We start from the raw sequence: 57,671 nt of genomic DNA, 5'->3' as shown, positions 1-57,671 counted from the left end.
TACTAAATCCAACCCGTTGATTTTCATCCAATTTATCGAATGCCAAACCAACGCTGGATTTCATCATGGACATCCGAGTCCTATAAAAGGAAAACCAAACAGCATAGTTATTTTTCACATCCTGACTAGAGGAATTATCAATCACCACACCATCATACGAATCAGCGCGCAAACAATTAGTCGCCGTGGTATTTCCATCTTTTCTGACCGCATACATCTGACCAGCCAGATTCATTGTTGAGCTTAAAGGATTATATCCATCTATAGGCGCTGCATTAAAATTTGGAATTGCATATTTTGTACCATCAACTTTAACAGGAATAAAATCAACATATTTAAAATTTGGGTCAAATGCAATGGAATTACATTGCACATTAGATTTGACGAAATTAGTAAGCCCTCCTATATCATCCGGCATAAAATCGGACGCCATACTTCCCGAATCATCCAAAATGAAAAATATATTTGGCTTCGGTTGCTGCGGATCGAAGATAGGCTTATCTGGAAGTACAACAGCTGCAACAGCACTTCCACCAATCATAGATACCGCCAATGACAAATAAGCTATTTTGAAATTTTCACTTAGCTTCACAATAACGACTCCTTAACCTATTTCACCCAGTTCGACAGGCGGTATTTATTCCGAAATCAAAGCATTATGACGGTTTGCACATAGCTAACTGTATTTTTTGGACCTGTTACCCGAACAGTGACCTGATAGTATCCAGAAATACTACCAGATAAATTCATATTACCCTGACTCTGATCTGTTTTAGAATCAGAGGAACCCTTTGTGGAATAAACAGCACACTCCTGACCGAGACCTTGTACAGGTAAATTTTCCTTATTGCACAAGCGCCGAATAATATATGCATAGTTTTGACTGACAGCTTGTGCATATGCATCCTGGGGAACAGCAAAGGCTTTCAAACCTGTCCCTTTACCATCCCAATTGACATTATCAGCAGACTGGCTAGGCGTAATACTTGCCGTCACATCCAAAAGCTTGGTCAGCTGCCCCCCCCCCAAGTCAATGACAGCACTAGAATAATAACCACTATCAGGCTTACTGGTATTCAACCCCGTACCAATATCATCAACGGCATTAGCCATAATCCAGTCTCGCGCCTTTTCCAATGCCAAATCCGCGCCGGCCACAGCTGCCTGTCGAAAGGCAAGATTACCTGCAATAACCACAGCGTTATCTCGACTGCGCATTAAACTCAGCGCTGCTAGCGTAATTGCAATCAAGGCGATTAGGGCAAAAAAAAGCACTACACCACGCTGTTTATGCTTACTAAAACGAAAATTGCGATTCATGGGAGCCCCCATATCCGATTCCGCAAGGGAATTACCGTTTCAAATGTCCGATACCTATAATGCTCAGCATCAGCATCAAAATTCACATCGATTGCAGCTCCATCTGACCATGTTGGCCAGGGAGACAAAGGGGCCATGCCTGTAACGACCTTCTGCTCGTATTGATTACTACGCGCCACAACCACAATTCGGATGGCACCGAGTGTCTGCCATATCGCCGCAGAACTTGGAGTACTCACACTCCAATTATCGATGACACCATCCCCGTTGGTATCAAACCCATATCGTGCTTGCAGGTTCACAACATGATCCATGATGACCCGGTCTACATTCGTATTCGTCGATGAATCATATTCACTTCTAAGCAAGGAGGAATTATTTACCTTATAGGTAATACGCTGAATACTCCCAAGATTAAAAAGCACCGCGCCCCTTAGGAAATTTCCTGCCGGAAAGGCTTGGCTCACAGATGCATTCCACTTACTGGCCGTATCTTGAAAAATATGGAAATCAGGCTTTCCAGATGGATTGGCCGGAAGAGTTTTGCATGCTGCATCTTTTGCAATCGCATTGGAATCGCAAACCTTAGTCGCCTGAATCAAAGTACAATTTGGTCTTGCCGCACCCCATACGACCAAAAGATCATTATTTGTAACACCAAAGGCTGAATCAACTTTCACGAGCCCATTTGGCACTACTTCACCCTTAGCCGTCATGGGTAAACTAAACTCGGCCCGGCTACTCCCAAATATGGTCAGCTCATCAAGGCTACTTGACCCAGTTGCCGATCCATCTGTTATTTGAACAGGCGCCAACTTCCAGTTGAATGCGGTTCCATTGTAATTACCCTTGATATCGCAACCCATTACGGCAGGAATGGCAAAACCATAACCTGCATTCCGCATGTCTCGTTCAATGAAATACAATGCTGTAGCGCCTGTTGTTTGCGCATCCCCGCCAGACATGGTGGACCGCTTCTGGCCCTCAAAAGCTCCAGTAACTTGGCTAATCACAAGGGTAGTCAAGAGTCCTAAAATTAATGCAATTAGTACCTCCATTAACCCAAAACCATGCTGTTTTGATGGGATAGTAGATTGGATTAGATTACTCATCACGCCCCCGATTTCAATGCTTCGTTGACAGCTGTTACCGTTACAAGCTTGTTAGGATCTTTTGCCGCCGGAGGCTTCCAAGTTAATGTCACTGTGACAATCTTATTGCTAACCTTAACATTTGCTTTGCCATTTGGAAGTGAAATGGCTAATTTACCAATATCAGTTGATGCATCATCGTAATCTGTATTTTGATCTTTCAGATTCTTAGGATCTTTCAACCAAAGCTCACCAACAATCCGATTCATTACATAAGTAGCATCAATACGGCCACGAGCATCTGAAACATCTCGCACTGCCTGCCCTTGCAATCCAACAATTGCCAGCAAGCCAAATGAGAAAATCAAAATGGCAATCAACCCCTCCAGCAGCATGGCACCATGCTGATATTTCGGCATTGAATTTGAAAATTGGGTTAACATTTACGAGGATCTCCAGTTGGCAAGGCGGATGATGGCAAGCACATTTTCACAGAACCACTGGGATTGGAGATAACCACCCGAACCGGAGTCGATTTCCCAGTGGAAATCGACGTTGGTGAAAAATCAAGTTCCTGAATGGCGTTTCCAGAATCAACCAATGCGCCCAGGCCGTTATAAATCACCTTCGTTTTGTTATCTTTGGCTATTACGCTGAACTTAATGGATGCAGATGTACCGGTCACACTTTTCTGTACCACTTCATTCGTACTGACCACTGAAACAGTCCACCCCCCAGTATTTTGAATTTCAAACTGGATGGGGATATTTCGCTTAATCGCCTCATTACGAGCGATTTGCAGACCATTCATATAGCCTTCCGCAATGGTTCTGGTCTTCGAATTTGCCAGCCATACGGACGCTTCGGGCAGGGCGATCATGGTCACGATGGATACGATGGCGATCGTGATCATCAGCTCCAGAATCGTGAAGCCACGATCCCGGGTTAACATGTTGCGCCCTTCTTGGTCAGCCAACAGGCTGCTGCGGGGCTAGGTGGGGCACCGTAAAATTTGGTGGTAGCCTGTTCGTTTTTCTCATTTACGGTAAATTCGAAATCCCCCGCACCACCCAGCCCCTTAGATGCCAGATTGCTTGCGGTAGCGATATATGATTGACCATTATTGGACGGAACGCAGCCAACGGAAAATGACTTGCCATTCGACACGGAATAGCCGCAAGCAGCGCCATTGGCGTAGCTACGGTTGTCCTGATAGTAGACTTCCATTTTCACCCGGAAATCGGCAAGCATGGAGTGGGCTTCGACAAGCTTGCCTCGCCTGACGTAGTCGGTGTAACTGGGCACTGCGATAGCAGAGAGAATGGCGATAATAGCCACGGCAATCATCAGCTCGATCAATGTGAAGCCTTGGTTTCGAAAATGCATATCGATTTCTCCTAACTTTGGTTAAGTCTGATGGTATTTCGCGTGCAGGGGCAAGACAACCCATGTGCGATAAGCGTATTGTTTCATACGTCAAACGGCTTGTTTTTTCTGATCAATCCTTGGCGGATCGCCAGATTGAGAAAATGATCCAGATACTGTTGAGAAATGCGATAAAAAAGCCCATGAAGCCAAACATGGACATCCCCCACAGGCGGGGGCCAGAGGGCACTGTCATCACGATGGCGGAGGCAATGATCAAGCATCCGGTCACAATGCCAAGTGTCAAGCGGTTGGCCGCACGATTGAGCTGGATACCAAAGTGGTCGAGACGTTTGAGATCGAAATCGATCTTGACCTTTCCTCGGCGGATCTCCTTCAGTAGTTTGCCAATGTCACGCGGTGCGCTCGATAGCAGCTTGAGTGTGTCTGCGGCTTCGTGCTTGATCCGCCGGAGCAGACTGGAAGGTCGATAACGATCGATGACCACCTCTCGCACGAAAGGGGTCATATGCGCGACCATCTCGAATTCCGGGTCCAGCTGCCGGCCCAATCCCTCCAGCGTGATCAACGCCTTGAACAGTAAAGTCAGATCGGGCGGCAATGCGATGGTGTGTTCGCGCATGATACTGATCATATGGTTCAACAAGGCACCGATCCGGATGTCTTTCAACGGCAGATACTCATAGTCGAAGATGAAATCGGCGATATCGGCGGCCAGCTTCTCCTCGTCAATGACCACATCACCACTCCAGTCCAAGATGACGTCCAAGATGCCTTGCTCATCCCGATTGGCCAATGCCGCCAGCAGATCAACGATCTGATCGCGTCGGTAATGCGGCAAGCGCCCAACCATGCCGAAATCGATGAAAGCGATTCGTCCCCCTTCCAGATAAAACACGTTGCCAGGGTGGGGATCGGCGTGGAAATAGCCATCGATCAGTATCATCTTCAGCACGGCATCGGCGCCAATTGCAGCTAGTTCCTTGCGATCCAGCCCAGACTGATCGACTCTTTTCAGCTCGTTGCCCGGTATGCCATCAATGTATTCCTGGACATTGACGATCTCGCTTGTCCACTCCCAATGGATGCCAGGTACGACGATCCGAGGGTCGCATTCGAAATTGCGGCGGAATCGATCCACATTACGCGCCTCGACACTGAGATCAAGCTCGCGGTGCAAGGATCGGGAAAATTGCTCGACGATGGATACAGGGTGATAGCGCCTCAAATCGGGCCATTCGAACTCCACCAAGGCAGCGATATGATGCAGAATCCGAAGATCGGCTTCTATTTTGGAAATGATGCCTGGCCGTCGGATCTTGAGGATGACCTCCTCACCGGTGAATAAGGTTGCCCGATGGACCTGCGCAATGGAAGCCGCGCCGATAGGGGTTCGATCAAGCTGGCGGAATACTTGATCCAGCGGCATACCGATGGCTTTCTGCAGATCAGCCTCCAACTGCTCGAACGGGATGCCGGGGACATTGGTCTGCAGCTTCTCAAATTCGGTGATCCAATCCTGTGGAAATACATCCACCCGCGTTGCCAAAACCTGCCCCAGCTTGACGAAGGTGGGGCCTAATGCCTCAAATGCCAGCCGAACACGTACCGGCGCTGGGATGGGTTCATCGCCGGGCTCCACTGGCACATGCAGAATCTGGCCCGCCCGCTCGAACATGGCCGGAATGCCCAGCCGATGGACAAGATCGCCCAAACCGTTGCGGACAAATACAGCACTGATTTCACGTACGCGCGGCAGGTCGCGCAAGACGCTGAAGGTTTCCCTGAGCATGCTAATACCTGATTGTTATCGGTTGGAATATAGCCAACATCATACGGGAAGGCACAGCCTGCCATACAGCTTGTGCTCACATCACGAGCAATGGCACAGCGGCATGCATATATATCGTACTCACATCTACTACCACGCAACATCCGGATGAATTCACCTCTGAAAATGATGTGGTGCCTGGTTGAATTGGCCCATGAAACATACGGGATGTATGGCACAAGCGCCTAGCATGGGGTAGAGTTCGACCTTATGAAAAGTCTGCCTATCTTGTTGGCGCTATTTTTCGGCGCCCTGATCATGCCGGTACATGCAGAGCCCACCTCGGAGCCCAGCGCTGCCACCAGCGCATCAGCAAGCGCTGAAACCGGCAAGCCCAAACCCAAACTGGAGACCAGTAAATCAGCGGATGGCAGCAATGCCGCCAAGCCCGCCGCTACGGATATCAAGACACAGGATCTTGTCCTTCAGGCATTGGCCTTGATGGGCGTTACCTATAAATTTGGCGGGAAATCGCCGGAAACCGGGCTGGATTGTTCCGGATTGGTTCGATATGTTTTTGGAAAATCGCTGCAGATGGCGTTACCACATAACGCCATGGCCATCAGCAAACTTGGGGAAAACATCGACCAAGAGGAGCTGAAGCCGGGCGATCTGGTCTTTTTCAACACATTGAAACGTAAATTCTCCCATGTGGGCATCTATCTCGGTGATGACCGGTTCATCCATGCACCCAGCTCCGGCGGCGGCGTGCAGGTCGTCAATATCAAAGAAAAATACTGGCGGGAACGTTTCAACGGCGCACGTCGCCTACAGCAGGCTGACATCGACAAGCTGGCGGTGGATGCCAAAAACAACAAAGGCGAGAAAGACAAAGACGTCGACAAAGACCGGGCAACCAAGTAGCGCGGCATGCGCTCTTGGGGGAAACGCCCCTACGAGCCTACAACCACGCTGCGCTGTTTCATGGCTGGCTGGTATAATTCGCGGTTTCCCGTGAATGGTTTGTACGTCGATGCGTTTTCAAGCTCCTTCGCTGAAACCCGGTCTTCGTAGCGCTGCGCCCTTGCTGGCGGGCAGCTCGGATGCTTGGTATCTGGCCCAATTGCAGGCGCTGCAGGCGGCGCCCACCCTGATTCTGACAGAAACCAGTCAGCATGCACTAAGGCTGTTGGATGAGCTGCGATTCTTCTCGCCTGACAAGCAGGTGCTGTTGTTGCCAGACTGGGAAACGCTGCCATACGACCATTTCTCGCCCCACCAAGACCTGATTTCAGAGCGGCTGGCCACGTTGTGGCAGGTAAGACAAGGTGCATTCGACGTCCTGATCGTGCCAACAGGCACCGCCATGCAGCGGCTGCCCCCCGTCGAGTTTCTGGCTGCGCATACTTTTTTTCTGAAAACCAAGGAAAAAATCGATCTTGACCAACTGCGTGGCCAGATGACGCTGGCTGGCTACCAGCATGTCACTCAGGTCTACAGCCCCGGTGAATACAGTGTGCGAGGCGGCCTGATCGACCTGTTCCCGATGGGCTCTACCTTACCCTATCGGCTGGACCTGTTCGATGACGAAATCGAAACCATCCGCACCTTTGACGTAGACACCCAGCGCAGTATCTATCCTGTCAAAGAGGTACGCCTGCTGCCCGCCCGCGAATTCCCGCTGGATGAGCAAGGCAGGACAACATTCCGCCGCCATTTCCGGGAGCAGTTTGAGGGCGATCCATCTCGTTCACAGCTCTATAAAGACATTGGCAATGGTATGTCTCCTGCAGGTATCGAATATTACCTGCCACTGTTCTTTGAACACACCGCGACACTGTTCGACTACCTGCCAGATACCATCACTGTGGTGGCCCATCATGATGTCCACCGCGCTGCGGAGCGATTCTGGCAGGATACCCAGTCTCGCTACAATTTGCTGGCGGGCGACCGCCAACGGCCTTTACTGCCACCGCAGCGGCTATTTCAAAGTGTCGATGAACTGTTTGCCGCACTGAAGCCATACGCAAGGCTGGAAGTGAAGCCAGACGCACCAGCAGAGAGTGCACTCAGCCAACCATTACCTGCCATTCAGGTCGATCGTCGTGCTGATAACCCATTGAGCAGGCTGGAAGACTTTCTACACAGCCACGATGGACGGGTTCTGATCCTGGCGGAATCACTGGGTCGTCGTGAAACCATGGCCGGCTATCTGGCCGAATATGGCCTTAAGCCTACCCTACTGGAGGACTGGTCTGCATTTCTTGCTGCGAAACAGCCATTTTGCCTGGCTGTCGGCCCAGTGCAGACCGGCTTCATTCTGGGCGATGGCACTGCTCTCATCACAGAATCCGAGCTGTATGCACACGTGGCACGCAGCCGGGAAAGCCGCCAAAGCCGCAAACCTGCCTCAGACACCTTGTTGCGGGACCTGTCCGAAGTCAAGATCGGTGATCCAGTCGTGCACGAGCAACATGGTATCGGTCGCTATATGGGCTTGGTCAACCTGGATCTCGGCAATGGTGAGGATGAATTCCTGCTGCTGGAATATGCCGGTAGCGACAAGCTGTACGTACCTGTTTCACATCTGTATGTGATCAGCCGCTACAGTGGCGCAGCGCAGGAGGATGCCCCTCTGCACAAACTCGGGAGTGGGCAATGGGAAAAGGCCAAGCGCAAGGCTGCCCAGCAGGTGCGGGACACCGCCGCCGAGTTACTGAATCTATACGCTCAGCGCGCAGCCCGTGAAGGCCATGCATTCGAGCTGGACGAGCACGACTATCAAGCCTTTGCCGACAGCTTTGGCTTTGAGGAAACGCCGGATCAGCTGGCAGCCATCACCGCAGTCATCAAAGACATGATCAGCGGCCAGCCAATGGATCGCCTGGTGTGTGGCGATGTCGGGTTTGGCAAGACTGAGGTGGCATTGCGTGCGGCCTTTGTGGCAGTAATGGGCGGCAAACAGGTAGCCGTATTGGTGCCAACCACCTTGCTGGCTGAGCAGCATTTCCAGAATTTCAGTGACCGCTTTGCCGATTGGCCTGTCAAGATTGCCGAGCTATCGCGTTTTCGCACCGGCAAGGAAGTCAACGCTGCCCTGAAAGGCTTGGCAGAAGGCGCCATCGACATCGTAATCGGCACCCACAAACTGGTGCAGCCCGATGTGCAATTCAAGAATCTCGGCCTGGTGATCATCGACGAGGAACACCGCTTTGGTGTGCGCCACAAAGAGCAACTGAAAGCACTACGCGCCGAGGTCGATGTGCTGACGCTGACCGCCACCCCGATACCCCGCACATTGGCCATGTCGCTGGAGGGCATCCGTGATTTCTCGGTGATCGCCACCGCCCCACAGAAACGGCTGGCCATCAAGACCTTCGTATCCCGCACTGACGATGGCATCATTCGTGAAGCAGTATTGCGCGAGCTCAAGCGTGGCGGCCAGGTGTTCTTCCTGCACAATGAAGTCGAAACCATCGAGAACATGCGGGAGAAGCTGGAGAAGCTGCTGCCTGAGGCGCGCATCGGCATTGCTCACGGCCAGCTTCGCGAACGTGAGCTGGAAGCCGTCATGCGTGACTTCCATGCACAGCGTTTCAACATCCTGTTGTGCACCACCATTGTGGAAACCGGCATCGACATCCCCAATGCCAACACCATCGTCATCAATCGCGCTGATCGTTTCGGGCTGGCCCAGCTGCACCAACTGCGGGGCCGGGTAGGCCGCTCGCACCACCAGGCATATGCTTACCTGCTGACCCTGGACGAATCTGCCGTCACCGCCCAGGCCAAGAAGCGCCTGGAAGCCATCCAGATGATGGAGGAGCTGGGATCAGGCTTTTATCTGGCCATGCACGACCTGGAGATTCGCGGCGCGGGCGAGGTCTTGGGCGACTCACAATCTGGCGAGATGCAGGAGATCGGCTTCAACCTCTATAGCGCCATGCTGAACGAAGCTGTCAAGGCACTGAAGAAGGGGATCGAACCCGACTTGAACCAGCCCCTTGGCGTCACCACCGAGATCAACCTGCACGCCCCCACCCTGCTACCTAATGATTACTGCCCCGATGTGCACGAGCGGCTGGTCATCTACAAGCGGCTGGCCAATTGCGACACCGCTGAAGAGCTGGATGAAATGCATCAGGAGCTGATCGATCGCTTTGGCCTGCCCCCCGAGCCCGCCAAGACCTTACTGGAATGCCACCGCTTACGCCTGGCAGGCAAACCGTTGGGCATCAAACAGATCGACGCAACCGAGCAGACCATCCACGTGCAATTCACCCCCAATCCGCCGATCGATCCGATGAAGATCATTCAGCTGATCCAAAGCAATCGCCAATACAAGCTGGCCGGGCCGGAAAAGCTCAAAATCGAGGCCAAACTGCCGGAGCTGGCGCCACGGATCAGACTGATCAAAGATTTCTTCAAGGCGCTGGCCTGATTTCAAGGATTGTTGTCATGTATAAACTCGTCGTCCAAGCCCCGGATATCGCCACACCCGATCTGAAACATCTGGCCCACCTGACCCAGGCACATGCCATCGAAGCCATTGCCCTGCCAGATGCCCGCCACCAGGCCTTCCGCTTGCTGCAGGCGGACCCGGCCAGCAAGGCCGATGTCGCCGCTTTTTGCGAAGAGGCCGGTTATGACTTCGCCTTCATCCCCCTGGGCCGCAAACTGACGGATTTTGGACTGGTGGTGATGGACATGGACTCCACCCTGATCACCATCGAATGCATCGATGAAATCGCCGACATGCAAGGTATCAAGGACCAAGTGGCGGCCATCACCGAGCGCTCCATGCGTGGCGAGCTGGATTTCAGTCAATCGCTGCGAGAGCGGGTTGCATTATTGGCCGGGCTGGACGAAAGCGCTCTGGAGCGCGTCTATTCAGAGCGTCTACAGCTGACACCCGGTGCGGAGCGCATGCTGCAGAAAGCCCACGCAGCCGGTTTGAAGTCGATGCTGGTGTCTGGGGGCTTCACCTTTTTTACCGCGCGCCTGCAGGCCCGGCTGGGGCTCACCTATGCGCATGCCAACACATTGGAAGTCGAGTCCGGCAAGCTCACCGGACGCCTGATTGGCGATATTCTGGACGCCCAGGCCAAAGCTGACTGGCTGATGCGTGTTCGCACCGAGCTGGGATTGCAAACGGATCAGGTCGTGGCGATGGGTGACGGGGCCAATGACCTGAAGATGCTGGCACAGGCTGGATTGGGCATTGCCTTCCACGCCAAACCCATCGTGCGGCAGCAGGCTCAGTACGCCCTTACCCATGTCGGACTGGATGGCTGGATCAACTGGTTCGCCTGACACAAATGCACCCGTCAGAGCCGCTTCATCGCACCGGCGCTGACGGGTGCCTTACATAACGCCGAAACCTAACACTGAGGCCATGGTAACAGCCATGGCTCATGCAATGACGCCAATTCGTCCAGCGGAGTGACCTGAAACAGCCTGCCCTGATCTGGCCAACATACGATCTGATACGCCTTTCCCAACAGAGCGAAGCGCAGGCAGAAGGCATGCAGATAGGTCCGATCCACCCCAGCACACTCGCCACCATACAGCGCATCACCCAAAATCGGTGCGCCTAACGCTTTCATCGCCACACGCAACTGATGCGTCCGCCCAGTGCGGGGACGCAGCAAGAACAGCCGTAACCCAGGCTGCAATGAATAACTGAAAAACTGGGTGATGGCAGGGTGCTCGTAGGTTGTCGACAAGCGCCAAGCCCCACCTCTCGCCTTGATCATGTCCCCTTTGATCAACCCCTGCTTCTTGCGCGGGGGCCGATTCGCCAGCGCGAGATAGAATTTTTCGATCTCTCCCGCTTCGAACCGGCGCCCCAGCTCGCTGGCCACCTCTGGGTGCTTGGCGAACACCACCAGGCCCGATGTCACCTTATCGAGCCGGTGCACTGTCAATAATGTCGTGGCTGGATGCTGTGCCCGGACCCGATCAATCAACGAAGGCTCGTCTTCATGCCGATGAAAATCCACACCAGGCGCCTTGTTGACGATCAGCACATGCTCGTCCTCGAACACACATGGGCAGAGGCTCAGCTCTCCCAGCTGCGTTGTACTCAAGCCATCCGCATCGATATCTTGCACGGCCACGCTTTCCCGCTTCTTAACGAATCTCGTCCACAAAAGAAAAACGGGCGGCAAGCCGCCCGTCCTGGCACCATCTGCCGCTTTACACCAGATAAGGGTGTCGCAACACAATGGTTTCCTCACGATCCGGACCTGTCGAAATGATATCGACCGGCGCACCGCATACTTCCTCGATCCGTTTCAGATAATGCTTGGCATTGGCTGGCAGATCTTCGTAGCGCTTGATCCCAACCGTGCTTTCGTTCCAGCCGGGCATTTCCTCATAGATAGGCTGGCAGCCTGCCAGCTCTTCCGCGCCAACCGGCAGGATGTCTGTCGGCTTACCGTCAATCACATAACCCGTGCAGAGCTTGATATGCTCCATTCCATCCATGACATCCAGCTTGGTCACACAGAGGCCAGACACCCCATTCACCTGGATGGAGCGCTTCAGCGCAGCCGCATCAAACCAGCCACAGCGGCGTGGGCGACCAGTGACGGACCCAAATTCATTGCCACGCTTGGCCAACCCCGCACCAATGTCATCGAACAGCTCTGTTGGGAATGGGCCTGAGCCGACACGCGTGGTATAAGCTTTGGTCAAACCCAGCACATATTGCAACATCTGCGGTGCAACGCCCGCACCAGGCGAGGCCGCCCCGGCAACGCAATTGGATGAGGTCACGAATGGATAGGTGCCATGGTCAACATCCAGCAACGTACCCTGCGCGCCTTCGAACAGCATGTTCTTACCGGCCTTGTGCATATCCGCCAGGATACGGGAGACATCTCCGACCATCGGGCGGATCTGCTCGGCCAATAGTAAGGTCTGTTCGAGTGTCTGTTGGAAATCGACGGTGGGGGCTTTGAAATAATGCTTCAGCACGAAGTTATGGTAATCCAGTACCTCGCCCAGCTTGGCCGCGAAACGCTCACGGAAGAACAGATCTTGCACGCGAATCGCGCGGCGCGCCACCTTGTCCTCATAGGCGGGGCCGATGCCACGGCCTGTGGTGCCGATCTTGCCCTCACCTTTGGCGGCTTCGCGCGCCTGATCAATCGCCACATGATGCGGCAGGATCAGCGGGCAGGCCTCGGAAATAGTCAGGCGGGACTTGACATCCACCCCTGCATCTTGCAACTCACCGATTTCCTTCAACAGCGCCTCGGGCGACAGCACAACACCGTTCCCGATGAAGCACTTGACTCCTTCACGCAGGATGCCGGAGGGGATCAGGCGTAGTACGGTCTTCTTGCCACCGATGACCAAGGTATGGCCAGCATTGTGGCCGCCCTGGAAGCGGACAACCCCTTCGGCATGATCGGTCAGCCAATCGACGATTTTTCCTTTACCTTCGTCACCCCACTGGGTGCCAATCACCACGACGTTTCTTGACATAACAACCTCTTGTTTCATTTGCACTGGCCGAAGGGAACGACCTGCCACACACCGTCACGCTTTTGAAGCTCACGGTCTACATTTAACTCCGCCACATGGGCTTCATGCCCTGGCAGACTGATTACCACAATCTCGTTATTGGTCCGCAATGCACGGATCACCTGATACAAAGCAGGATCTTCCGGCGCATAGGGGGCCAGAATGGCCTTCTGGGCGCTGCCCAATGCCAGTTTGCGGGTCAGCTCCCGGAGATCGAAACTGAAACCCGTTGCCGGACGGGCACGCCCGAACTGCTTGCCAACGTTGTCATAGCGCCCACCCCAGGCAATGGCATTAGGCCAGCCTTCTGCATATGCCGCAAACACCAAGCCGTTATGATAATGGGCTGCACGAAGTTCCACCAAATCGATTGCGCCCTGTGCGCCAATCGACTCCAATTCGACCATCACCCGATCCAGATCATCCAGCGCCTTGGCGATACCGGGCAGATTCGGCAGAGCTGCACGCGCCTCACCCACCACATCTCGCCCGCCATTGAGCGAAGCCAGTGCCAGGAACGCCTCGCGTGCCTGGTCAGGCAGGCCCTTGGTCAGATCAGCCAGCTCAGCCACGTCCTTGCTCTGGTAGGCGGTGAACAGAGCCTGCTCTTGTGAGGAATCCAAGCCGAAATGTGCCACCAATGAACGATAGACGCCGACATGGCCAATATCCAGCTGCACCTGCTGCAAGCCCAGCAAAGCCAAGCAATCCAACAACAGCGTCATGACCTCCAGATCCGCCTCGATCCCGCCGTGCCCATAGATTTCAGCTCCGACCTGCAGTTGCTCACGGCTACCCAGCAGGCTGCTGGGAACGGTGCTGACCACGCTACCGGCATAACAAAGCCTGACCGCACCTTGCTTGTTCAGCAAATGGGCATCCAGCCTGGCGACCTGGGGCGCGATATCGGCTCGCAACCCCAGTTGACGGCCACTGAGTTGGTCCACCAATTTGAAAGTACGCATATCCAGGTCATGATCACCTTCACTGATCAATGACTCGGTATACTCAATCAGCGGGGTACTGACCAAATCGTAACCACAGCTATGGAACAGATCGAGCACACGGCGACGTTTTTCCTCCACCAATCTTGCTTCGGCAGGCAAGATGTCGGCAATGTACTCGGGCAGCAACCAGCGATGCATAGGCAGCACTCTCAAGATTAGGCAATCAATTCAGACCAGTGTCGCCATCAGCAGCATGCCCGCCAGGATCGAAACCAAGCCGACGAAGCGCAATTGACCATCACTGAAGGTAATCAGGCGGGAGAACGTCTCCCGCCAGACTTTGGGCAACAAAAGTGGCAGCAGCCCCTCCAGCACCAGCATCAAGGCCAGTGCTGGCAAGAGGGTCTGCCACATTATTTGCTTGCTCCTTTACCCGGGTTTTTCAGGTATTTGAAGAAATCAGAGCTAGGGTCCAGCACCATCACATCGCTCTTGTTGCGGAAGCTTTGCTTATAAGCCTCCAGGCTCCGATAGAAAGAATAGAATTCCGGGTTCTGGTTGTAGGCTTCTGCGTAGATCCCAGCTGCCTTGGCGTCCCCTTCACCTTTCACTTCCTGAGCCTGCTTGTAGGCCTGGGCCAAAATCACCTCACGCTGACGATCAGCATCAGCGCGAATCTTCTCCGCCTCTGCCGAGCCCTCGGAACGCAGCTCATTCGCCACCCGCTTACGCTCTGCCTGCATCCGGTCATACACCGCACCGGAGATGTTGGCAGGGAAATCCACCCGCTTCAGGCGCACATCCACCACCTGAACACCATATTCCGCCACTTCCGCATTGGTGCGTGCCATCAATGACTCGATGACACTGGAACGTCTGCCAGAGATGATCTCGGCCACGGTCAGCTTGCCGATCTCATCACGCAAACCGCCATACACAATCTGCCGCAACCGGTCGGCAGCCACGCTCTCTTGTCCACGGAAAGTCTTGAAGAATTTCTCGACGTTGGCGATTCGCCATTTGATGAAGCTGTCCACCAGAACATTCTTCTTTTCCTGGGTCTGGAAGCGATCTGGTTCTTCCGCATCGATCGTCAAGATGCGCTTGTCAAAGTAGCGGACGTTTTCCAATAAGGGGGCCCGGAAATACAAACCGGGTTTATCGACCACCTTGGTGACCTCACCGAATTGGAACACCATCGCATATTTACGTTGATCGACACGGAACGCACTGCTCCATGCGAGCATCAATATGAGCAGGCCCAAAGCCAATGTGGGCAACAGTTTGTTATTGTTTTCCATGATTAGCGCCCTTCTCGTTCACGACCACGACCGCGTCCCAAATCAACCGGCTGGGTCATCACCTCAACTGGCGAACGCTGCAGATTGTCGGTGCCAGATGACGTTGGCGATGACGTGGCGGGTAGGGATGCCGGGTTATTCATCTGCATCAATTTGTCCAACGGTAGGTACAGTAGATTGCTACCGCCCTTCTGATCCACCACCACCTTGCTGGTATTGGTCATGACCTGTTGCATCATGTCGATATACATGCGCTCTCGGGTGACTGCAGGCGCTTTCTTGTATTCGGCATAGATCTGATTGAATCGACTGACATCACCCTCAGCGGTCGATACCACCCGTTGGCGATGCGCAATGGCCTCTTCCTGCAGGCGTGCTGCCAGACCCCTCGCCTTTGGCACCACATCATTTGCGTAGGCCTCGCCCTCGCTCTTCAGGCGGTCTTTGTCCTGCCCTGCCTTGTTCGCGTCGTCAAACGCGGCCTGTACCTGCTCGGGCGGTTGCGCATTGCGCATCTGTACGCTGGTGATGCGGATGCCAGACTTATAACGTTTCAGCATGGCAGCCATCAGCACCTCTGTATCACGAGCGATGGTGGCACGCCCTTCGTTCAACGTGAAATCGATCTTGTTCCGACCGACCACCTCGCGGATGGCGGATTCGGCAACCTGCAATACCAGATCCTTGCCATCCGGATCGATGAAAGCATTGCTGAACAGGAAGTTGGATGCGTTCTCCACCTGATACTGTACTGCGAACTGGACATCGATGATGTTCTGGTCACCCGTGACCATCAGCGCCTCTTCTGGCACTTTGGTCCGCCCACCGCCACGGTGCCCCACCTCCACAGCGCGGATTCCTGACATATTCACGACTTCGTGGCGTTCGATGGGATAAGGCCAGCGCCAATGCAGACCGGCATCAGCCACTTCGTCCACCGCCTTGCCAAAGCGGGTGATCACAGCATGCTCACTAGGATCGATGGAATAGAAACCGCTGGCCAGCCAGAGTGCGGCGACCACGCCACCAATGAGGCCAGCACCGCCAGCGAATACTTTCCCGCCGCCGGAGGTGGGCGGCTGGCCATTTGGCTTACCACCAAACATACCAGAAAGTCTTGCAGTCATTTTCTTGATCAGTTCGTCGAGGTCCGGGGGGCCGTCGTTTCCACGCTTGCCCCATTGTGGGTCGTTTTGCGCCATCTAGTTAGATCCGGTGTTGTTGGTATTCCGATGCGTTTGCATCATTGGCTGTGGAGCCCTGATCGGCGTGTTGCGCCTGGATGAATTCCATGATTGCACCACGCAGCAGGTCCAACCCCTCGCCGGTGCGCGCACTCAGGCGAACGGCGGAGATTCTACCATACTCATCTCGCTCCACCGTTGGTGAGACCCCCTTCAGGTCTATCTTGTTCCATATGATCAGCTGCGGAATCGTATCCGCCCCGATCTCCTGAAGCACTTTATTGACCTCTTCCATCTGCCGGTCACGTGATTCCTGATTCGAATCCACCACATGCAGCAATAGGTCAGCCCGGATGGTTTCTTCCAGCGTTGCACGGAATGCTTCAACCAAGGTGTGTGGCAGTTGCCTGACAAAACCGACAGTATCGGACAAGATGACACTATGCTGGGCATCCAGAAACAGTTTGCGGCTGGTTGTATCCAGCGTAGCAAAAAGCTGATCCGCTGCGTAGGCTTTGGCCTTGGTCAAGGCATTGAACAGGGTGCTCTTGCCAGCATTGGTGTAGCCTACGATCGAAACAGATACGGTGCCTGCGCGATCGCGCCCTTTGCGTTGCACCTGGCGCTGGCGTTGCAAAGTCGCCAACTTGTCCTTCAATGTCTTGACGCGTTTCCCAAGCAACCGTCGGTCGGTTTCCAATTGTGTTTCGCCTGGGCCACGTAGACCAATCCCGCCCTTTTGCCGCTCAAGGTGTGTCCACCCTCGGACCAAACGGGTCGAGAGGTGCTCCAGCTGCGCCAGCTCGACTTGCAGCTTGCCTTCGTGGCTGCGGGCCCGCTGTGCAAAAATATCCAGGATCAGCGAGGTACGATCAACCACACGGCACTGAATTTTTCGCTCCAGGTTACGTTCCTGCGCCGGTGAAAGCTGGTGATTGAAAATGACAATCTGCGCGCCATGCGCACGAACAGCCTCTGCAATCTCGTCCACCTTGCCAGATCCGGCGAACAATGCTGGGTCCGGCCTGGAGCGCCTGCCTTGTATAACGGCCAATGTAGCAATGCCAGCACTCGCTGCAAGCTCTTTCAACTCCAGCAAGCTATCTTCGAAATCTGCATCGCCAAAGTCGAGGCAGACAAGCACGGCTTCATCGCCGCCCTGATGACGGTCAAACACTGATTTCAGTTCTCTTTACGAGGTTTAGACGCAGAAAAGCACATTGCAACGCAATGTGCTTTTTCAATATGCGGGTGGAGCTGTAAAAATCAAGCGTCTGCGTTGTGCGCAGGCTGTTCGTACGGAATGCTGACTGAGCGGGCCGGAACGACTGTCGAGATGGCATGTTTATATACCATCTGGGTCACTGTGTTTTTCAACAACACAACATACTGGTCGAATGATTCAATCTGGCCTTGCAGCTTGATCCCATTCACCAAATAAATGGAAACGGGTACATGCTCTTTTCGCAAAATATTCAAAAACGGGTCTTGTAGCATTTGCCCTTTATTGCTCATTCTTCACTCCGCTGAGTAATGTAGAAGTTCTTATCCTTGTCAACTTTACTGCAATTTCAAGCGAAAAGCCAGAAAACAGGCCATTACAAATGCATAACAAACATGCCTAGTAACGGTTTACAGCGAAATCAACCTGACGATGTTCGAAGTGATGCCAATGCAATAAAACATTATTGGATTGGCACCCAAGTCACCTGATATCTGACCGATTTCATGCTGATAAGCGTTGAAACAGGACTGCAAACAGCTGGACAACCTCGAGTTACTGCCTAAACATGGGGCCATTGGATGGAAATTCAATGCCAATGGCACCATTTTTCCGGTCAACCCGCCGTATGAGCAATCATGCCAGCGGGTAAACCATCCGATACGCAAGACCATCGGCCATGCACCATGTCAGGTACCCACCAGTGGCGAGCCGCATACAACACAACCAGCATCAGCCCTTATCTGCAAATGGGTTATGCGATTGCTTGAACTGCACACGTAATGGTGTACCTTGCAGTTTGAACACTTCTACGAAAGTATGTTCCAAGTATCGAACATAACTTTCTGGAATTTCGTCCAGACCGCTGCCGTGCACCACCACGATCGGTGGATTCATTCCCCCTTGGTGGGCATAACGCATCTTTGGACGAACCGGGCCCTTTCTGGGTGGCGCCTGCTTCTGCACGGCTGCCAACAGTACGCGTGTCAGCTTTGGTGTGGACAGGTTTGCCATGGCAGCCGAGTAGGCTTCGTCAATGGATTGCAGCAATGCACCCACGCCCTTGCCATGCAGGGCGGAAATGAAGTGGAATTTGGCAAAACCAAGGAATTTCAGCTTACGATCCAGATCATGCTTGATCCGGTCACGGCGATAGTCATCCAGGCCATCCCACTTGTTCACCGCCACCACCAGCGCCCGCCCACTTTCCAAAATGAAGCCCGCAATGCCCGCATCCTGGTCGGAGATCTCCTGCTGTGCATCCAACACCAATACCACCACGTTGGCATCTTCCGCTGATTGCAGTGTCTTGATGACCGAAAATTTTTCGATGGCTTCTTTCACCTTGCCACGACGCCGGATGCCTGCGGTATCAATGATGGTGTATTGCTTGCCACTACGCTCAAAATCGATATAGATGCTGTCGCGGGTGGTACCGGGCAGATCGAAGGCGATCACTCGTTCTTCACCCAAGATGCTGTTCACCAAGGTCGATTTGCCGACATTTGGGCGCCCTACAATGGCAAATTTCGGGTGTGTCGGTTTCTTGCCTTCTTCTTCCGTGACATCGGGCAGATCGGCCAGCACCAGTTCCATCAATTCCCGCACGCCCTCGCCATGCGAAGCGGAGATAGCCACCGGCTCGCCCAGGCCAAGTTCATGGAACTCCGCCGTGACGCTGCCACGATTCATACCCTCGGCTTTGTTGACCACGAGATGGACAGACCGACCACTGCGGCGCAATTTGTCGGCAATCACCTTGTCCTGTGCGGTCAAGCCGGTACGACCATCCACAATGAACACGACCACATCGGCCTCATCCACCGCTTGTAATGTCTGCTTGGCCATCTCATGCAAGATGCCCTCTTTCACCACGGGCTCGAACCCCCCGGTATCCACCACCAGATAAGGCTTGTCGCCAACACGGCCATGGCCATAATGGCGGTCTCGGGTCAGGCCGGGCATATCGGCCACGATCGCATCGCGTGAGCGGGTCAGGCGATTGAACAATGTTGACTTGCCAACATTGGGCCGCCCAACCAATACTACTGTCGGTTTCATTACCGCCCTCCGTCAGTTTGCAAATAGTGCAAAGATACCGCCACGCTCAGTCTGTACGATCACCTGATCGCCAACCACCACAGGTGCAGTTCGAATTGCAGAACCATCCGTCTTGATACGGGTCAGGAATGACCCGTCTTCTGCGGACAGGAAATGGACGTAACCTTCCAAGTCGCCAACGATCACGAAGCGCCCGATCACAGCTGGTGCGGACACGTCACGTGCAAACAACTTGGCTTGTTTCCACAAGTTACGGCCAGAACGTTTTTCATAGGCCAATACCGAACCAGTATCGTCCGTGACATACACCTTGGTGCCATCCGCCGCCAACCCAACCGAACTGGAAACATCCCGACTCCAGCCAGGGTTACCGTTGCTGGCATCAAAGCAGGTGACCTTACCTTGGAAGGCAACCGCACAGACCACATCACTGTCGATGACCGGTACGCTGGTGACGTCGGAAATCCGTTCCAGTTCTGTTGCGCCTTTAGGCTGCGCGACAACAGCATCCCACAGCACATTTCCATCATCACGCCGGAGCGCAACCAACTTACCCGCCGGCAGGCCGGCATACAGAATGCTGCCAGATGCTGCAACAGGTGCAGTGTTTCGGAGCGTCAATGCCGGGATGGCGCGTTGGAAGATCCAACGTCGCTTGCCATCTTCAATAGAGAAGGCCGCCACGTCACCATTGCTGGCATGGACGACCACTGCGTCACCGGCAATGACTGGCGTAGCGACGACTTCCGTCCCCGCCGGGGTTTGCCAGCGCAGCGCGCCCGTATCGTCATATAAATATAGCTGGCCTTTTTCACTCGCCACCGCCACTACGCCCTGCGCAGCAGCGACGCCAGCAGACAATGGGCCGGAGGTCTTCCAGCTTGCAAGCTGCTTACCGGTTTTGAGATCAAATACCGTCACGCGACCAGCACGCTCGGCAACAAAAACTTTGTCACTGTCGATGGCAGGCCGGAAGACAAAATCCTCGGCGTTGCCGATATCTTGGTGCCACACCACTTTTGCCTGCGCGTAATCGGTGATCTGCGTCAGCTTGGCTGGCTCGGGGGCGTTATCTGTGCTGGCACAGGCCGCCAACAGGCCAGCAACCAAACTGGCCGACACAAGACGTTTGATGATCACTTGACATCTCCAAGTGCATCCAACTTCATCTGAACCAGTTGATAACCAGGCGCAGTCTTCTCAAGTTTGTTCAGTGCGTGTTGATAGGCCTTGGCCGCATCGGCCTTCTTGCCTTGCGCCAACAGCACATCACCCTTCATTTCCGCAAACTGGGAGGAGAATGCATCCACAGGAGCAGCATCCAGTGCCTTCAGCGCAGCATCAAACTGCTTTTGATCCAACTGCACTGCAGCCAGACGCAGACGGGCCACGTCTTTGATCTCAGGCTCGACAGCATTCTCGACTACCCAGCTCAGCTTGGCCGTAGCGGTCTTCAGATCATCCTTGTCAAAGGCTTGCTTGGCCTCCAGCAAAGCCGCCCTGGCAGCATAGGGGGTCTTGCTGTATTCGCTTGCCAGCCTGCCTGAGAATTCCTTGGCTTTGGCTTGGTCGTTTTTCTGTAATGCCTGTTCCAGCGCGGTATATTCCGTTGAAGCTGCTTGGGCACGACTGTCCTGATAGTGGCGCCAAGCTTGGCTGGCCACCAAGGCGATAATGGCTGCGCTGGTGACAGCCATGATCATTCCGCCATATTGCTTCCAAAATGACTTGAGGGAATCCAGCTGTTCTTGCTCTTGCAAATCATAGGCCATGTTTGTTTGCCCTTTTCATTCAAATTATTGCTTGATCAGGCTGACAGCCTGTGATTGTTCGACGATCTGTTGAGCCCCTTCACCCAAAAGGGGTTTGATCGATACTGTTTTCGATATCGCTTCATTCTCACCAATGATGGCTGCAAAGCGCGCGCCGGATGCATCGGCTTTTTTCATCTGAGATTTGAAGCTGGCCTGCCCACCATGCAAGATCACCTTCAATCCTTGTTCGCGCAGCATTTCTGCTGTCTGCATCACATAGCTACCGATGTTGGTGCCTTGGTGTACCAGATAGACATCGGGCCGCTCTACCGGCGGGGTGATGCGTTGTGCCTCCAACAGCAGCAGCAAGCGCTCGACCCCCATGCCGAAGCCGCAAGCAGCTGTCGGCTTGCCACCCAGCTGCTCGACCAAACCGTCATAGCGGCCACCACCACAGACCGTCCCTTGCGAGCCCAGTTCATTGGTCACCCATTCAAATACGGTCAGATTGTAGTAATCGAGCCCCCGCACCAATCGCGGATTGATCACGAATGGCACGCCGCAATCCGTCAGCAACTGCTGCAGTGTGTCAAAGTGCTGGCGGGAGGCATCACCCAGATAATCGACCAATTTCGGGGCTGCATCGCAGATGGCCTGCATGGCGGGATTCTTGCTGTCCAGCACCCGCAGTGGATTGGTGTACAGACGACGTTTCCCATCGTCATCCAGGGTGTCCTGATGCTGCGCCAGATAAGCAATCAACGCTTCACGGTGACGGGCACGCTCTTCACTGGTTCCCAAAGAATTGAGCTGCAATTGCAGATTCTGTAGGCCCAGTCGCTTCCACAATGAAACAGTCATCAACAACAGCTCAGCATCCACATCAGGCCCATCGAAACCCAATGCCTCCACCCCAACTTGGTGAAACTGCCGATAACGGCCTTTCTGTGGCCGCTCGTGGCGATACATTTGCCCCATATACCACAAGCGTTGTGGGCCTTGATGTAGCAGATTGTGCTGAATCACTGCACGTAGGCACGAGGCGGTGCCTTCAGGGCGCAATGTCAGCTTGTCGCCATTGAGCGAATCCTCAAAGCTGTACATCTCTTTCTCTACGATATCCGTCACTTCGCCAATCGACCGGACAAATAAACTGGTCTCTTCGACAATCGGGGTGCGGATATTGTGGTAGCCATAGGCGGCGGCCCAATCACGGACGGTCGCTTCAAAAAACTGCCAGGTGTCACTTTCACCAGGCAAAATATCGTTCATGCCTTTAATGGCGCGGATTTCTTTGGACATGATATGAAATGGATTATGCGACGGGTTTGACCGCAATGGTGCGCGGCTCTCTTGGTTTCAATTTTTCGCCACGACCATAACGCGCGGCGACGTATTCATCGACGATGGCTTGGAACTCCATAGCAATGGCGTCCCCTTTCAATGTGATATAACGTTCGCCATCCACATAGACAGGGGCGACTGGCACTTCGCCCGTACCAGGCAGGGAGATACCGATATCGGCCAATTTAGACTCACCCGGGCCATTGACCACGCAGCCCATCACCGCGACCTTCATCTCCGCAACACCTGCATATTGGTCACGCCACAGTGGCATCTGCAAGCGCAGCCAACTCTGGATATCCCTTGCCAGCTCCTGGAACACCGTGCTGGTGGTGCGTCCACAGCCAGGGCAGGCCGTCACCTGTGGCGTAAAGGATCGCAGCCCCATGGATTGCAGCAGCTCCTGAGCCACCAGCACCTCTTGGGTGCGCGATTCGCCGGGTTGTGGGGTCAACGAGATACGGATCGTATCACCGATCCCCTCCTGCAATAGCACAGCCAACGCCGCACTGGATGCGACAATACCCTTCACCCCCATGCCAGCCTCAGTCAGCCCCAGGTGCAACGCAAAATCGCAACGATTGGCCAGCTCCCTGTAGACAGCAATCAGATCCTGCATGGCACTAACTTTGCACGACAGGACGATGTCTTCGGGCTTCATGCCCAGATCGATGGCCTGTTGCGCGCTTTCCAGTGCCGAGGTGATCAATGCCTCACGCATGACCGCATCAGCATCCCAAGGCACGTCCCGGCGCGAATTTTCATCCATCAAGCGGGCCATGACGGCCTGATCCAGGCTGCCCCAGTTCACCCCGATGCGCACCGGCTTCTGATAACGAAGCGCGAATTCGATCATCTGGGCGAATTGCTCATCACGCTTGGCGCCCTTCCCCACATTGCCCGGGTTGATACGATACTTGGCCAGGGCAGCTGCGCACTCCGGATGTGCAGCCAGCAATTTATGGCCGTTGAAGTGGAAGTCCCCGATCAATGGCACCGGGCAATGTCGCTGATCCAGACCAGCTCGGATCGCCGCGACAGCTGCCGCAGCCTCCATGCTGTTGACGGTGATACGCACCATCTCAGCCCCGGCACGCCACAGCTCTTCGACTTGATCGATGGTTGCCTGGACATCCGCCGTGTCGGTATTGGTCATGGCCTGAATGACGACAGGCGCCTTGCCACCCACGACAACACCACCCACTATGGCTTGGCGGGTTTGTCTACGGGTGATGGAAGTGCGAAACATCAGAACCTCTAGAAGTCTTTATCGTAGTTGAACGGGGCGGCACTCAGTTCAGCTCAAAGCGCGCGACATCCACCTTGACATAGGGCGCCAAATCAACTGCTTTGCCGTTATACATAACCGTGACCTGCGTTGCATTGCCCACCACCAGTTTATAGGGCGGCTTCCCTTGGACAATCTCCTCCTGCCCAGGCTTGAACAGCTTGGATGCCAACCGCTTCCCTTCCGAATCACGAATATCAACCCAGGATTCGCCATTGAAATTCAACTTGATGGCATGCTGCCCACCCAGGGTAGCTGTCGGTTGGGCTGCGGGTGCAGCAACGGTGTCAGTTGACGAGGTCGCCTGAGCAGGTGGTGGGGGATTGGCCGTGGTAGCAGGCTGGGTGACGGGCTCGACAGCTGGTGTCGCAACGCCTGTAGGCACCGGGGCCACCGCCACGGGGGTAGAGGTTTCCGCTGGCGTGGACTGCGGGCTGACCTCAACAGGTGTTTCAACGGTCGCAGTCGTGCCACTTGACGAACCAGCCATATGCAACTCGGGCTCGGTAGCGGGCCGCAGCAATACGTAGTAGACCACGAAACCAGCAACCACCGCCGCTGCCGCCCCCATCAGCAGAACAGACAACCCACCACGATCTGCAGACATGCCATAACCGGGCTCTACGGTGATGCGAGGCATGCGCCCCTCAAGCCGGGTCGGTTGAGCATCGACATCCTCAGGAAGCATGGCACTTGCTTGCTCAACCAAAGCTGAAGCATTCAGCCCAAGCAGCTTGGCATAATTACGCACAAACCCTTTGACGAAAGTATTGCCTGGCAAATCGTCAAACCGATCTGCCTCAAGCGCCTCTACTTGACGACGAGACAATTTGAGCTTGGCCACCACCTCGTCGATACTCAACGACTGGCGTAGGCGCTCTGCTTTCAACTCACTGCCAGGGCCGTGCCTGACAGGTTGGTCAATCAAGGTCGTTTGGTTGCTCATGCATCATCGTCCGTTGGCGGCTAGCTCGGCTTCTTTGGATTGAGGATACAGTTTCTTCAGCTTGGCCGTGTAGCGGGCCTCACCTTGTGGGTCATTGAGCTTACGTTCGGTCTGGATGGCCTCCCAGAGATTCTCGGCAGTACCGTCAGCACCCTGGAAATAACGACCGAAGTAGGTTCTCGCTTCTTGATATTGCTGAAGGCGGAAATAGGCGGAGGCCAATCCGACCAAGGCAACCTGAAAATCCGGGCGGATGGCGAGCGCCTGGGCAAACTCATCACGCGCGCCCTCCAAATCCCCTTTCTGCAACTTACATCCAGCCGATGCGGCCCAGGTCTTGTCCGGAGACTGGTAAAGCGGGTTGCGCAGTGCAGCCTGGAAATAGCGACTGAAGTCTTCGCCAGCCCGATGGCGGCATAAGAACAATCCGTAGTTATGATTCACATTGGAATCATTGGGCGCATATTGCACCGCCTTACGGAAGTATTCATCTGCTGCCTGATATTCTTTCAGCTCCGAAAAGATCAAACCCAGCATATTGAACGCTGGGCCGTATTCAGGAACTGCACTCAATGCCTGTCGCGCCTCATCGATGGCGACAGAATACTCTCGCAGGCTGAAATATTGCGCTGACAGCTCGGTGTGCAGCTTGGCACTCATCGCCGGGTTTTGAGCATGTACCAGCGGGCTCATCACACTGGCCGCCATGACAGCCAGGGCACCGCACAACGCTTTTCTCATGAACGAATCTCCGTCAACCTTCTGATTTGTCGCTTGGTTTTATCCTGAACCTGACCAGCCAACTGCCCACAGGCCGCATCAATATCGTCGCCGCGTGTCTTACGGGTGGTGACAATATAACCCGCCTCTATCAGCGTATCACGGAAGCGGCGGATCTGTTCATTAGACGACCGGCCATAGTCGGAGTTCGGAAAAGGATTGAACGGAATCAAATTAAATTTACAGGGCACATCACGGGTCAACGCAATCAGCTCCTGCGCATGAGTCAATGTGTCGTTGACACCATCCAACATCACATATTCGAAGGTGACGAAATCCCTCGGAGCTTTTTCCAGATAGCGCAAACACGCAGCCATCAATTCCTTGAGCGGATATTTCTTGTTGATCGGGACGATTTCGTCCCGCAAGGCATCGTTGGGTGCATGTAAGCTCACCGCCAGGGCTACCGGACACGCTTCACGTAACTTATCCATGGCGGGCACCAGCCCAGAGGTCGACAACGTCACCCTACGACGTGACAGGCCATAGCCATGGTCATCCAGCATGATGCGCATTGCAGTGACCACATTGTCGAAATTGGCCAACGGCTCGCCCATGCCCATCATCACCACATTGGAGATGATGCGATCCCCCTTCGGATCACGCCCCAGCGCTCTATTGGCCCACCAGAGCTGACCGATGATCTCCGACACAGACAGATTGCGGTTGAAGCCCTGCCTGCCGGTGGAACAAAATGTGCACTCCAGCGCACAACCAACCTGACTCGATACACACAAGGTGCCGCGATCATCTTCTGGGATGAAGACGGTCTCGATGCCGTTACCAGTCCCCACATCCAGCAGCCACTTACGGGTTCCATCTTCGCTGGCCAGGCCGATCATCTCATTTGGCACGCGTACTTCTGCCTGGGCATTGAGCTTCTCGCGCAACACCTTGGCGATATCGGTCATGTCATTGAAATCAGCCACGCCGAACTGGTGCATCCAGCGCATGACTTGTTTGGCGCGAAACGGCTTCTCGCCTATTTCAGCGAAATAGGCGTTCAGGCCATCGAGATCAAAATCGAGTAGGTTGGTTTTCATACAACAATACAGCCTGACAACGTCCGATCAGCGACCGTACACTTCGGATGAAGCGAAGAAGTAGGCGATCTCGATTGCAGCGTTTTCAGCGCTGTCGGAACCATGTACGGCATTGGCGTCGATCGAATCAGCGAAATCTGCGCGGATGGTGCCTTTGTCAGCTTTCTTCGGGTCTGTTGCGCCCATCAGCTCGCGGTTTTTAGCAACTGCGCCTTCACCTTCCAGCACCTGGATCATGACGGGGCCGGAAACCATGAAATCGACCAGCGCATTGAAGAAGGGGCGTTCTTTGTGAACTGCGTAGAAACCTTCTGCTTCCGCGCGGGACAGTTGCTTCAGCTTGGCAGCAACGATCTTCAGGCCAGCAGCCTCGAAGCGGGTGTAGATCTGTCCAATCACGTTTTTGGCAACAGCATCAGGCTTGACAATCGACAGCGTGCGTTCAACGGCCATTCATTTCTCCAATAAATTCAGTAATCAAGATAACAAACTGCAAGTTTATTTTACGTTCGCAGGCAAAGTGCTTATAAAATAAACGCGACCCGCCATTTTAACACGGCTTGGACGCTGTTGACGTTTTTTCCCGAACCTTGCCAACCAGCCCTGTGGCGGCTTACCCCACACCTGAAAACGATATGATTCCATGGCAATTTGAATGTCAATCCACACGCGTCGCTTGGCCAGGACGCCGAAGCGCGGGCACGATCTGCGGCGCCACCGCATTGGCTTTGGCGCCGGCCACGGCATGCAAGCCATGGAAAATGACACATCAGCCACGGGAGACCAGGCCAGAGATACCTCAGCAGTAACTCAACAGACTGATCGAAATGACGCCAACCCAATAAAGGCGGGCGATCAAACAGGGAGCACGACGTGACACAACAACAAATCAGCCTCGATCCGGAGGCCGCGGAAGAGCAACGGGAAATCAAGCAACGGCTGATGCGGCGCGTGGGGATTGCCGTTGCACTGATTGGTGGTACAGCCTTGACATTCACATTACTGGAAAAACTCGACCTGACGGATCTGTTCAAACCCTCACTGCCATTGAAAACGATCGAACAGATCCCCCCGAGCAAGCCGATTCAAGCCGCGCCCCCTCCTCCTCCCCATGACAAACCCGTGGAGGATGCTGCCACACCACCTGCCACCGCCACGGGGCCGGAAACCAGTCCCGACGTGGCACCGGCCAAGGAGCCCGCTCAGACCACCACAGCCCCCTCTGTCGAGGCACCTCAATCCATTCAGAAAATCAATGCCGAGCCCCCTGCCGAGGCAGCCAGCCCAATGGCCACGCCCAACACAACACCGAGCCCGCCCAAGGCCAGCCCGCCACCGCCGAACGTGGAAACCCAACCAACAACGACCCACCATCAGCGACTGCCGCCCAAACTGGCCACCAAACCCGCTGAGCCTGCCCTACATCAACCAAGCATCAGCTCGGCACCGCCCAGCGAACAACGCTCCAGCAACGAGCCGACCCGCCCCATTGCACCAGTGGTCACCCCCCCACGCCAGACTGCATCCACTGAAGCGCCGGCTGCGCCAATCATCACCAAACCCAAGCCAGTCAATGCTCAGGCGTTTTCCGTGCAGGTTGGCATCTTTGCCAATTACGACAATGCAAAAACCCTGGTTGAGCGCCTCAGCGCGAATGGCGTCAACGCCCATATCGAAAGCCGCGTGCAAGTTGGGCCATTCAAGAACAAAGCAGAGGCGGATGATACGATGCGCAAGCTGAAGGCCATGGGCATCCAGTCGGTACTGGTCCCGCTGGCATCAAGCACTGCCGCTCAGTGAGCCTTGGCACCAGCGCGCCTGGCGCGCGCAGCCTCCAGGGTTTCGCAGATGCGCATCGCACCTTCGATGATGCGGGGCGAGGGACGTGAAATCAGGCTGGCCGGCACGGCATGGATATTGCCATGACGCACGGCGCTGATGGACGGCCAACGCAGCCAATCAGACTGCGCAACGTCTTCGCGCCCCGCCTCCAGAATGACCTCTGGGTCGCCCGCCATGACGCTTTCTGGCGATACAAGCGGGGTCAGATTCGGCAGACCACCGAATATGTTTGTACCACCACACAGCGCGATCACGTCGCTGATCAGATGTTGGCGGTTGACCGTGGTGAGCGGCTTGTCCCAGATCGGATAGAACACACGGATGGCAGGCCTGCCACGATACCGTTTAGCCAGCAAGTCCAACTGCTGCCGGTATTGGACTGCTGCTTTTTGCGCAACGGGTTCCGTCCCCGCCAACACACCAAACACTTCAATGCTTTTTGCAACATCCGGCAATTTTGCCGGGCGCGACCAGAAAACGGGCAACCCAAGCGACTCCAGCTTAGCAACCTGCTTAGGTGATGTGCCACTGTGCCACGCAATGACCAGATCCGGCTTCAAAGCCACGATTTGCTCGATGGCCAAGCCGTTATAGTCCGCCACCTGCGGCAACTTGGCAGCCGCTGCGGGGTAATCACTGTAGGCGCTGACGGCAACCAACTGCTTGCCCGCCCCAGCCGCATAGACCAGCTCGGTAATGTGCGGGGCCAGACTGATAATACGACGGGCGGGCGCTGCCAATTTGATGACATGTCCGGCGTCATCCGTGACCTGAATGGGTGCAGCCCACGCCGCACCCACACCGCCACCGATCAAGATCAGCAGCGCTCTGATCATTTCAGTTGATAATTCAGACTGATGAAGCCACCCCGCCCCTGTGGGTTGTAACCACGTGCCAGCTCATAGCGCTTGTCTGCGATATTGTTCAATCGCGCACCCAGCGTCAGATCTTGAGCAATCGGCATATCCACACCCAGATTCACCAAGCCATAGCCACCCAGTCGGTTTGCATTTGCAACGTCGTCAAATCGCTGTCCACTGGCCAGCCATTCAACTTGCCATCGCGCTCCCTGCGCCTCACCTGCAACGCGCAATGCACCATGCCGCTTGGCACGACGAGGCAGCCATTTACCTGTCTGCTCGTTCTCCGGGCGCTGCCAGTCCAGACTACCAGACACATCCAACCCTGCCAGCTTGGTACCGAATTCCACAGTCGTGCCACGCAAGTCTGCCCGCTGCAGATTGGCAATCTCAAAAGTCGCCGGATCAATCGCAATCATGTCGCGCACGCGATTGCGATAGGCAGTCAGCCCCAGCCGATCCGCGCCTTGTCGATAATCCACTGCCACATCGACATTGCGCGCTTTTTCAGGTTTAAGGTTTGGATTGCTGAAGCCTGGCCAGTACAAGTCATTGAAAGTCGGCGCTTTGAATGCAGTCGCCCACCCACCACGCACCTGCCAGCCTTGAGCGAGCTGATACCCCACCCCAAACCCGCCGGAGGTGTGCGCACCGAACTGTGAATTGCTGTCACGACGGATGCTACCTTGCCAACTGAAGGCATCCTGCCGCTGCTGCAACACGGCAGCTACGCCCTTTATCGTGCGCTCTGAAGTGACATAGTGAGTTGAGCTTTCCACTTCTTGCCTGAGGTGATCTGCAATGACGCTGAACGTACCATTCGACAAGGTAAAGTCATGCTGCCAACTCAGTTGACGCTGACGTGTTTCAAACAGATCTGTTTGATTTGAATAGGGGGTTTCAAAGCGATCTTTGCTCTCACCCCATTGCAGACGACTACGCCAACCTTGCGCCAGCTGATTGGTGGAGGTCAATTGTGCGGATTCCAGCCGCTGCTTGGCCAGGTAGTCAAAACTCGCGGGCTCAGGAAAGCTGCCATCAAAATGTGTCTCGCCCCGGCTGGCATTGATGCTGGCGGTCAAGTCATGCCCTTCCACCCATTCATGCGAGAAAGCAGCTGCAACACCCAGATTACGATAAGCATCACGATCAGCATTGAACGCGCCGAATGCAACATGCTCATTGGTGGCACTGTCGCCATTGGTCCGCACGCCACTGATACTTACATTGGCCCGCGTGGTCGATGAGCCCCCCGCCAACCCGGCAGACAGCTCCCGATAACCCTTGTTACCCAAAGCCACCTTGGCATTCATCTGCGACCCTTTGCGGGTGAACAACTGCACCACGCCACCAATGGCATCCGCACCATACAGACTGCTCGAAGGGCCTCGCAGCACCTCGACACGCTCGATCTGATCTAGATTGAGCCGCTCCAACGCAGCCCCCCCGGTGGTTGCCGAGCCAACTCTCACACCATCGATCAAGACCACGGTCTGATTGGAATTGGCACCACGCAGAAAAATACTGCTCACCGAGCCCAGGCCGCCATTCTGGCTGATTTCAACCCCAGGCAACTGCTGCAACAAGGCCGGTAAAGAAGTCGCCCCGCTACGCTCAATCTGCTCACGGGTGATCACCGACACGTCGGCCAGCGCTCTATCGAGAGGCTGCTGCAATCGCGATGCAGTGACGACAAGGGTATCTGCTTTGAGTGGCTCAGCAGCAAAGGCAGAGGATGACAGGGCAGCCAGCACCAGGCCAGCAGGATAGGAATACTTCAAGACGATCTCCCAGCGAGTCGAACTCGCGGAATGCTTGCCCCTCGCAAGCACGGATTCTCAACAGGGAGGTTACGCAATCACTGCCGCAGGACATCGGGCAATATTGAGCAGATCTGCCGCCCACCGCGACCTCCCACCACACATTCAGGCCGGTCTCCTGGCTCACAAGTCTTCCAGCTCGCCTTCCCGAATCATCGGTGGCATGATGAGGTGGCGCACTTGTCTACAGTTGCGGGGGCAGCCTGGGCATATCGCAAAATGGCGAACTCACCCAGTTCCCAGTTTCACCCTTTTTGCCAATCCATCAATTGATCCGATTGATGTAAATTGTCTAACGGGCACCTGAAGCGGTGCGGAGTATACAGGGTTTCAATTCGCGTCGTGCAAATAAAAAACCCGACCAATGGTCGGGTTTTTTATGAATTCCGCTTGAAGCGATCAGGCCATTGCCTTGATTGCAGCAGACAGACGGCTCTTATGACGCGCTGCCTTGTTCTTATGGAAAATCTTCTTGTCAGCGATGCGATCAATCACGCTGACCGATTCCTGAAACACTTGCTGTGCCGCAGCCTTATCGCCAGTTTCAATTGCTTTGAGAACTTTTTTGATTGCGGTACGGAAAGCAGAACGCTGGCTGGCATTGCGCGCGCGGGCAAGGTCAGCCTGGCGAGCACGTTTACGGGCTTGTGCGCTGTTTGCCATGCTAAGTCAACTCCTAGTGAAATTAGGCATTTGTAAAAACGCGTAATCATACGTGTTCTTACCCGGCAATGCAAGAATCGCGTATCATACGCCCCGCCATCAAGTCCGACACGTAAATTTATGAATCTATTGAAGGCACTGACCACAGTCAGTGGCATGACACTGGTTTCCCGTATTCTAGGCTTTCTGCGCGAGGCGATCATTTCGCACGCATTTGGTGCCAGCGCGGCTACCGATGCTTTCTTTACTGCATTCAAACTACCTAATCTGTTACGGCGGATTTTTGCCGAAGGGGCCTTCTCGCAGGCATTCGTACCGGTGCTGGCCGAGTACAAGACTCAGAAGACAGAAGCAGAAACCCAGCAGCTGGTCGCCAAGGTCACCGGCACGCTGGCCCTGGCCCTGTTCGTGGTGACGGCGCTGGGCATACTCGCCGCGCCCACCGTGATCTACCTGACCGCGCCGGGCTTTGCGAAGAATGCCGATAAATTCTCGCTGGCCTGCGACATGCTGCGGGTCACCTTTCCATACATCTTACTGATCTCGCTGTCTTCATTGGCGGGTAGTGTTCTCAATACTTATAACAAGTTCTCGATCCCGGCTTTCACGCCTACCCTGTTGAATATTTCGTTGATCCTGTTCTCGCTGTGGTTGGCGCCCTATTTCGATCCGCCCGCGATGGCTTTGGCCTGGGGTGTCTTTGCCGGGGGCGTTGCCCAATTGTTCTTTCAGCTGCCCTATCTGCGTAAGATCGGCATGCTGACGTGGCCACGGCTCGGTTTAAAAGACGAGGCCGTCATGCGCATCCTGAAGAAGATGGGGCCTGCCGTGCTGGGAGTGTCGGTTGCACAGGTCAGCTTGATCATCAACACCATGCTGGCTTCGTTGTTGCCGGATGGCAGTATTTCGTGGATGAATTACGCTGATCGGCTGATGGAGTTTCCAACCGGTGTCCTGGGCGTGGCGCTAGGAACAATCCTGCTGCCTAGCTTGTCGAAGCATCATGCTGCCAACAATGCAGTTGAGTACAGTAGGCTGCTGGATTGGGGGCTGCGCCTGTGTCTGCTGCTCTCGGTGCCGGCCACCTGTGCCTTGGCGGTGTTGAGCGAACCCCTGATCGGCACTTTGTTCGTACACGGGAAATTCACCACGCACGACATGCTGATGACACAACGCGCGCTGGTGGCCTATGCAGTCGGCCTATTGGGTTTGATCAGTATCAAGATCCTCGCCCCTGGCTTTTATGCACGCGGCGATACCAAGACACCGGTCCGGATCGGGATGATCACACTAGGCTTGACCCAGCTCATGAATGTCGTCTTCATGTTTATCCTCCCACTGCAGCATGCCGGGCTGGCGCTATCAATCGGCATCGCATCCTGCTTCAATGCTGGCATGCTTTATATCCGGTCCCGTCAGCAGGGTTTCTATCAGCCCCAGGCAGGGTGGATAAAATTTCTGCTACAGGTGGTGGTGGCGTCGGTGGTGATGTCCGTACTTTGCCATTTCGCAGCCCAACAGTTCGGGGGCTGGACTAGCGCACCTGCATTGACGAGAGCAGGCTATCTGACAGCCACCGTTCTGCTTGGTGCAGCCAGTTACTTTGCGATGCTACTGGCGATGGGTGTCCGACCACGGCAATTCATGCGGCGTGAGCATTGAGCCGCATCAGGCCCCATTGGCAACACGATGCCAACGGCACCTACAGCACCTTGCCGGGGTTGAACACGCCGTCAGGGTCCAGCGATGACTTGATCTGCTGCATCAATTGCCACCCTGTCGGGCCTGCCCAATCACGCAGCCGATCCCGCTTCAACTGGCCGATACCATGCTCGGCGCTGCAAGTGCCGCCACACGCCTTGACCAGGTCATAGATCAGCCCGTTCACCTCGGCCTCATCCAGAAACGTATCCGCAGCAGAAGACCGGGTATGGGCCACGTTATAGTGCAGGTTCCCATCACCCGCATGGCCAAACGCAATGATGGCAACCTCGGGGAAGCGATCTTTCAGCGCCTGTTCGGCCCGTGAGACAAACACTGGCAAGGCATCATGCGGCACGGCAATATCATGTTTGATATTGCCGCCCGCCAGTCGCTGCGCCTCCGGAATCAACTCACGCCACCGCCAGAGGGTATCGGTCTGCGCCTGGCTCTGCGCCACCACCGCCCGTTGCACGCCCAGCCCTGCTAAACAATCCAGTAGCATCGTATGCAAATCGATCGCCTGATGCGATGCGGACAGCTCCACCAACGCATACCAGTCGGCATGCTCACCGGGCAACGGCCAAGCCAGATCAGGTGCGTGCTTGGCCACCAGCTCGATACAGTTGTGGTTGATGACCTCGAAGGCCGTCAAAGCATCCCCAGCGGATTGACGCAAAGCACCCAGTAATTCAAGTGCCGCGGCCATGTCTGGCAGCGCCACCCACGCAGTGGCCTGCTGGATGGGCGTTGGCACCAGCCGCAATGTCGCGGCGGTCACAATGCCCAACGTGCCCTCGGCCCCAATGAACAACTGCTTGAGATCGTAGCCGCAATTGTTTTTGAGCAAAGGGCGCAGATCGGACCATACCTCCCCATTGGCCAATACCACCTCCAGTCCCAGCACATGCTGACGCAGCATGCCATGGCGGATCACCCGCATGCCACCCGCATTGGTCGAGATCACGCCACCAATCTGCGCAGAACCACTGGAAGCCAGATCGATTGGTAGATACTGCCCCCGCCCCCCAGCAAGCCGGTTCAGCTCAGCCAGAATGACCCCCGCCTCGACTGTCACACCATCACCATGCCATTGGCGGATTTGGTTCATGCGGGCCAAGCTCAGCACCAGGCTTGGACGCCCCATCGATACTGGCGTCGCGCCGCCGACCAGGCCGGTATTCCCCCCTTGGGGCACGATACTGACTCCAGCCGCCGCAGCCAGACGAACGACCTGACATATCTCAGCCACCGTGGCCGGCTGGATGACCGCCAGCGCATTTCCCTGGTAGCGCCGCCGCTGATCGATGCAGAACGGCGCTTTCTGCACGTCATCGAGCAATACGTGAGCATCCCCCAATAAATGCTGTAATGCGCTGATCAGCTGAAACGTTTCCATCTGGTCATTCTGTGGCATGCAATCCCTTTTGAAACCTTGATATAACTGGATTTGACATGGTTATGAAGTATTGTGATTTTCCCTAATGGTTGCGCATGCGAAAATACCGCTAAATCCTGGCTGATCACGGCCTCCGTGCAGGTACGGCAGGCCAAGCTGACAGGATCAATCCAACTTGAAATCCGCTGCCTGATTGGAACCTGTTCTATATCTATCATAAGCGATCGTCAAATGGGTGACGTGCCCAACCAGACACCATATGCAGACTTATGAATGGGTGTCTTGATAGCGCAACGTTGCCTTGATCTCTGTCGCGCGACAAGATGGTGAGCAGGTTCTTGATTGAAGGCCTGATTCCAAGCCTCTGTATAACATGAATAATACCGACGGCGCACCCAAAGGTCGTGACCGGCAGGAGACCCCTCATGCAATTCGGCGAATTGTCCCGCCCTCAATCCGCACTCCGTGACGCAATCACCGCTGCTTACCGACGTGATGAACGTGAATGTGTCCAGGCCATCTTGGCCCAGGCTGCTTTGTCAGCCGAACAGGTCAAATCGATCCAGGCGCTGGCACGCAAACTGGTGACTGACGTCCGCGAGAAACGGACTCGCTCCAGTGGCGTCGATGCGCTGATGCATGAGTTCTCGCTGGACAGCACTGAGGGGGTCGCGCTGATGTGTCTGGCCGAGGCCTTGTTACGCATTCCTGATCAGGAAACCGCCGACCGCCTGATCCGCGACAAGATTTCCAAAGGAGACTGGAAGGCCCACCTGGGGCAAAGCGCATCGCTGTTTGTGAATGCCGCCACCTGGGGCTTGCTGATCACCGGCAAGCTGGTCTCGACCAACAGTGAAAAAGGCTTGTCCAGCGCGCTGACCCGCATGATCGCCAAAGGCGGCGAGCCGCTGATCCGCAAGGGGGTCGATCTGGCCATGCGCATGCTGGGCAAGCAGTTCGTGACCGGCGAGACCATCGACGAAGCGCTGAGCAATGGCGTGGAACGCGAGGCTCGCGGCTTCCGCTTCTCCTATGACATGCTGGGCGAAGCTGCCATGACAGATGAAGACGCCCAGCGCTACTACACAGCCTATGAGCAGGCGATCCACGCCATCGGCAAGGCCAGCAAAGGGCGCGGCGTCTATGCCGGGCCAGGCATCTCGGTGAAGCTGTCTGCGCTGCACCCCCGCTATAGCCGTGCACAGCATGCCCGGGCGGCCCATGAGCTGCTTCCCCGCATCAAATCCTTGCTGCTGCTGGCCAAGCAATACGACATCGGTTTCAACGTCGATGCGGAAGAAGCCGATCGGCTGGAGCTGTCACTGGATCTGCTCGAAGCCCTGGCCTTGGACCCGGCCTTCGCGGGTTGGAATGGAATCGGTTTTGTGGTGCAGGCCTACCAGAAGCGTTGTCCTTTCGTGATTGACTGGATCATCGACCTAGCCCGTCGTAGCGGGCACCGCTTTATGGTCCGCTTGGTGAAAGGCGCTTATTGGGATGCCGAGATCAAGCGGGCCCAGCTCGATGGGCTGGAGGGTTATCCAGTCTATACCCGCAAGGTATACACCGATGTCGCCTACCTGGCCTGCGCTAAGAAACTGCTGGCCGCGCAAGATGCCGTCTTCCCACAATTCGCCACCCACAATGCCTACTCGCTGGCGGCCATTCACCAGCTGGGCGAAGGCAAGGATTATGAATTCCAGTGCCTGCACGGCATGGGTGAAACACTCTATGACTTAGTGGTGGGCCAGGACAAGCTGGGCAAAGCCTGCCGTATCTACGCTCCGGTCGGCTCACACGAGACACTGCTGGCCTACCTGGTGCGCCGCCTGCTGGAAAACGGTGCCAATACCTCCTTTGTCAACCGGATCGTCGATGAAGCCGTGCCGATCGACGAGCTGATTGCTGATCAGGTGACCGAGGCCGCCAAACATGCTGGTCAACCACATGGCAAGATCCCGCTGCCATCAGGGCTGTATGGCGAAAGCCGTCCGAATTCAGACGGGATGGATCTGTCGAACGAATTCAAGCTGTCTGGGCTGAGCGTCGCATTGCGCGCCAGTGAGTCCCGCCCATGGCAAGCCGCACCGATATTGGGAAGCGGCTTGGCGCTGGGAGGCACGCCCCAGCCCATCCACAACCCGGCCAATCGGGACGATATAGTGGGCCATGTGGTGGATGCCAGCCCCGAGCAGGTCAGCCAGGCATTGGATATGGCAGCAGCGGCAGCGCCCCGCTGGGCTGCTGTCCCCGCTGCGGACCGTGCCGCCTGCATCGCGCGGGCGGGCGATCTGCTACAGCAACAGATGTCTACCTTGATGGGGCTGGCGGTGCGTGAAGCGGGTAAATCCCTGCCGAACGCCATTGCGGAGGTACGCGAGGCCATTGATTTCTGCCGATACTACGCCACCCAAGCCCGACAAGAGCTGAGTCAGGCCACGCCGCGCGGGCCCATGGTCTGCATCAGCCCCTGGAATTTCCCCCTGGCAATCTTCATCGGCCAGGTCACCGCCGCCCTGGCAGCGGGCAACCCTGTCCTGGCCAAGCCTGCAGAGCAGACCCCATTGATCGCAGCCGAAGCGGTGCGCCTGCTTCACGAAGCGGGCATCCCACAGGATGTATTGCAATTCCTGCCCGGCACAGGTGAAATCGTCGGCGCGGCACTGACCCGTGATCCGCGCATTGCCGGGGTGATGTTCACCGGATCGACCGAAGTCGCCCAGCTGATCAACCGCACGCTGGCCGCGCGCGACGACAGCCCGCTGTTGATTGCCGAGACTGGCGGTATGAACGCCATGATCGTTGACAGCTCGGCGTTGCCAGAACAGGTGGTCAACGATGTACTCAGCTCGGCATTCGACAGCGCCGGCCAGCGCTGCTCGGCGTTGCGGGTGCTCTACCTGCAACGTGACATCGCGGACAAGGTCATCACCATGCTGAAAGGCGCCATGCAAGAGCTGCGCATCGGCAACCCTGCCCTGTTGGAAACCGACATCGGCCCGGTCATCGACCAGGAAGCCCAGCGCAATCTGCAGGCCCATATCGAGAAAACCAAGCTGCAATCCAAATGGCACTACCAAGCCCCCTTGGGCAAGGCCTGCGAGCAAGGTACGTTTGTCGCACCAACCCTGTTCGAGATCGACAACATCCGCCAGCTGGAACGTGAAGTATTCGGCCCAGTGCTGCATATCGTCCGCTTTGACGGCTCAGCGCTGGATCAGGTGATTGCCGACATCAATGCAACGGGCTATGGCCTGACCCATGGCGTGCACAGCCGGATCGACGAAACCATCGATCAGATCACCCAACAGGTGCATTCTGGCAATATCTATGTCAACCGCAACATCGTCGGTGCTGTGGTCGGCGTGCAACCATTTGGTGGGGAGGGCAAGTCCGGCACCGGCCCCAAGGCGGGTGGCCCCCTCTACCTGCATCGACTGACCCATACCACCGCACAGCCACAGATCGGCAAACCGGCTCGCGTGGTCGAGCTGACCGGGCTTAAGCGCTTGGCAGAGGCCAGACTGAGCAGCCTGTCACAAGGCCAGCGCGATCAGCTACAGGCCATCATCTTCGAATACGAGGCTGCCAGCCCGTTACGGCGTGAGGCCTTACTCAACGGCCCCACCGGCGAACGCAACAGCCTGGGCTTTGCACCACGCGGGCGGGTCGCCTGCCTGGCCGAGGGGCTGAACAACCTGGCATTGCAGGCCGCTGCCGCGCTCGCTTGCGGCAACCATATCGTGCTCCCCAGCAGCTCGGATGGCCGTGCACTGGCTGAAGCGCTGGGGGATGTAGCCAGCACCAGCCAAGCGCCCGAGGCAGAAGGCGCGATCCTGGCCGTGCTGCATGATGGTGACCACGCCAGCGCCCTGGCCTTGCAACGCACTCTGGCCAAGCGCGATGGCGCATTGATCCCGATGATCCGCCCTGATCACGAGGGCCGCTACGATCTCTATCGGCTGGTGGCCGAGCGTGCGATCAGCGTCAATACCACTGCAGCCGGCGGCAATGCCAGCCTGATGAGTATCGGTGAATGACAAGATTGGAGCGGCCCAACCCTGGGCCGCTTGGCAAAGGTGTTTTTTCCTGGCTGGCGACGTACCAGTCAAACCCAATCATCACAAGAGGTAGACCATGCATTACTCCACATTGCGAACACTTGGCCTGGCCGTCACCGCAGCATTGGCCATCACCGCCTGCGGTAAGAAGGCAGAACAGCAGGCAGGTCAGGCATCAACACCTGCCAGTGCCCCCGCCGTGGCTGGCGATTCCGACGTGATCAAACTGGGCTTTGCCGGCCCCTTGACCGGCCCCCAAGCGCATTACGGTGCCGACATGAAGAATGGCATCCTGCTTGCCATTGAAGATGCCAACGCGCAGAAACTGGAAATCGGCGGCAAGAAGATCAAATTCGAGCTGGTTGCGGAAGACGACCAAGCCGACCCCAAAACAGGCGCGCAGATGGCGCAACGCTTGGTGGATGCCAAAGTCAGCGGGGTCATCGGCCATTTCAACTCCGGCACCTCGATTCCAGCTTCCAAGATCTACTCCGATGCCGGACTGCCACAGATTGCCATGGCCACCGCCCCAGCCTACACCCAGCAAGGCTTCAAGACCACCTTCCGCGCCATGACCAGCGACACCCAGCAAGGTGGCGTAATGGGGCCATTCGTGGTGAACAAGCTCGGCTTGAAGAAAATCGCGATCATCGATGACCGCACCGCCTATGGCCAAGGTCTAGCCGATGAATTCGAGAAATCCGCCAAGACTGCCGGTGGCCAGATCGTCAAACGCGAGTTCACCAACGACAAAGCAACCGATTTCACCGCCATTTTGACTGCCATCAAGGCATCGCAGCCAGACGCCATCTTCTACGGCGGAGCCGATGCGCAATCTGCGCCCCTGGCCAAGCAGCTCAAGCGCCTGGGCCTGAAGGCTACCCTGGTGTCCGGCGAAATGACCCGCACCTCGACCTTCCTGCAATTGGCGGGCGCCGAGGCTGAAGGCGTAGTGGCATCGCTGGCCGGCGTCCCAATGGACAAGATGCCCGGCGGCAAGGACTTCGAAAGCCGCGTCAAAGCCAAGTTCGGCAGCATGGAGCTGTATTCGCCGTACTCCTATGACGCGACCATGACCATGATCGCGGCGATGAAAAAGGCCAATTCGACTGACCCTGTGAAATACCTGCCTGAATTGGCGAAAATTGAAAACCAGGGTGTCACCTCGACCAAAATCGCCTATGACGAAAAAGGCGATCTGAAAGCGGGCGACATCACCGTCTATAAGGTTGAAAAAGGCCAATGGACAGTGTTGGAGACAGTGGGCGGCAATTGATCGGCAGCCTGCCTTCCACCCAGACAAAACGGCATCACAAGATGCCGTTTTGTCTGTTCAATGATTGGGTACAGTCGCAGGATGACCGGATCGTCCCCGACCCGCGTCAGCGCAACCCAGACCTCAGCCACGCTTGACCAGCAGCCCTTTCAGATAGTCCCCTTCCGGGAAACTCAGCGCCACGGGGTGATCCACATCTGGCGTGAAACGCTCGATGATCTTTGCATCGACACCAGCATCGACTGCTGCACCCGCAATGATCTTCTGAAACAGGCTCGCATCCATCCCGCCAGAGCAGGTGAATGTTGCCAGCAGCCCACCAGGTTTCAACAGTTTCAGCCCTAGCAGATTGATATCCTTATAGGCGCGGGCGGCTTTCTCGACATGCTGTGCCGTGGGGGCAAACTTGGGTGGATCAAGGATGATCAGATCGTAGCTCTGACCTTTGTCACGCAGCAGCCGCAGGTATTTGAACACATCCGCCTCGACCCAGCTGGCACGGCTGGCATCCAATCCGTTCAAGGCCAGGTTGGCCTGTGCCGTGACCAATGCCTCTGCCGAGCTGTCCACTGACTCCACCGACGCAGCTCCGCCCCGCAAGGCTGCGAGCGAAAAGCCACCGGTGTAGCAGAAGCAATTCAATACCTTTCGGCCTTCCGCCAGCTCACCCAGACGACGCCGGTTGACACGTTGATCCAGATAAAAGCCCGTCTTCTGCCCACCCGCGATGTCCACCTGGTAACGCACGCCATACTCATCGATCACTGTCTCGGCAGGCAAGGCGCCACGCAGAATGCCGCTCCGTTCCGCCAGCCCCTCCAAACCACGCACATCAGCGTCAGAGCGCTCATACACGTTCCGGATCCCGGTCAATTCCACCAACAGGTCGGCAATCACCTCACGCCAGGCTTCCACCCCGGCAGACAACACCTGCATCACCAGCACCTGATCATAGCGATCCACCACCAGGCCGGGCAGGCCATCCGATTCACCATGAACCAGACGCTGGCCATTCAGCGAGGCGGGCAATAGATCTTGCCGCAATGCCAAGGCCGCCTGCAGGCGGCGGCGGAAGAAATCAGCGTTGATCACTTCCTGCTCATGCACGCTCCATACGCGAGCCCGAATCTGCGATTGTGGGCTGTACGCAGCCCACGCCAGAAAGCGGCCATCAGCAGCCCGCACCGTCACGGTGTCACCGGCTTTTGCATCACCATCCATGTGCTGAATCGCCCCGGAAAACACCCATGGGTGCCGATTCAGCAGCGATTTCTCGCGTCCAGGCTTCAGCTTGAGCAATGCGTTCATGATCCTACTCGATTCGAAAAACGCGTTATTGTAGGCGGTGCAACCGGGCTTTCATAGCCGAACCTCTACTGGCATCCCAGGTGCGACGCCACACGGACGGCCACTTCGTATCAACAGAGCCAGGGCGAGCCATGCACACCTGCCCCCGCCACCAGCCAGCCGCTGCATCAGCCCAGTATGATGGTCATGTCGTCCCGCTCATCCGCCACGTCATCCAGCAGCTCGAACAGAGCTGCGGCCTGTTCACCCAAGGCATGACGGTCTTGATAAGCCGTCGGCCAGTGGATCTCGATCGGGCCTTCGATATCGGTGCTGAGAATGTCCCATAGCGCATCGAGATTGCGCCCGGTCAGCTTGGGCAGCCCCAGCTGGGCATACAGCGCCTCATAGAACTGCTGCATACTCTGGATTTCATTGAGCTTGCAATGGATCAACGGCATGTTGGTACCTCGGTAAAGGTTTCATAATGATCGACGGTGATCTGGCGTTGACCATCGGCACTGAACAGCAGACGTTTTGCGCCCCGCTTGCCGCCATGGAAGTCCAGATCCGCCTCACGCCACTTGCCTTGTGGAAGGCTGCCCTCACGGTTGCCAAACCGGTCCCCGCCTATGGATTTGCCCTGCAACCCAGGCACCGACCAGAGATCCTTACCAGGTCGCCAGCCAGCCTCCTTCGCCTGTTGCTTGGTCACGAATTGGGGCGGTAATTTCTGATTGTTGCTTTGATTGAGTGACGTGAGCATATCCGCCAGCTCTTTAGCATTGATCTTGGCGTCCAGATAACGGTTCAATGACTCCGCCGCTTCCCGGCAAGTGGGGGTTGACCACGCCCAGCCCGGTAACATCAAGCCCATGAAAAATGGTAGCAATATGCGTCGAATCATGAATCACCTTTAGTATTCGATAATGTGGAATGGGATAGCTGATCGACCTCCCCATGTCAGGCCATATGAGGCTACCCATTCAATGATATGCTTGCCGCGATTTTAACGTTTTTTTGTGTCAACGCCTCGTCATGAATACCGTTTTACCCGCTATTTTCGTCGAGCGCCTGCAGCGCATCGTCCCACCTGAACGACTGGAGACCGTCCTGGCCAGTTTCAGCCAGCCAGCCCCGACCGTGTTCCGGGTGAACACCCTGAAAACGACGCCCACACAACTGTGTGAAACACTGCAGGCTGCGGGCCTGACACCCGCCCCCATCGATTGGCAGCCGACAGCCTACTTTGTTCCAGCCACGCAGCGCCGGGCGCTCACCGAAACGTCAGCGTTTTACGATGGCTGGATCTATGTACAAAACCTGGCCAGCCAGCTGGCGCCGATCATATTGGCGCCATCACCTGGCGAAACCGTATTGGATCTGGCCGCAGCCCCCGGCGGCAAAACCTGCCAACTGGCCGCGCTGATGCAGAACCAAGGCGTCCTCTCTGCGGTGGAGCCGGTCAAGGATCGCTTCTTCCGTCTCAAAGCCAATCTGCAACAGCAAGGCGTGACCATCGCCCGCACCTATATGACCGATGGACGCTCGGTCGGGGCAAAATGCCCGGAAATGTTCGATAAAGTCTTGCTGGATGCACCCTGCTCCTCTGAAGCACGCTTTGATGCCCTCGATAGCGACTCGGTAGCCCATTGGAGCCTGCAGAAGGTCAAAGAGGTTTCCCACAAACAGAAGCGGCTTCTGAATGCGGCGATCCACAGCCTCAAGCCAGGGGGCACACTGGTCTACAGCACCTGCAGCTTTTCACCAGAAGAAAACGAGAAGATCATCGAAGCCCAACTGAAGAGCTTTGGCGACGCGATAGAAATCCTGCCGATCGAGCTGCCGATCGATAACTGGCAGGCAGGCTTACCTGAATGGGAGGGCAAGGCCTTCCACCCCCGTGTCACCCTCGCACGGCGGATTCTGCCCAATGCATGGATGGACGGCTTTTTCTTGTGCAAATTGAAAAAGCTGAGGTCGGTTTAGGCCATTGCACGCAAGGCGACGAACTCCCCCTCGAACACCGCCGCCTCGGCTTCACCACACATGATCACCGATGTCATGACGATCCGGGCGCGGCCTTTTCGTTGCAGCATGGACTGGAAACGCAACCAAGCCGATTCGTCCTGCAGGCGTGCCGTAGCGGCAAAGGGGCCATCGATGGGGCGCAGATAGGCCATGGTATTGCGCTGCAGCACCAGCTGAGCCTCCCCTTCCATCGAGCGCAACCGCCCATCCAGCAGCGACCATGCAGCCAGGATGGCCACCGACACAGCACTGCCGGCAAAGACTGTGCCATGTGGGTTCCGATTGACAGCCAAGGGAGCGGCGATGGTCAGCTGTGCATCACCAGCATCAGTCACATACAGATCGATGGCCTCCGCCAATGGAATCTGCTCCCGCAATTGCGCCGTCAATGTCAAAAGCCGCTCTGAGAGCGGCTTTTGTTGATCCAACGGCATCACGACTGCTTTTTCAGTGAGTCGCGGATCTCACGCAACAACAACACCTCTTCTGGTGTAGGAGGCGGCTCTGCGGGTGCTGGTGCGGCTTCTTCACGACGCATCTTGTTGATCCCCTTGATCAACAAGAAGATGGCAAACGCCACAATGATGAAACTGACCAACACATTGGCAAATACACCAACATTCAAAGTGACCGCCCCTGCCTTTTGTGCGGCATCCAGCGTCTCGTAAGGGCCGGCAACCTTGCTGCCTTCCTTCAAGGTGATGAACAGATTGGAGAAATCGACCTTGCCCAGAATCAGGCCGATGGGTGGCATGATGATATCCTTCACCAGCGAATCGACAATCTTGCCGAATGCACCGCCGATCACCACCCCGACCGCCAGATCAATGACATTGCCACGCATGGCAAATTCTTTGAATTCTTTAAACATGTATCCCCCTATTATGAACATGCCAAGTCGTGACCCGATTGCAACACTTTCATCGCCCACCCAGAAACCGTGACGACCGGGCCTTATGTAAGGCTAAGCGAAACAATGCCTTGTTGCAATCCCTTGCCCAGCACCATGTCGGCTCATATCCGGGCCAAAAAACAGGTCACCTCTTCACGGTCGTGATACAGCTGGCGAATGCGCAGTATGTGCCCCTTGCCTGAGCGAGCGAGTGTGTCTTCGATGATGCCGATACACTTGTGGATTTCGTCAAAACGCTTTTTCATCGGCAGTTTCAGATTGAAAATCGCCTGTCGCGCATCGCCATCAGCCAGCCAGCTGGCCATCAGTTGCGCAATACGGGCGGGTTTTTCCACCATATCGCACACCAGCCAATCCACGGGCTTTTTCGGGCGATATTTGAACCCATCGACCCGCAGATGCTGGACCAATGAATCACCGACCAGACTGCCCTTCAGCGGCCCATTGTCAATCGCCGTGACCCGCAAGCCGCGGTTCACCAGCTGCCATGTCCAGCCACCCGGGGCGGCGCCCAGATCGACCGCCCGCTGCCCGGCCCGCATCCGTTCACGCAGCTCCTGCTCCCCCAACAACACCATCAAGGCTTCCGCCAACTTGAGCGTGGAGCGGCTTGGTGCCTCGAACGGCATCTTCAGGCGAGGGATGCCCATCGGCCAATCGCTGCGGTTGCCCGCCAACGCAATGCCAGGGATGCAGCGCTGCTTGTCAGTCCAGAACAAATGCAGGCGCGGGCGCCGCTCGTCAACGGGTGTCAGCTTGCCTGACTCGGTCAGGCAGGTTTCCAGCTTGGGTTGAAAACGCTTGAAAAAACTCGACAAGGCCTTGCCATCATTGGTGTCCGGCCCCTCCAGCCACAACCCGGCAAAGGGCCCTGCATGGGGTGCAAGTGCGCTCAGTACCGGCGTCAAACGATCTTGCTCACCGGTGTCGATCCAATCTCCGGCCAGCAGTAACTGTCGTGCAAACATGAGCTGTTCGAATCGCAGCTTGCCCGCCTGCCTAGCAAATGACGCGGGCTCATCAGGCAACCACCGCACATACCCGGCATCCACACCGGTGTCGATCCGCCCGTCCAACCCCAGCTGGCAGGTCAGGTCGATCAATTCAGCTGCGGCCTCGGGCTCGAAACCAGGGCGACAATAAACAAGCAGAGAAGCAGGGGTAAAGTTTGCGGCCATGTCAGGAAAACGCGAAAATGAAAGGATTATACGTTCTGGCCCGGCTCTGTTGACATGGTTTCATCGCAGGTACTGCTTTCATCCAGCAACAGAATAGGCATCGCACGTCAATAATGGTGCGCAATGAAACCGCATCAACAGGACCCGGCTGTGGTCGCGCTTGCCCACCCAGCGCACCATGCCATCATTCAGGAGAAAATCGCCCTCATGTTGACTTACGAAGTCACCTTGGTTGTAGAAGAAGAATGGCGGGAAGCCGTTGCCGATTACATGCGCCACCGCCATATCCCTGACATATTCGATACCGGTTGTTTCATCGGCATCACCTTTGAGGAAGAGGAAGCGGGCCGCTTCCGCACCCGCTTTCAAGCACGCGCCAAGGTCGAGTTGAATCGTTATCTGGACGATTTCGCACCCGACTTCCGTGCCGATTTTCTGGAACATTTCCCGACAGGGGTCAGCGTGACCCGATCCATCTGGTGGCAGCTCGGCGAGTGGAAATAATCAAGGGTTGATTTGCGTCAATCCAGATCCATGACTGCAGGCGTATAACCATTGATAAGAAATGGTTATTTCAGTAAGGAGCCTATCATGGAGCTGTGGAAAGAACTCTTCTCATCAGAATTTGGAATCATGAGTGCTATCGTGATTGCCGTCGTCATTGGCATGGGAGGATATATCGGCTGGTTTGTGCGCAAACACGTCAAAGAGGAAGAAGCCGCCGTCCGCCGCTGATCCACGCCCACCGGACATCCCGTCGGCAGTGCCTATCCACGGAAAAAGCGCCAGGTATGCCGCCCAGCATGCTTGGCCGCATACATTGCCTGATCGGCATGCTTGAGTAAGGTCAACGGATTGTCGCCATGATCCGGAAACAGGCTGATACCAATGCTGGCCCCAACCGCCAAGCGGGTTTGATTGACGACAAACGGCTGACAGGCTGATTGCAGCACTTTCTGCGCAATCGGGATCAGGTCTTCGTCACAGCTGATCTTGGGAACGATGAGCGCAAACTCATCCCCCGCCAGGCGGGCAATCGTATCCCCCGCCCGGACACAATGTTGCAATCGATGCGCAAATTGCCTGAGCAGCTCATCGCCGACATCATGTCCATTCTGATCGTTGACTGGCTTGAATCCATCCAGATCGACAAACATCACGCCGACCTTTTCCCGGGTTCGCTTTGCCTGAACGATCGCATGCTCCAGCCGATCATTGAACAACACCCGATTGGGCAGATCCGTCAGCGGATCATGATAGGCTTGGTGCATCATCCGCTCTTCCTGCCGTTTTCGCTCGGTGATGTCTTCAAATACCGCCGCGTAGTGTGTGATGCGTGCCTGGTTGTCACGCAGGCAGATCAACGTCATCCATTCTGGGTAGATATCGCCGTTTTTCCGGCGGTTCCACACCTCCCCGCTCCAGGTGCCGCATTTACTGACTGCTGACCACATATGCTGATAGAACACGGCGTGGTGGATGCCCGAATTCAGCAGATCAGCAGATTGCCCCAGCACCTCATCGGCCTGGTAACCGGTGATCTGAGTAAAGGCGGCATTCACCATCTGAATCCGCCCGTTCACATCCGACACCATCACCCCCAGCGGGATCACATTCACCACACAGGCAAACAGCTGTTGCTGTTGCGCCGCACTTTTCAGATCGGAGATATCAATATCCACCCCCATCAGCCGAGGCCGCCCTGCCATCTCGATCAAACGTCCTCTGGACAATACCCAGCGCCACCCGCCACACGCAGCCTTGACACGCAGCTCGCAAGCAAACTGGGGTTGTTCTTTGCGCAGGCAACGCCCTCTTTGCAATCGCACCTGATCCAGATCATCCGGGTGGACCAGGGATTCGTAACAGGCATCCGAGTCGCAGGCATAACCAAGCCAGCTCCACCAGGATGGGGCGCAATGGTAACGTGTCGCGCCCGGATCAAACTCCCAAACCCCGACACTGGCTTGCGCCAATGTCAGATAGGAGCCGCCATCAGCAGTTGGCCGTGTCGATGACGGGTTTGCCTTTGTGCAGACATGCACGACAAATGCTCCATTCAGCCACGGCTGTACAATGAAGGTCTGATTGGATTGAAAGCGCCGGATCGGTGATGCGATATGTTCAAGCAACAGCAACAATCGAGATGAAGCCCCCGGCAAGCCAGACAGACCGATCCCTGATGGCAGAGCCTGCTCTGGCAGGCCCAGCCAGTCACAGAATGCCTGGTTACAGGCCAGGATGCGCAGATCATCGGTCAACAGCACACTTGGCAGGGTATCCAGCTCAAGCGTCTGCTGCTGCCGGTACAATGGGATACGTCGTTCCTGCGCCGCAAAGGTTTGGCGCTGTATCGAAGCCATAGTGCAGGTACTGAGTGATTTGCGAATACGCCAGCGAAGCCTGGCAACCAAGGTTTGGTCGGCGCGGCTTCATGTCTCGCGCCGAAACCATGCCACCACCCGGATGGTTTCGGCACACTCTAGCGCGGTTTGGCCTGGGCTGCTGGAAAAAAAACCTATTTGCGAATCCATATCCATCACCGATTCTAATGACCCTACTACAATCTGGGTTTAGCGTGCCTGCCTCAAGTGGTACAATCGCCCCGTGAAACTCTTAGCTCTCGACACTTCAACAGAATTCCTCTCGGTCGCCGTGTGGCATGATGGCATCGTGACCAGCCATGATTGCCGCGTCGGGCAAAAACATTCTGAATTGACACTCCCGATGGTTCGCGACGTTCTGGATGAATCCGGCCTGACATTGGCGGCACTGGATGGCTTGGCATTTGGCAACGGCCCGGGCTCTTTCACCGGTTTGCGCATCGGCTGTGGTTTGATCCAAGGCTTGGCCTTTGCACATCAACTGCCAGTGGTTGGCATCAACAGCCTGTTGGCCCTGGCTCAACACACCGGCCACGATCACGTCATCAGCAGCATTGATGCCCGCATGAACCAGATGTACTTCGCGGCCTATGAGCGGCATGAAGGTGGGTGGCAAACCGTGATCGCACCTGGTTTGTATGATCCTGGCACGACACCCGCACTGCCTGACGCCCGCTGGCATGGCGTCGGCAGCGGCTTCCAGGCATTTGCCGACAGCCTGCACGCGACATATGGCACACAGCTCGACTCGGTTGACGACAACCGCTTCCCGCACGCCAGCGCCATTGCCGAATTGGCTGCCATCGAGCTGACAGCCGGGCGAGGGGTGCCCGCCCATGAAGCAACCCTGCTGTATTTGCGTGACAAGGTTGCGCTGACCATTCACGAGCAGCCCCGCAAATGAAGCTTGAATTCATTCGCATGCAAGCCACCGATCTCGATCCGATCCTGGCCATTGAAAACGAGATCTATCCCTACCCTTGGACCCACGGCAATTTCCTGGACTCACTCAAAGCGGGACATCATGGCTGGATCGCCCGATGCGGAGACACTCTGGTCGGCTATTGCCTGTTGCAATATATCGTTGACGAAGCACACCTGCTGAACATCAGCATCGCCAAACCATACCAAGGCAAAGGGCTAGGCAGGGCACTGCTGGATTTCGCGGTGGAAGCCAGCCGCCAGCATGGCTCGACCGTCATGCTGCTGGAAGTGCGGGACTCCAACATCATCGCGCAGACGCTTTACCACGCTGCTGGCTTCAACCGTACCGGCGAGCGGAAACACTATTACCCCGCCAAACAAGGCCGTGAGCACGCCGTGTTGATGGAGCTGCTGTTGTGATCCGGCGGCATCTGTTGCTCAAAGAGATGGGCCTGGGCCCGATTTGGCGTCTGCGTGACCAAGGTGATGATCTGGATGACGGATCACCTTTTGCAGAGGCCCTGACCGAAGTCGAGACACCTGCCCCTATTGCACCGATCGAGTCCGCCCCGGCCAATTCACCTGGCAGCACACCGTCGGCAAGGGCCCCGGCTCGCGCACCTGCCAGTCCGCCCACCCGCATTGGCACCCCGCCACCCCGTGTTGCGCCCCCACGCGTGGCCACTCCGCAGACCACTGCGGAAGCATTGCCGCTCGCGACTGCCCGCACAGCGCATATCCAACAGCTTGACTGGCCGACGCTACAGCAAGAGATCGCCGGATGCCGCGCCTGTCGCCTGTGTGAATCACGCAAGAACACCGTCTTTGGCGTGGGCGATCCGCAGGCAGATTGGCTAATTGTCGGCGAAGCGCCTGGCGGCGAAGAGGACAGACGGGGCGAGCCGTTTGTCGGCCCAGCTGGCAAGCTGCTCGACAACATGCTGGCCTCCATTGGCCTGAAGCGGGGTGACAATGTGTTCATCGCCAATGTGCTCAAATGCCGCCCTCCTCAAAATCGAGACCCTGACCCGCATGAAGTCGCCCAATGCGAGCCATTTCTGTTACGTCAGATCGAATTGATCCAGCCGAAGATCATCATTGCTCTGGGCCGCTTTGCAGCACAAAGCCTGACCAAGAGCGACGCTCGCATTGGCAGCCTGCGCGGTCAAGTGCACCAGTACCATGGCCGCCCACTGATCATCACCTACCACCCTGCCTATCTGCTGCGGAATCTGCCCGACAAAGCCAAAGCCTGGGAAGATCTGTGCTTGGCGCGGCAGACATTCCAGCAATGACACCCAAGCGCTGCCGCTCGATGCAATGCCTACAACCCGGCTTGATGAAACAGATCATGTGCGCCCCCAGCAGGTGCAGACCCGGCCCGGATATCCCAAAATTAGGCTTTCTGCTCAAAAATACGCATTCTGCGATGTTTTCTTACAAGAATATCGCCATGTAGCTATTTTAAACTGCGATGGCGGGGGCTACTTGACAGACAGTAAAGTAAGATAGCGTTGCATCATGCATTTTACATTACCAATTACATATGTTAGGTTGTCAATCAGCAGGGATCGAGGAGACGATTGAATACCCACCGAAGGTAATCAACGTACAAATCCATATGAAAAATGGAATATAACCACTACGCAATCATTCCATCTTTATATTGGATTAAATAAATATACAAACTCACCAGTCAAGCCGACATGATCATCACATCATGCTCTACGCTTGAACGCCTCTTTATCGATCTCTGGCTGTCGATGCCCTTCTGCACGGAAGGCATGTTTCTATCGCATCAAAAGAGAGTTGAAGAGGGACACGTGAGACTCAAACCTATTTCCTTAGCACTGGCCACGGCGGGTCTGTTGACCGCTTCCTACCAAACACTGGCTGACGACGCACCAAAAAAAGCAGAACGCATTGAAGTCGTTGGCTCAAGCATCAAGCGCATCAACAAAGAAGGCCCAGCTCCGGTCGTCACTATCAAGCGCGCCGAAATCGAAAAGACCGGTGCCACCACCGTGGTTGAATTGCTGGGTCAGCTGCCTGTCGTCAGCGGTTTTTTCACTGGCGATGACAATGGTTCATACGCTGTTGGCGCAGCTGCCGCCAGCATGCGGGGGCTGGGTTCGAAGAACGTTCTGGTGCTGTTGAATGGTCGGCGGATCGCCAACTACGCCTTCGCATTGGGCGCAGATATCACCTTCGTCGATCTGAACAGCCTGCCGGTGTCGGCCATTGAACAGGTCGAAATCCTCAAAGATGGCGCATCCGCCATCTATGGTTCTGATGCGGTCGCTGGGGTGATCAACTTCAAAACCCGTCGCAATTACCAAGGCTTTGAGGCATCGGTGGGTACAGGCGCCACATTGGATGGCGACACCCAGGAGCTGTCCACCAACCTGACAGGCGGCTTTGGCAACCTCGAAGAAGATGGCCGTAACTTGCTGGTGACAGTGGATGCCTACCATCGCGAGCCCACATTCAGCAAAAAACACACACTGACCAAATCGGCTGACCGTAGAAAGTACGGCGGCGCAGATGGTCGAGCGACCAATATCTTCCCCGGCAGCTTCATGCGGTTTGATGAGGCTCCCTTCCGCGAGGCGATGCCAGGCTGTCCTGCAGACCGGATCGCAACTGATGATCGGGGTGACACCTACTGCCGCTATGAGAGCGCAGACTTTGCTCAGCTGCAACCTCGGGCAACCCGTACTACTGTGGCAGCCCTCTATAACCAGAAGCTAGGCAGCGACACGCAGCTGTTCGCTGAGCTGGCCTTGAATCGCAACGTCACCGACTACGACACCGGCTATCGCTCCATAGAAACAGGTACCTCACATATGCTAGCTCCTGGCGACGCCGCGTATCGCTCGGAGATCAACGGCATCACCAACAGCAAGCGGTTGCAGGTATTCCGTGCCGTCTATGAGGCAGGGATCAGCAGCAACAAAACCACGTCCGATATGAGCCGTGGCCTGATCGGCATCCGCTCCACCTTTGGTAATTGGGATCTTGAATCTGCACTGTATTACAGCAAGAACAAAATCACCTCCATCGACTACAAGCAATTGTTGAAAGATAAGGTGCTGGATGCCTACTTCAATGGTGGATATGACCCCTTTGCCGCATGGAACCCTGATGAGCTGGTCAGACCATTGTTGACTGATGTGCACCGCGAAGCCACTTCAGAGATCAGAGTGGCCGATGTCAAGATGTCCAATGGTGAACTCTTCAAGCTGGGCGAAGGCTCAGTCGGCTTTGCCTGGGGCGCCAGCACCAGCAAGGAAAAAATGGCAGATATCCCCGATGCCCAACTGGCCGCCAACAACATTGAGAACTGGGGCGGCACAAGAAGCGAAGGTGATCGTAAGCTGCACTCCATCTATGGTGAATTCAGCCTGACACCAATCAAGCAATTGGAGATCCAGCTGGCTGCACGCCATGACCGTTACAGCGATTTCGGTGGCACCACCAACCCGAAACTGGCGATGCTGTTCAAGCCATCTGATCAAGTACTGGTCAGAGGCGGCATCACTACATCGTTCAAGGCGCCTACACTGCCCCAGCTCTACATGAAGGAGACCAAGTCATTCAACGCTGGCGTTGCTGACTGGGTAAGATGCCGTCCGCTGAAGCTGACCAAAGCGCAATGCGTTTATTTCCCAGAGGAAAAACTGGTTGGCAACAAAGATCTGCAAGCCGAGAAATCCAAGAACATGTCGTTCGGGATCGCCCTGCAACCCACGCAGAATCTCTACGCCAGCCTGGATTGGTTCCGTATCCTGCAAAGAGACACCGTCCAGCTTCTGGATGCCCAGTACATGCTGGATAACGAAGACAAAGACCCAGCACTGGCGCGTCTGATCGAACGTGACCCCCGTAACAAGGCGCTCGAAGCACGCTTCCCGGGCCTGGAGCGCGGTCGTCTGTTCAGAATGCTGCGCCCTTACCGAAATGTTGGCCGCACAGATGTCGAAGGTTACGATCTGGAGCTGCGCTACGATATTTCCCTGGGCGAATGGGGTAAGCTGACGTTGCGGGATGACTTCAACAACCTGCTGCATTTAGAGCAATCGACTGTTGAAGACGGCCCAACCTCAAATCGCGTTGGTGGCTATGACACCCCGAGATGGCGCAATGCGTTCACCATCACTTATTCGAACAAAGCTTGGGATGGCTCGCTCAAGGCCAAAACCGTTGCACGGACACTGGATGTATCCGACCCACGTTTTGTCGATCCAAGCCTTGATGGACAGGTCGGTGCCTACACCATCTTCGATGCGAACTTCAACTATCGTGGTATCCGCAGTCTGACCTTGAACGCCGGGATCAAGAACCTATTCAATAAGACCCCGCCGTTCCTGATCAATCTAGACAGCTTTGCTGGTGCCACAACAGACCGGATCGGACGTATCTTCTACGCCAATGCACGGTACCAGTTCAAATAAGCGCATGATGCCCCATCCTGAACAAGGTTGATACGCTTATCCACTACGCCAAGCAACCTTATCCAGGTTTTGACGCCCGATGTTCTCATCGGGCGTTTTCTTTTTTCGAGGCCGATATTGCCTCAGTTTTTATAACCAGGCTGCCGTGCAACACAAACAAGCCAGCCCACAGCGCATCAACAAAATCAATCCATTGCGCTCCAGACCTTTGATCCCTCGCCACTACCATTCTATTTTCCCGCCCCCTGATCACCCACCGCCATATTGCAGCCATGCAATGATTGCTCTATGCTCGCGTCAAGCGAAGGTTACTTAAGTATAAGATTTTTATAATATTTAGATAAAACCCTGCCCATCTGAAGGCAACCACACAATCATGAACGCGCATACACAGCTCGACAACCAAGCCAATGTGTCAACAGCAACGCTTGAACTGCTGTTCCCATCGCCCGTCATCTATTTTGATTGGCCAGACAGCCAAGCACTGAATGAGGCTTTGCGCGATGTTGTCCTACAAAAGCGCGAGACGACGACCGGCGTGGTCAAGACCAATCGTGGCGGCTGGCAGTCCGATACCAATCTGCAGGAATGGGGAGACCCAGCCACCCAGCAGCTGATAGCACGTATCCTGACCCTGGTGAAAGAATATGTGATCCGACAGATTGGCCGTGATGACCCGGCATTCGACAGTGGCTGGAAAATCCGCGCCTGGGCCAATGTCAATGAAAAAGGACATTTCAACCGCACCCACGATCACCTGGGCCGACATTCCTTTTTCTCCGGGGTCTATTACGTCAACGTCGGGGATATCGAATCTGGCCACGCCGGCGGGGGCCGCACCCGATTTGAGGACTGGACACGCGTTGCGATCGACACCAACCAGAATGCAGACCCACTACGGCGTGATTATCTGATGACGCCTCGCAACGGGCGCATGTTGATGTTCCCAGCCAGCCTGATGCATTCGGTGGAAGTATATGGTGGCGACACCCAGCGCATCACCATCGCCTTCAACCTTTACCACCCAGGCTTTGGCGTGCCACGACTGGAAGAGTTCATGCAACAGTCAGACTGGTGGTGGACAAACTTCCGCGGCCTGATGATCGCCAAACGTAAGCTGCCGGAAAAACTGTATGCATTGACCAGAATTCCCGGCCAGCTATTGGCCCGTAAGGTGGAAAACCCGCTTTCATTCAACGCCTGGCGCCGCCATGTCAGCACGGCGGTCGGTCACGCGACCGCACTCGCCAGTGAGCGCTTCGAAGCCAGACGCAAAGGCATCTGATCCCAGACGGGCAGATCCGCTGCCCCCTCTCGCACAGGACGTGCATGAACCGACATTTTTCGCTCTATCTGGATCTGCTGCGCCTGCTTGCTGCCTTGGCGGTGTTGCTCTCTCACGCCAATATGCGCAGCCTAGTTGAAACCAGCCTGTTACCCCAGTCCTTTGGGCACAACGCGGTGATCGTCTTTTTCCTGCTGTCCGGCTATGTCATCGCATATGTGGCCGACACCAAGGAGAATACCGCCCGCACGTATTGGATCAGCCGTCTGGCACGTATCTACTCGGTAGCCCTGCCCGCCACCTTGCTGGCCCCGATCATGGACTGGGCCGGCAGCCAGTTTGCCCCGGCCTTTTACGCGGGCGATGTGACAACCCACGATTATGGTCTGATCCGTATCGCAGCCAGCCTGACCTTCACCAACGAGCTGTGGCTGATCTCAATCATGCCTTTTTCCAACTCTGCGTATTGGTCGCTGTGCTATGAAATGGCGTATTACCTGCTGTTTTCCATCTGGAGCTTTGCCCCTGCTCACCGCCGTTGGCCGTGGCTGGGCTTGGCTGCGTTGGTGATAGGCCCGAAAATCCTGTTGCTGGCACCGATCTGGCTGCTGGGCGTGGTGTTGTATCACTGGCGGGCAGGCCACCGCATTGCCAAGACAGCTGGCTGGCTGCTCTGGCTTGGCTCGCTGGCTGGCATTCTGGCATACCAGTGGTGGGATATCGGCAAAATCCTATCGAAGCACACCGAACAATGGCTGGGCACTTGGCTTTACACACGCCTGCACTTTTCCAAGCATTTCCTGGGCGATTACCTGTTGGCGCTGATCATCAGCGCCAGCTTCCTGGGCTTTCGCGCCATTGCGGATCAATTCGCCGGTTGTTTCAAATACGCCGGAGGGGCGATTCGTCAGGCATCCAGCTATACCTTCTCGATCTACTTGTTTCACCTACCCATTCTGTTCTTCTGGCACATGGCCATTCCGGGTGATCGACGACACATCACTTACTATTTGATGATCGTATTCATCACCTTGGTCTGCACCATTTTGCTTGGCCGGGTGACCGAGCAACAAAAGGACCAATTGAAAAAGTGGCTGAATGCATACCTGCCATTGCAGACGAACCCAGTGGCCCAGCAAAACGCCCCATAGCCTGCCACCCAGACCGGGATGACACAGGCCATGAAGTCACGTCAACCAAGCCAAGGCCCGATACCCCTTCACAAAACAAACCGCCCTATTGGCTGATCACCAACAGGGCGGCTGTCCTATACACCATCGAGGCGTTGGGCAACCGCTCAGAGCCGGGAGGGCACCAGATCCACCGCCGTAGATTTGGCCGGCATCAGATTGTGTGTCAGCTCCGCCCCCATCCCAGCAATGGGCATACCGACCATTGATTGGATCAACCTATCCGCTGCAAGCAAGGCGGGAACGGGTGATATCGCTTGGGATTGACGCAGGCTTGCCATTTTCTTGACGCTCTCGTCCATCCACATCCGAGTCCTTTCACGGGAAATCTCCCCATCCTGCTCAGCCACATCATATGGCGCAGCGGTTCCCAGATCATCATCCCACTCCGTTCCACCATAGGGCACAGAGCTATAACCAGAAGGGCTTCCGCTATCACTTACCACCAGATGGGAGATGGTGAAGTCATCACGCTCCAACGGCCCCCTTACCACGATCTCACCATCATAGAGATAACTGATGGCCAGATTGCGATCCACCCCGGCTTCAAAACGTAACATTGCGCCCAGCAGGACATCGTCCCGCTGGGTGTCTGGTGCCATCGCACCACGCATGGTCGCGTTGTGATTCCCAAGGCAGATACCTGAAACCATCTCCAACGCCCCCCGATCCGATTCGAGTGCGGAGGGCAGCCAACGGGTCTTGGGTTCATCCGGGTTGTCAGTCATCGTTCCTTCGGGGATATCTGCATCCCCTCCGGACTTGACGATCCCATCTCCTACGACTCCATTCCAGGAAAAGTGCGTTGACGAAATACCACGCAATAGCACTGCTCTGTTTTCGAGAAACTCACGATAGAGTCGCGCTACTGGCTCGACTTGGCCGGGTTGCAAATCCACGCAGCCATTGCTTGGCGGGAAAAATGCAGTACGACTGACATTCAACTTACCGCTATCTCCCAGCGCGTAGAGGTTCGGCCACTGGGAATGCCTTACCGCAACCTTTTCACCGTTCAACATCACATGCCCCACTGGGCTCTCATCGGTGGTAGCCGGGCGTTGGAATAAAGAAGAAAGCTTTTTAAACATACTGGGCCTTTCCACCCGAACAGAGTGCGGCTTGCGGACAGGTTCCCTCGTGAATCCGGACCACCACCTCATGTGCAGGCACAATTTAAAATCGATTTACAACAACTCGAATGCACTTCCCGATTTGCTGAGCAATCCGCACCAGGGGTGTCGGATCAATCAGCCCTCGCTCACGACATGGGAAGCGGCCTGCACCCGCCTATCGCACAGCCCATCCTGAACTGCGCGATGGGCGGCACCAGCCATATCTACCCCTCATCGCTCGCGAATAGCCTCACTGAAGACCTCCTTGATCGGGGACAGCAGGTAGTCGATGACACGGCGGCTGTCGGTCTTGATCTCGG

General features: G+C 55.7%; 53 protein-coding genes and 1 riboswitch (1 of these 54 running past the window's edge). Of the genes, 17 read left to right on the top strand and 36 right to left on the bottom strand.

Annotated elements, in window-relative coordinates:
* The 7 genes from HNQ59_RS19940 to HNQ59_RS15085 form a co-directional block, all read right to left on the bottom strand.
* Window positions 1–592, bottom strand: the 5' portion of a protein-coding gene (locus HNQ59_RS19940; protein WP_184041216.1) for a PilC/PilY family type IV pilus protein. 2,480 nt of this gene lie to the left of the window's left edge; 592 of the gene's 3,072 nt are visible here — the first part of the coding sequence; it begins with the start codon at window positions 590–592; the stop codon falls past the left edge of the window.
* Window positions 593–648: 56 nt separating this feature from the next.
* Complete coding sequence (locus tag HNQ59_RS15110; RefSeq protein ID WP_184041214.1) at window positions 649–1,320, bottom strand: pilus assembly PilX family protein; 672 nt, start codon at window positions 1,318–1,320, stop codon at window positions 649–651.
* Window positions 1,317–2,432, bottom strand: coding sequence for a PilW family protein (locus HNQ59_RS15105; protein WP_184041212.1), 1,116 nt, complete (start codon window positions 2,430–2,432; stop codon window positions 1,317–1,319). The genes HNQ59_RS15110 and HNQ59_RS15105 overlap by 4 nt, the downstream gene beginning before the upstream one ends.
* Entirely contained in the window at window positions 2,432–2,854 is a 423-nt protein-coding gene (locus HNQ59_RS15100) for a type IV pilus modification PilV family protein (RefSeq protein ID WP_184041210.1), read from the bottom strand. The genes HNQ59_RS15105 and HNQ59_RS15100 overlap by 1 nt, the downstream gene beginning before the upstream one ends.
* Window positions 2,848–3,387 carry a GspH/FimT family pseudopilin gene (locus tag HNQ59_RS15095; RefSeq protein WP_184041208.1) on the bottom strand — a complete coding sequence of 180 codons (540 nt, stop codon included), beginning with the start codon at window positions 3,385–3,387 and terminating at the stop codon, window positions 2,848–2,850. Before HNQ59_RS15095 ends, HNQ59_RS15100 begins: the two co-directional genes overlap by 7 nt.
* The gene (locus HNQ59_RS15090) at window positions 3,357–3,797 is read right to left on the bottom strand and encodes a type IV pilin protein (protein WP_184041206.1); all 441 of its coding nucleotides are present in this window, start codon (window positions 3,795–3,797) and stop codon (window positions 3,357–3,359) included. Before HNQ59_RS15090 ends, HNQ59_RS15095 begins: the two co-directional genes overlap by 31 nt.
* 112 nt (window positions 3,798–3,909) lie before the next feature.
* A complete protein-coding gene (locus HNQ59_RS15085) occupies window positions 3,910–5,589 on the bottom strand; it encodes an ABC1 kinase family protein (RefSeq protein ID WP_184041204.1) in 1,680 nt (559 codons plus the stop codon).
* Between the two features lie 249 nt (window positions 5,590–5,838).
* Here HNQ59_RS15085 and HNQ59_RS15080 point away from each other — a divergent pair, with 249 nt between their 5' ends.
* The 3 genes from HNQ59_RS15080 to serB all read left to right on the top strand — a co-directional run bounded on the left by HNQ59_RS15080 (window position 5,839) and on the right by serB (window position 10,881).
* Window positions 5,839–6,492, top strand: coding sequence for a C40 family peptidase (locus HNQ59_RS15080; protein ID WP_246491022.1), 654 nt, complete (start codon window positions 5,839–5,841; stop codon window positions 6,490–6,492).
* 109 nt (window positions 6,493–6,601) lie between these two features.
* Window positions 6,602–10,009: a transcription-repair coupling factor gene (mfd, locus tag HNQ59_RS15075; protein WP_184041202.1), complete on the top strand. Its 3,408-nt coding sequence runs from the start codon at window positions 6,602–6,604 to the stop codon at window positions 10,007–10,009.
* 17 nt (window positions 10,010–10,026) lie between these two features.
* Window positions 10,027–10,881, top strand: a complete 855-nt coding sequence (gene serB / locus HNQ59_RS15070; RefSeq protein ID WP_184041200.1) for a phosphoserine phosphatase SerB — start codon at window positions 10,027–10,029, stop codon at window positions 10,879–10,881.
* Window positions 10,882–10,949: 68 nt separating this feature from the next.
* On the opposite strand, the gene HNQ59_RS15065 is transcribed toward serB, so the two are convergent.
* The 17 genes from HNQ59_RS15065 to ndk form a co-directional block, all read right to left on the bottom strand.
* Entirely contained in the window at window positions 10,950–11,681 is a 732-nt protein-coding gene (locus HNQ59_RS15065) for a TIGR01621 family pseudouridine synthase (RefSeq protein WP_343074294.1), read from the bottom strand.
* Window positions 11,682–11,766: 85 nt separating this feature from the next.
* Window positions 11,767–13,062 carry an adenylosuccinate synthase gene (locus tag HNQ59_RS15060; RefSeq protein ID WP_184041198.1) on the bottom strand — a complete coding sequence of 432 codons (1,296 nt, stop codon included), beginning with the start codon at window positions 13,060–13,062 and terminating at the stop codon, window positions 11,767–11,769.
* A gap of 14 nt (window positions 13,063–13,076) precedes the next feature.
* Window positions 13,077–14,246 carry an ATP phosphoribosyltransferase regulatory subunit gene (locus HNQ59_RS15055; protein WP_184041196.1) on the bottom strand — a complete coding sequence of 390 codons (1,170 nt, stop codon included), beginning with the start codon at window positions 14,244–14,246 and terminating at the stop codon, window positions 13,077–13,079.
* Between the two features lie 30 nt (window positions 14,247–14,276).
* The gene (locus HNQ59_RS15050) at window positions 14,277–14,462 is read right to left on the bottom strand and encodes a DUF2065 domain-containing protein (protein WP_184041194.1); all 186 of its coding nucleotides are present in this window, start codon (window positions 14,460–14,462) and stop codon (window positions 14,277–14,279) included.
* Window positions 14,462–15,349 carry a protease modulator HflC gene (gene hflC / locus HNQ59_RS15045; RefSeq protein ID WP_184041192.1) on the bottom strand — a complete coding sequence of 296 codons (888 nt, stop codon included), beginning with the start codon at window positions 15,347–15,349 and terminating at the stop codon, window positions 14,462–14,464. Before hflC ends, HNQ59_RS15050 begins: the two co-directional genes overlap by 1 nt.
* Before the next feature lie 2 nt (window positions 15,350–15,351).
* The gene (hflK, locus tag HNQ59_RS15040; protein WP_184041190.1) at window positions 15,352–16,551 is read right to left on the bottom strand and encodes an FtsH protease activity modulator HflK; all 1,200 of its coding nucleotides are present in this window, start codon (window positions 16,549–16,551) and stop codon (window positions 15,352–15,354) included.
* Window positions 16,552–16,555: 4 nt separating this feature from the next.
* A complete protein-coding gene (gene hflX, locus HNQ59_RS15035) occupies window positions 16,556–17,710 on the bottom strand; it encodes a GTPase HflX (RefSeq protein ID WP_184041188.1) in 1,155 nt (384 codons plus the stop codon).
* Between the two features lie 89 nt (window positions 17,711–17,799).
* On the bottom strand, window positions 17,800–18,048 hold the full coding sequence (gene hfq, locus HNQ59_RS15030) for an RNA chaperone Hfq (protein ID WP_137937549.1): 249 nt from the start codon (window positions 18,046–18,048) through the stop codon (window positions 17,800–17,802).
* A gap of 439 nt (window positions 18,049–18,487) precedes the next feature.
* A complete protein-coding gene (gene der / locus HNQ59_RS15025) occupies window positions 18,488–19,816 on the bottom strand; it encodes a ribosome biogenesis GTPase Der (protein WP_184041186.1) in 1,329 nt (442 codons plus the stop codon).
* A 12-nt stretch (window positions 19,817–19,828) separates the two neighbouring features.
* Window positions 19,829–20,956 carry an outer membrane protein assembly factor BamB gene (gene bamB, locus HNQ59_RS15020; protein WP_184041184.1) on the bottom strand — a complete coding sequence of 376 codons (1,128 nt, stop codon included), beginning with the start codon at window positions 20,954–20,956 and terminating at the stop codon, window positions 19,829–19,831.
* Window positions 20,953–21,588 (bottom strand): YfgM family protein, encoded by a 636-nt coding sequence (locus HNQ59_RS15015; RefSeq protein WP_184041182.1) that lies wholly within the window; start codon window positions 21,586–21,588, stop codon window positions 20,953–20,955. Before HNQ59_RS15015 ends, bamB begins: the two co-directional genes overlap by 4 nt.
* 24 nt (window positions 21,589–21,612) lie before the next feature.
* A complete protein-coding gene (gene hisS / locus HNQ59_RS15010; protein WP_184041180.1) occupies window positions 21,613–22,872 on the bottom strand; it encodes a histidine--tRNA ligase in 1,260 nt (419 codons plus the stop codon).
* 13 nt (window positions 22,873–22,885) lie between these two features.
* Entirely contained in the window at window positions 22,886–24,163 is a 1,278-nt protein-coding gene (gene ispG / locus HNQ59_RS15005; protein ID WP_184041178.1) for a flavodoxin-dependent (E)-4-hydroxy-3-methylbut-2-enyl-diphosphate synthase, read from the bottom strand.
* 43 nt (window positions 24,164–24,206) lie between these two features.
* Window positions 24,207–25,148 carry a helix-turn-helix domain-containing protein gene (locus HNQ59_RS15000; protein WP_184041176.1) on the bottom strand — a complete coding sequence of 314 codons (942 nt, stop codon included), beginning with the start codon at window positions 25,146–25,148 and terminating at the stop codon, window positions 24,207–24,209.
* A 3-nt stretch (window positions 25,149–25,151) separates the two neighbouring features.
* Window positions 25,152–25,889 (bottom strand): type IV pilus biogenesis/stability protein PilW, encoded by a 738-nt coding sequence (gene pilW / locus HNQ59_RS14995; RefSeq protein WP_184041174.1) that lies wholly within the window; start codon window positions 25,887–25,889, stop codon window positions 25,152–25,154.
* Window positions 25,886–26,971: a dual-specificity RNA methyltransferase RlmN gene (gene rlmN / locus HNQ59_RS14990; protein ID WP_184041172.1), complete on the bottom strand. Its 1,086-nt coding sequence runs from the start codon at window positions 26,969–26,971 to the stop codon at window positions 25,886–25,888. Before rlmN ends, pilW begins: the two co-directional genes overlap by 4 nt.
* A gap of 27 nt (window positions 26,972–26,998) precedes the next feature.
* The gene (ndk, locus tag HNQ59_RS14985) at window positions 26,999–27,424 is read right to left on the bottom strand and encodes a nucleoside-diphosphate kinase (protein WP_184041170.1); all 426 of its coding nucleotides are present in this window, start codon (window positions 27,422–27,424) and stop codon (window positions 26,999–27,001) included.
* Between the two features lie 420 nt (window positions 27,425–27,844).
* Between ndk and HNQ59_RS19935 the strand changes: the two genes are divergently transcribed.
* The gene (locus tag HNQ59_RS19935) at window positions 27,845–28,771 is read left to right on the top strand and encodes an SPOR domain-containing protein (RefSeq protein WP_184041168.1); all 927 of its coding nucleotides are present in this window, start codon (window positions 27,845–27,847) and stop codon (window positions 28,769–28,771) included.
* On the opposite strand, the gene HNQ59_RS14975 is transcribed toward HNQ59_RS19935, so the two are convergent.
* The 3 genes from HNQ59_RS14975 to rpsT all read right to left on the bottom strand — a co-directional run bounded on the left by HNQ59_RS14975 (window position 28,765) and on the right by rpsT (window position 32,156).
* A complete protein-coding gene (locus tag HNQ59_RS14975) occupies window positions 28,765–29,649 on the bottom strand; it encodes a cobalamin-binding protein (RefSeq protein ID WP_184041166.1) in 885 nt (294 codons plus the stop codon). The genes HNQ59_RS19935 and HNQ59_RS14975 overlap by 7 nt on opposite strands.
* On the bottom strand, window positions 29,646–31,454 hold the full coding sequence (locus HNQ59_RS14970) for a TonB-dependent receptor domain-containing protein (RefSeq protein ID WP_184041164.1): 1,809 nt from the start codon (window positions 31,452–31,454) through the stop codon (window positions 29,646–29,648). Before HNQ59_RS14970 ends, HNQ59_RS14975 begins: the two co-directional genes overlap by 4 nt.
* A 130-nt stretch (window positions 31,455–31,584) precedes the next feature.
* A riboswitch (cobalamin riboswitch) is annotated at window positions 31,585–31,787 on the bottom strand.
* A gap of 105 nt (window positions 31,788–31,892) precedes the next feature.
* Window positions 31,893–32,156 (bottom strand): 30S ribosomal protein S20, encoded by a 264-nt coding sequence (gene rpsT / locus HNQ59_RS14965; RefSeq protein ID WP_184041162.1) that lies wholly within the window; start codon window positions 32,154–32,156, stop codon window positions 31,893–31,895.
* A gap of 120 nt (window positions 32,157–32,276) precedes the next feature.
* Between rpsT and murJ the strand changes: the two genes are divergently transcribed.
* On the top strand, window positions 32,277–33,818 hold the full coding sequence (gene murJ, locus HNQ59_RS14960; RefSeq protein WP_184041160.1) for a murein biosynthesis integral membrane protein MurJ: 1,542 nt from the start codon (window positions 32,277–32,279) through the stop codon (window positions 33,816–33,818).
* A gap of 40 nt (window positions 33,819–33,858) precedes the next feature.
* Here murJ and HNQ59_RS14955 read toward each other — a convergent pair whose 3' ends face one another.
* Window positions 33,859–35,274, bottom strand: coding sequence for an FAD-binding oxidoreductase (locus tag HNQ59_RS14955; protein WP_246491021.1), 1,416 nt, complete (start codon window positions 35,272–35,274; stop codon window positions 33,859–33,861).
* A gap of 407 nt (window positions 35,275–35,681) precedes the next feature.
* Here HNQ59_RS14955 and putA point away from each other — a divergent pair, with 407 nt between their 5' ends.
* Complete coding sequence (gene putA, locus HNQ59_RS14950; protein WP_184041156.1) at window positions 35,682–39,296, top strand: trifunctional transcriptional regulator/proline dehydrogenase/L-glutamate gamma-semialdehyde dehydrogenase; 3,615 nt, start codon at window positions 35,682–35,684, stop codon at window positions 39,294–39,296.
* 97 nt (window positions 39,297–39,393) lie between these two features.
* Window positions 39,394–40,593 (top strand): branched-chain amino acid ABC transporter substrate-binding protein, encoded by a 1,200-nt coding sequence (locus tag HNQ59_RS14945; RefSeq protein ID WP_184041147.1) that lies wholly within the window; start codon window positions 39,394–39,396, stop codon window positions 40,591–40,593.
* A 123-nt stretch (window positions 40,594–40,716) separates the two neighbouring features.
* On the opposite strand, the gene HNQ59_RS14940 is transcribed toward HNQ59_RS14945, so the two are convergent.
* The 3 genes from HNQ59_RS14940 to HNQ59_RS14930 form a co-directional block, all read right to left on the bottom strand.
* Window positions 40,717–41,901: a class I SAM-dependent rRNA methyltransferase gene (locus HNQ59_RS14940; RefSeq protein ID WP_184041145.1), complete on the bottom strand. Its 1,185-nt coding sequence runs from the start codon at window positions 41,899–41,901 to the stop codon at window positions 40,717–40,719.
* Window positions 41,902–42,068: 167 nt separating this feature from the next.
* Window positions 42,069–42,341, bottom strand: coding sequence for a barstar family protein (locus tag HNQ59_RS14935; RefSeq protein WP_184041143.1), 273 nt, complete (start codon window positions 42,339–42,341; stop codon window positions 42,069–42,071).
* Window positions 42,332–42,787, bottom strand: coding sequence for a ribonuclease domain-containing protein (locus HNQ59_RS14930; RefSeq protein WP_184041141.1), 456 nt, complete (start codon window positions 42,785–42,787; stop codon window positions 42,332–42,334). The genes HNQ59_RS14935 and HNQ59_RS14930 overlap by 10 nt, the downstream gene beginning before the upstream one ends.
* 131 nt (window positions 42,788–42,918) lie before the next feature.
* Between HNQ59_RS14930 and HNQ59_RS14925 the strand changes: the two genes are divergently transcribed.
* Window positions 42,919–43,869: an RsmB/NOP family class I SAM-dependent RNA methyltransferase gene (locus tag HNQ59_RS14925; RefSeq protein WP_184041139.1), complete on the top strand. Its 951-nt coding sequence runs from the start codon at window positions 42,919–42,921 to the stop codon at window positions 43,867–43,869.
* Here the strand turns inward: HNQ59_RS14925 and HNQ59_RS14920 are convergent.
* The 3 genes from HNQ59_RS14920 to rlmM form a co-directional block, all read right to left on the bottom strand.
* A complete protein-coding gene (locus HNQ59_RS14920) occupies window positions 43,866–44,345 on the bottom strand; it encodes a YiiD C-terminal domain-containing protein (protein WP_184041137.1) in 480 nt (159 codons plus the stop codon). The genes HNQ59_RS14925 and HNQ59_RS14920 overlap by 4 nt on opposite strands.
* Entirely contained in the window at window positions 44,345–44,782 is a 438-nt protein-coding gene (gene mscL / locus HNQ59_RS14915; RefSeq protein ID WP_184041135.1) for a large conductance mechanosensitive channel protein MscL, read from the bottom strand. The genes HNQ59_RS14920 and mscL overlap by 1 nt, the downstream gene beginning before the upstream one ends.
* 143 nt (window positions 44,783–44,925) lie before the next feature.
* Window positions 44,926–46,002, bottom strand: a complete 1,077-nt coding sequence (gene rlmM, locus HNQ59_RS14910; protein ID WP_184041133.1) for a 23S rRNA (cytidine(2498)-2'-O)-methyltransferase RlmM — start codon at window positions 46,000–46,002, stop codon at window positions 44,926–44,928.
* A 123-nt stretch (window positions 46,003–46,125) separates the two neighbouring features.
* Here rlmM and HNQ59_RS14905 point away from each other — a divergent pair, with 123 nt between their 5' ends.
* Complete coding sequence (locus HNQ59_RS14905; protein WP_184041131.1) at window positions 46,126–46,506, top strand: DUF4286 family protein; 381 nt, start codon at window positions 46,126–46,128, stop codon at window positions 46,504–46,506.
* 87 nt (window positions 46,507–46,593) lie between these two features.
* On the top strand, window positions 46,594–46,737 hold the full coding sequence (locus tag HNQ59_RS14900; RefSeq protein ID WP_184041129.1) for a DUF3149 domain-containing protein: 144 nt from the start codon (window positions 46,594–46,596) through the stop codon (window positions 46,735–46,737).
* Between the two features lie 32 nt (window positions 46,738–46,769).
* On the opposite strand, the gene HNQ59_RS14895 is transcribed toward HNQ59_RS14900, so the two are convergent.
* Window positions 46,770–48,365: a sensor domain-containing diguanylate cyclase gene (locus tag HNQ59_RS14895; RefSeq protein ID WP_184041127.1), complete on the bottom strand. Its 1,596-nt coding sequence runs from the start codon at window positions 48,363–48,365 to the stop codon at window positions 46,770–46,772.
* Between the two features lie 244 nt (window positions 48,366–48,609).
* On the opposite strand from HNQ59_RS14895, the gene tsaB reads away from it, so the two are divergent.
* From tsaB to HNQ59_RS14865, 6 genes are all read left to right on the top strand, one after another.
* On the top strand, window positions 48,610–49,290 hold the full coding sequence (gene tsaB, locus HNQ59_RS14890; RefSeq protein ID WP_184041120.1) for a tRNA (adenosine(37)-N6)-threonylcarbamoyltransferase complex dimerization subunit type 1 TsaB: 681 nt from the start codon (window positions 48,610–48,612) through the stop codon (window positions 49,288–49,290).
* Window positions 49,287–49,730: a ribosomal protein S18-alanine N-acetyltransferase gene (gene rimI, locus HNQ59_RS14885; RefSeq protein WP_184041119.1), complete on the top strand. Its 444-nt coding sequence runs from the start codon at window positions 49,287–49,289 to the stop codon at window positions 49,728–49,730. The genes tsaB and rimI overlap by 4 nt, the downstream gene beginning before the upstream one ends.
* Window positions 49,727–50,605: a uracil-DNA glycosylase gene (locus HNQ59_RS14880; protein ID WP_343074291.1), complete on the top strand. Its 879-nt coding sequence runs from the start codon at window positions 49,727–49,729 to the stop codon at window positions 50,603–50,605. The genes rimI and HNQ59_RS14880 overlap by 4 nt, the downstream gene beginning before the upstream one ends.
* Before the next feature lie 528 nt (window positions 50,606–51,133).
* Window positions 51,134–53,764, top strand: a complete 2,631-nt coding sequence (locus tag HNQ59_RS14875; RefSeq protein ID WP_184041118.1) for a TonB-dependent receptor domain-containing protein — start codon at window positions 51,134–51,136, stop codon at window positions 53,762–53,764.
* A gap of 376 nt (window positions 53,765–54,140) precedes the next feature.
* Window positions 54,141–55,049 carry a putative 2OG-Fe(II) oxygenase gene (locus HNQ59_RS14870; RefSeq protein WP_184041117.1) on the top strand — a complete coding sequence of 303 codons (909 nt, stop codon included), beginning with the start codon at window positions 54,141–54,143 and terminating at the stop codon, window positions 55,047–55,049.
* Between the two features lie 44 nt (window positions 55,050–55,093).
* Complete coding sequence (locus tag HNQ59_RS14865; protein WP_184041116.1) at window positions 55,094–56,200, top strand: acyltransferase family protein; 1,107 nt, start codon at window positions 55,094–55,096, stop codon at window positions 56,198–56,200.
* 146 nt (window positions 56,201–56,346) lie between these two features.
* Here the strand turns inward: HNQ59_RS14865 and HNQ59_RS14860 are convergent, their stop codons facing one another.
* Window positions 56,347–57,327 (bottom strand): hypothetical protein, encoded by a 981-nt coding sequence (locus HNQ59_RS14860; RefSeq protein WP_184041115.1) that lies wholly within the window; start codon window positions 57,325–57,327, stop codon window positions 56,347–56,349.
* A gap of 72 nt (window positions 57,328–57,399) precedes the next feature.
* On the opposite strand from HNQ59_RS14860, the gene HNQ59_RS19505 reads away from it, so the two are divergent.
* On the top strand, window positions 57,400–57,671 hold a 272-nt coding region (locus tag HNQ59_RS19505; protein ID WP_221320261.1), incomplete at its 3' end, for a hypothetical protein.

Source organism: Chitinivorax tropicus, from assembly GCF_014202905.1.
Taxonomy (GTDB): Bacteria; Pseudomonadota; Gammaproteobacteria; order Burkholderiales; family SCOH01; genus Chitinivorax; species Chitinivorax tropicus.
This window is presented reverse-complemented; position numbering and strand designations above follow the sequence as displayed.

Excerpts from the sequence above, each read along its gene's own strand:
- HNQ59_RS15110 (WP_184041214.1), bottom strand. The coding sequence starts at position 1,320 with ATGAATCGCAATTTTCGTTTTAGTAAGCATAAACAGCGTGGTGTAGTG.
- HNQ59_RS15105 (WP_184041212.1), bottom strand. The coding sequence starts at position 2,432 with ATGAGTAATCTAATCCAATCTACTATCCCATCAAAACAGCATGGTTTT.
- HNQ59_RS15100 (WP_184041210.1), bottom strand. The coding sequence starts at position 2,854 with ATGTTAACCCAATTTTCAAATTCAATGCCGAAATATCAGCATGGTGCC.
- HNQ59_RS15090 (WP_184041206.1), bottom strand. The coding sequence starts at position 3,797 with ATGCATTTTCGAAACCAAGGCTTCACATTGATCGAGCTGATGATTGCC.
- HNQ59_RS15085 (WP_184041204.1), bottom strand. The coding sequence starts at position 5,589 with ATGCTCAGGGAAACCTTCAGCGTCTTGCGCGACCTGCCGCGCGTACGT.
- HNQ59_RS15080 (WP_246491022.1), top strand. The coding sequence starts at position 5,839 with ATGAAAAGTCTGCCTATCTTGTTGGCGCTATTTTTCGGCGCCCTGATC.
- mfd (WP_184041202.1), top strand. The coding sequence starts at position 6,602 with ATGCGTTTTCAAGCTCCTTCGCTGAAACCCGGTCTTCGTAGCGCTGCG.
- serB (WP_184041200.1), top strand. The coding sequence starts at position 10,027 with ATGTATAAACTCGTCGTCCAAGCCCCGGATATCGCCACACCCGATCTG.
- HNQ59_RS15060 (WP_184041198.1), bottom strand. The coding sequence starts at position 13,062 with ATGTCAAGAAACGTCGTGGTGATTGGCACCCAGTGGGGTGACGAAGGT.
- HNQ59_RS15055 (WP_184041196.1), bottom strand. The coding sequence starts at position 14,246 with ATGCATCGCTGGTTGCTGCCCGAGTACATTGCCGACATCTTGCCTGCC.
- HNQ59_RS15050 (WP_184041194.1), bottom strand. The coding sequence starts at position 14,462 with ATGTGGCAGACCCTCTTGCCAGCACTGGCCTTGATGCTGGTGCTGGAG.
- hflC (WP_184041192.1), bottom strand. The coding sequence starts at position 15,349 with ATGGAAAACAATAACAAACTGTTGCCCACATTGGCTTTGGGCCTGCTC.
- hflK (WP_184041190.1), bottom strand. The coding sequence starts at position 16,551 with ATGGCGCAAAACGACCCACAATGGGGCAAGCGTGGAAACGACGGCCCC.
- hfq (WP_137937549.1), bottom strand. The coding sequence starts at position 18,048 with ATGAGCAATAAAGGGCAAATGCTACAAGACCCGTTTTTGAATATTTTG.
- der (WP_184041186.1), bottom strand. The coding sequence starts at position 19,816 with ATGAAACCGACAGTAGTATTGGTTGGGCGGCCCAATGTTGGCAAGTCA.
- HNQ59_RS15015 (WP_184041182.1), bottom strand. The coding sequence starts at position 21,588 with ATGGCCTATGATTTGCAAGAGCAAGAACAGCTGGATTCCCTCAAGTCA.
- hisS (WP_184041180.1), bottom strand. The coding sequence starts at position 22,872 with ATGTCCAAAGAAATCCGCGCCATTAAAGGCATGAACGATATTTTGCCT.
- ispG (WP_184041178.1), bottom strand. The coding sequence starts at position 24,163 with ATGTTTCGCACTTCCATCACCCGTAGACAAACCCGCCAAGCCATAGTG.
- HNQ59_RS15000 (WP_184041176.1), bottom strand. The coding sequence starts at position 25,148 with ATGAGCAACCAAACGACCTTGATTGACCAACCTGTCAGGCACGGCCCT.
- pilW (WP_184041174.1), bottom strand. The coding sequence starts at position 25,889 with ATGAGAAAAGCGTTGTGCGGTGCCCTGGCTGTCATGGCGGCCAGTGTG.
- rlmN (WP_184041172.1), bottom strand. The coding sequence starts at position 26,971 with ATGAAAACCAACCTACTCGATTTTGATCTCGATGGCCTGAACGCCTAT.
- ndk (WP_184041170.1), bottom strand. The coding sequence starts at position 27,424 with ATGGCCGTTGAACGCACGCTGTCGATTGTCAAGCCTGATGCTGTTGCC.
- HNQ59_RS14975 (WP_184041166.1), bottom strand. The coding sequence starts at position 29,649 with ATGATCAGAGCGCTGCTGATCTTGATCGGTGGCGGTGTGGGTGCGGCG.
- rpsT (WP_184041162.1), bottom strand. The coding sequence starts at position 32,156 with ATGGCAAACAGCGCACAAGCCCGTAAACGTGCTCGCCAGGCTGACCTT.
- murJ (WP_184041160.1), top strand. The coding sequence starts at position 32,277 with ATGAATCTATTGAAGGCACTGACCACAGTCAGTGGCATGACACTGGTT.
- HNQ59_RS14955 (WP_246491021.1), bottom strand. The coding sequence starts at position 35,274 with ATGCCACAGAATGACCAGATGGAAACGTTTCAGCTGATCAGCGCATTA.
- putA (WP_184041156.1), top strand. The coding sequence starts at position 35,682 with ATGCAATTCGGCGAATTGTCCCGCCCTCAATCCGCACTCCGTGACGCA.
- HNQ59_RS14945 (WP_184041147.1), top strand. The coding sequence starts at position 39,394 with ATGCATTACTCCACATTGCGAACACTTGGCCTGGCCGTCACCGCAGCA.
- HNQ59_RS14940 (WP_184041145.1), bottom strand. The coding sequence starts at position 41,901 with ATGAACGCATTGCTCAAGCTGAAGCCTGGACGCGAGAAATCGCTGCTG.
- HNQ59_RS14935 (WP_184041143.1), bottom strand. The coding sequence starts at position 42,341 with ATGCCGTTGATCCATTGCAAGCTCAATGAAATCCAGAGTATGCAGCAG.
- HNQ59_RS14930 (WP_184041141.1), bottom strand. The coding sequence starts at position 42,787 with ATGATTCGACGCATATTGCTACCATTTTTCATGGGCTTGATGTTACCG.
- HNQ59_RS14925 (WP_184041139.1), top strand. The coding sequence starts at position 42,919 with ATGAATACCGTTTTACCCGCTATTTTCGTCGAGCGCCTGCAGCGCATC.
- HNQ59_RS14920 (WP_184041137.1), bottom strand. The coding sequence starts at position 44,345 with ATGCCGTTGGATCAACAAAAGCCGCTCTCAGAGCGGCTTTTGACATTG.
- mscL (WP_184041135.1), bottom strand. The coding sequence starts at position 44,782 with ATGTTTAAAGAATTCAAAGAATTTGCCATGCGTGGCAATGTCATTGAT.
- rlmM (WP_184041133.1), bottom strand. The coding sequence starts at position 46,002 with ATGGCCGCAAACTTTACCCCTGCTTCTCTGCTTGTTTATTGTCGCCCT.
- HNQ59_RS14905 (WP_184041131.1), top strand. The coding sequence starts at position 46,126 with ATGAAACCGCATCAACAGGACCCGGCTGTGGTCGCGCTTGCCCACCCA.
- HNQ59_RS14900 (WP_184041129.1), top strand. The coding sequence starts at position 46,594 with ATGGAGCTGTGGAAAGAACTCTTCTCATCAGAATTTGGAATCATGAGT.
- HNQ59_RS14895 (WP_184041127.1), bottom strand. The coding sequence starts at position 48,365 with ATGGCTTCGATACAGCGCCAAACCTTTGCGGCGCAGGAACGACGTATC.
- rimI (WP_184041119.1), top strand. The coding sequence starts at position 49,287 with ATGAAGCTTGAATTCATTCGCATGCAAGCCACCGATCTCGATCCGATC.
- HNQ59_RS14870 (WP_184041117.1), top strand. The coding sequence starts at position 54,141 with ATGAACGCGCATACACAGCTCGACAACCAAGCCAATGTGTCAACAGCA.
- HNQ59_RS14865 (WP_184041116.1), top strand. The coding sequence starts at position 55,094 with ATGAACCGACATTTTTCGCTCTATCTGGATCTGCTGCGCCTGCTTGCT.
- HNQ59_RS14860 (WP_184041115.1), bottom strand. The coding sequence starts at position 57,327 with ATGTTTAAAAAGCTTTCTTCTTTATTCCAACGCCCGGCTACCACCGAT.